This is a genomic window from Betaproteobacteria bacterium (assembly GCA_009377585.1).
Classification (GTDB): domain Bacteria; phylum Pseudomonadota; class Gammaproteobacteria; order Burkholderiales; family WYBJ01; genus WYBJ01.
On the sequence record WHTS01000021.1, the window covers coordinates 1 to 57,210 of the forward strand.

General features: G+C 66.0%; 38 protein-coding genes and 1 tRNA gene. 20 read left to right on the forward strand and 19 right to left on the reverse strand.

What is annotated here, in order from left to right:
• Positions 1-95 precede the first annotated feature (95 nt).
• The 3 genes from GEV05_09460 (at position 96) to GEV05_09470 (ending at position 970) form a co-directional block, all read left to right on the forward strand.
• Positions 96-461, forward strand: coding sequence for an integration host factor subunit alpha (locus tag GEV05_09460; protein MPZ43613.1), 366 nt, complete (start codon positions 96-98; stop codon positions 459-461).
• Positions 436-801, forward strand: a complete 366-nt coding sequence (locus GEV05_09465) for a MerR family transcriptional regulator (protein ID MPZ43614.1) — start codon at positions 436-438, stop codon at positions 799-801. The genes GEV05_09460 and GEV05_09465 overlap by 26 nt, the downstream gene beginning before the upstream one ends.
• Positions 802-893: 92 nt before the next feature.
• Positions 894-970 (forward strand) — tRNA-Pro (locus GEV05_09470).
• A gap of 99 nt (positions 971-1,069) precedes the next feature.
• On the opposite strand, the gene GEV05_09475 is transcribed toward GEV05_09470, so the two are convergent.
• The 4 genes from GEV05_09475 to GEV05_09490 form a co-directional block, all read right to left on the reverse strand.
• Positions 1,070-1,600 carry a transposase gene (locus tag GEV05_09475; protein ID MPZ43615.1) on the reverse strand — a complete coding sequence of 177 codons (531 nt, stop codon included), beginning with the start codon at positions 1,598-1,600 and terminating at the stop codon, positions 1,070-1,072.
• Between the two features lie 355 nt (positions 1,601-1,955).
• On the reverse strand, positions 1,956-2,252 hold the full coding sequence (locus tag GEV05_09480) for a hypothetical protein (protein ID MPZ43616.1): 297 nt from the start codon (positions 2,250-2,252) through the stop codon (positions 1,956-1,958).
• Between the two features lie 501 nt (positions 2,253-2,753).
• The gene (locus GEV05_09485; protein MPZ43617.1) at positions 2,754-3,161 is read right to left on the reverse strand and encodes a PIN domain-containing protein; all 408 of its coding nucleotides are present in this window, start codon (positions 3,159-3,161) and stop codon (positions 2,754-2,756) included.
• Complete coding sequence (locus GEV05_09490; protein MPZ43618.1) at positions 3,158-3,358, reverse strand: type II toxin-antitoxin system VapB family antitoxin; 201 nt, start codon at positions 3,356-3,358, stop codon at positions 3,158-3,160. The genes GEV05_09485 and GEV05_09490 overlap by 4 nt, the downstream gene beginning before the upstream one ends.
• 171 nt (positions 3,359-3,529) lie before the next feature.
• Between GEV05_09490 and GEV05_09495 the strand changes: the two genes are divergently transcribed.
• The 3 genes from GEV05_09495 to GEV05_09505 all read left to right on the forward strand — a co-directional run bounded on the left by GEV05_09495 (position 3,530) and on the right by GEV05_09505 (position 6,047).
• The gene (locus tag GEV05_09495; GenBank protein ID MPZ43619.1) at positions 3,530-4,660 is read left to right on the forward strand and encodes a hypothetical protein; all 1,131 of its coding nucleotides are present in this window, start codon (positions 3,530-3,532) and stop codon (positions 4,658-4,660) included.
• 126 nt (positions 4,661-4,786) lie between these two features.
• On the forward strand, positions 4,787-4,969 hold the full coding sequence (locus tag GEV05_09500) for a hypothetical protein (GenBank protein MPZ43620.1): 183 nt from the start codon (positions 4,787-4,789) through the stop codon (positions 4,967-4,969).
• Positions 4,970-4,994: 25 nt separating this feature from the next.
• Positions 4,995-6,047 (forward strand): hypothetical protein, encoded by a 1,053-nt coding sequence (locus GEV05_09505; protein MPZ43621.1) that lies wholly within the window; start codon positions 4,995-4,997, stop codon positions 6,045-6,047.
• 18 nt (positions 6,048-6,065) lie between these two features.
• Here the strand turns inward: GEV05_09505 and GEV05_09510 are convergent, their stop codons facing one another.
• Together GEV05_09510 and GEV05_09515 are read right to left on the reverse strand one after the other, a co-directional pair.
• Positions 6,066-6,302: a hypothetical protein gene (locus GEV05_09510; GenBank protein MPZ43622.1), complete on the reverse strand. Its 237-nt coding sequence runs from the start codon at positions 6,300-6,302 to the stop codon at positions 6,066-6,068.
• A 243-nt stretch (positions 6,303-6,545) separates the two neighbouring features.
• Entirely contained in the window at positions 6,546-6,815 is a 270-nt protein-coding gene (locus GEV05_09515; protein ID MPZ43623.1) for a hypothetical protein, read from the reverse strand.
• Between the two features lie 74 nt (positions 6,816-6,889).
• Between GEV05_09515 and GEV05_09520 the strand changes: the two genes are divergently transcribed.
• The 14 genes from GEV05_09520 to GEV05_09585 all read left to right on the forward strand — a co-directional run bounded on the left by GEV05_09520 (position 6,890) and on the right by GEV05_09585 (position 42,615).
• Positions 6,890-7,156 (forward strand): hypothetical protein, encoded by a 267-nt coding sequence (locus GEV05_09520; GenBank protein ID MPZ43624.1) that lies wholly within the window; start codon positions 6,890-6,892, stop codon positions 7,154-7,156.
• A gap of 47 nt (positions 7,157-7,203) precedes the next feature.
• Positions 7,204-7,563, forward strand: a complete 360-nt coding sequence (locus GEV05_09525; GenBank protein ID MPZ43625.1) for a hypothetical protein — start codon at positions 7,204-7,206, stop codon at positions 7,561-7,563.
• The gene (gene tnpB / locus GEV05_09530) at positions 7,557-7,904 is read left to right on the forward strand and encodes an IS66 family insertion sequence element accessory protein TnpB (protein ID MPZ43626.1); all 348 of its coding nucleotides are present in this window, start codon (positions 7,557-7,559) and stop codon (positions 7,902-7,904) included. Before GEV05_09525 ends, tnpB begins: the two co-directional genes overlap by 7 nt.
• A 21-nt stretch (positions 7,905-7,925) precedes the next feature.
• Positions 7,926-8,849 (forward strand): hypothetical protein, encoded by a 924-nt coding sequence (locus GEV05_09535; protein ID MPZ43627.1) that lies wholly within the window; start codon positions 7,926-7,928, stop codon positions 8,847-8,849.
• Positions 8,443-9,219 (forward strand): IS66 family transposase, encoded by a 777-nt coding sequence (locus GEV05_09540; GenBank protein ID MPZ43628.1) that lies wholly within the window; start codon positions 8,443-8,445, stop codon positions 9,217-9,219. Before GEV05_09535 ends, GEV05_09540 begins: the two co-directional genes overlap by 407 nt.
• 121 nt (positions 9,220-9,340) lie before the next feature.
• Complete coding sequence (locus GEV05_09545; GenBank protein ID MPZ43629.1) at positions 9,341-10,609, forward strand: hypothetical protein; 1,269 nt, start codon at positions 9,341-9,343, stop codon at positions 10,607-10,609.
• A gap of 20 nt (positions 10,610-10,629) precedes the next feature.
• On the forward strand, positions 10,630-10,806 hold the full coding sequence (locus GEV05_09550) for a hypothetical protein (protein MPZ43630.1): 177 nt from the start codon (positions 10,630-10,632) through the stop codon (positions 10,804-10,806).
• A 207-nt stretch (positions 10,807-11,013) separates the two neighbouring features.
• Positions 11,014-12,300 carry a 3-isopropylmalate dehydratase gene (locus GEV05_09555; GenBank protein ID MPZ43631.1) on the forward strand — a complete coding sequence of 429 codons (1,287 nt, stop codon included), beginning with the start codon at positions 11,014-11,016 and terminating at the stop codon, positions 12,298-12,300.
• Between the two features lie 118 nt (positions 12,301-12,418).
• Positions 12,419-12,952, forward strand: coding sequence for a hypothetical protein (locus tag GEV05_09560; GenBank protein MPZ43632.1), 534 nt, complete (start codon positions 12,419-12,421; stop codon positions 12,950-12,952).
• A 6-nt stretch (positions 12,953-12,958) separates the two neighbouring features.
• A complete protein-coding gene (locus GEV05_09565; GenBank protein MPZ43633.1) occupies positions 12,959-14,014 on the forward strand; it encodes an efflux RND transporter periplasmic adaptor subunit in 1,056 nt (351 codons plus the stop codon).
• A gap of 189 nt (positions 14,015-14,203) precedes the next feature.
• Positions 14,204-14,512 carry a DUF3467 domain-containing protein gene (locus GEV05_09570; protein MPZ43634.1) on the forward strand — a complete coding sequence of 103 codons (309 nt, stop codon included), beginning with the start codon at positions 14,204-14,206 and terminating at the stop codon, positions 14,510-14,512.
• Positions 14,513-14,611: 99 nt separating this feature from the next.
• On the forward strand, positions 14,612-15,292 hold the full coding sequence (locus GEV05_09575) for an HPF/RaiA family ribosome-associated protein (protein ID MPZ43635.1): 681 nt from the start codon (positions 14,612-14,614) through the stop codon (positions 15,290-15,292).
• A gap of 514 nt (positions 15,293-15,806) precedes the next feature.
• Positions 15,807-41,786, forward strand: coding sequence for an LEPR-XLL domain-containing protein (locus GEV05_09580; GenBank protein MPZ43636.1), 25,980 nt, complete (start codon positions 15,807-15,809; stop codon positions 41,784-41,786).
• A 205-nt stretch (positions 41,787-41,991) separates the two neighbouring features.
• Positions 41,992-42,615, forward strand: a complete 624-nt coding sequence (locus GEV05_09585; GenBank protein ID MPZ43637.1) for a hypothetical protein — start codon at positions 41,992-41,994, stop codon at positions 42,613-42,615.
• Here the strand turns inward: GEV05_09585 and GEV05_09590 are convergent.
• From GEV05_09590 to GEV05_09650, 13 genes are all read right to left on the reverse strand, one after another.
• Entirely contained in the window at positions 42,545-43,645 is a 1,101-nt protein-coding gene (locus tag GEV05_09590; protein ID MPZ43638.1) for a hypothetical protein, read from the reverse strand. The genes GEV05_09585 and GEV05_09590 overlap by 71 nt on opposite strands.
• 249 nt (positions 43,646-43,894) lie before the next feature.
• The gene (locus tag GEV05_09595; protein ID MPZ43639.1) at positions 43,895-44,152 is read right to left on the reverse strand and encodes a hypothetical protein; all 258 of its coding nucleotides are present in this window, start codon (positions 44,150-44,152) and stop codon (positions 43,895-43,897) included.
• A gap of 134 nt (positions 44,153-44,286) precedes the next feature.
• Entirely contained in the window at positions 44,287-45,807 is a 1,521-nt protein-coding gene (nuoN, locus tag GEV05_09600; GenBank protein MPZ43640.1) for an NADH-quinone oxidoreductase subunit NuoN, read from the reverse strand.
• Entirely contained in the window at positions 45,804-47,288 is a 1,485-nt protein-coding gene (gene nuoM, locus GEV05_09605; protein ID MPZ43641.1) for an NADH-quinone oxidoreductase subunit M, read from the reverse strand. The genes nuoN and nuoM overlap by 4 nt, the downstream gene beginning before the upstream one ends.
• Positions 47,285-49,177, reverse strand: coding sequence for an NADH-quinone oxidoreductase subunit L (nuoL, locus tag GEV05_09610; protein MPZ43642.1), 1,893 nt, complete (start codon positions 49,175-49,177; stop codon positions 47,285-47,287). The genes nuoM and nuoL overlap by 4 nt, the downstream gene beginning before the upstream one ends.
• A 3-nt stretch (positions 49,178-49,180) precedes the next feature.
• On the reverse strand, positions 49,181-49,489 hold the full coding sequence (nuoK, locus tag GEV05_09615; protein ID MPZ43643.1) for an NADH-quinone oxidoreductase subunit NuoK: 309 nt from the start codon (positions 49,487-49,489) through the stop codon (positions 49,181-49,183).
• Positions 49,490-49,491: 2 nt separating this feature from the next.
• Complete coding sequence (nuoJ, locus tag GEV05_09620; protein MPZ43644.1) at positions 49,492-49,992, reverse strand: NADH-quinone oxidoreductase subunit J; 501 nt, start codon at positions 49,990-49,992, stop codon at positions 49,492-49,494.
• A gap of 77 nt (positions 49,993-50,069) precedes the next feature.
• Complete coding sequence (nuoI, locus tag GEV05_09625) at positions 50,070-50,582, reverse strand: NADH-quinone oxidoreductase subunit NuoI (GenBank protein ID MPZ43645.1); 513 nt, start codon at positions 50,580-50,582, stop codon at positions 50,070-50,072.
• Between the two features lie 214 nt (positions 50,583-50,796).
• Positions 50,797-51,756, reverse strand: coding sequence for an NADH-quinone oxidoreductase subunit NuoH (gene nuoH, locus GEV05_09630; GenBank protein MPZ43646.1), 960 nt, complete (start codon positions 51,754-51,756; stop codon positions 50,797-50,799).
• Positions 51,757-51,847: 91 nt separating this feature from the next.
• Positions 51,848-54,685, reverse strand: a complete 2,838-nt coding sequence (gene nuoG / locus GEV05_09635; GenBank protein ID MPZ43647.1) for an NADH-quinone oxidoreductase subunit NuoG — start codon at positions 54,683-54,685, stop codon at positions 51,848-51,850.
• Positions 54,685-55,962, reverse strand: a complete 1,278-nt coding sequence (nuoF, locus tag GEV05_09640; GenBank protein ID MPZ43648.1) for an NADH-quinone oxidoreductase subunit NuoF — start codon at positions 55,960-55,962, stop codon at positions 54,685-54,687. Before nuoF ends, nuoG begins: the two co-directional genes overlap by 1 nt.
• A gap of 5 nt (positions 55,963-55,967) precedes the next feature.
• A complete protein-coding gene (gene nuoE, locus GEV05_09645; GenBank protein MPZ43649.1) occupies positions 55,968-56,456 on the reverse strand; it encodes an NADH-quinone oxidoreductase subunit NuoE in 489 nt (162 codons plus the stop codon).
• A partial coding sequence (locus GEV05_09650) for an NADH-quinone oxidoreductase subunit NuoC/D (protein ID MPZ43650.1) occupies positions 56,443-57,210 on the reverse strand: 768 nt, incomplete at its 5' end. The genes nuoE and GEV05_09650, both read right to left, overlap by 14 nt.

The following is a 57,210-nucleotide window of genomic DNA, read 5'->3' on the forward strand; positions in this document are numbered from 1 at the left end:
TATTGCTCGTAGCTCTTTGAAGAACGTAGCGCTAGGGAGAGCGGGGAAAAATGCATTCTGGCCTGAACTTCACCGCCATCCACTCCGACACCGGGATGGGTGACAGCCACGAAGCGCCGGAGAACAGCAACGAGGGGAACAAAGGTACCCTGACGAAGGCGGAGCTTGCCGACCTGCTGTTCGAGAAAGTGGGCTTCAACAAACGTGAAGCCAAAGACATGGTGGAGTCGTTTTTCGAGGAGGTGCGCACCGCCCTCGAGCGCGGCGAGGGCGTCAAGCTATCCGGCTTCGGCAATTTTCAGCTGCGGGACAAGCCCCAGCGTCCGGGCCGCAATCCCAAGACCGGCGAGGAGATCCCCATCACCGCCCGGCGCGTAGTCACCTTCCATGCATCGCAGAAATTGAAGGCGCTGGTCGACAAGCACTACCCCGCCGATGGACAGCAGCAATCCCAATCCTAAGCCGACCCTGCCGCTGATCCCGGCCAAGCGCTATTTCACGATCGGCGAAGTGAGCGAGCTGTGCGGCGTCAAGCCGCATGTGCTGCGCTACTGGGAGCAGGAATTCACGCAGCTCAAGCCGGTCAAGCGCCGCGGCAACCGGCGCTATTATCAGCACCATGAGGTGCTCCTCATCCGCCGCATCCGCGAGCTGCTCTACGATCAGGGCTTCACCATCAGCGGCGCCCGCAACCGGCTGGACGAGATTGCCTCCCAGCCCGCCGCCGAAGCGCGGCGTCCCGCAGTAGACCTGCACCACATCCGTGACGAGATCCGCAGCGTCATCGAGCTGCTGCACTGAGTCGGCCGGCGCTTCGATCGGCAGCGCGCGGCAGGTGCTCATGACACGAGCGCAGGTTTCAAGCTGCGCGTGCGCTGTATAATGGCCCGCATCGGGGCGTAGCGCAGCCTGGTAGCGTACCGGCATGGGGTGCCGGTGGTCGAGAGTTCAAATCTCTCCGCCCCGACCATTCCCGCAGATACAAGTAGTGACTCCCTGTACGCGCAGTTCTGCCGTTGCCGACTGGTCGCGCGGTAGCCCAACCTGTGGGTGGCGAATTGGTGGTAAATCAAGCTGCGACCGGAGTCTGGAACAGTCCCTGGCAATGCTGCCGCCATGCGTAGGTATTGAGCTCAGCAGGCGGCGGCGATGCCGCTCCCGCTTGCCGGGCGGGCGTCGTGCCGCCAAGTGATCGGTGGACACGGAATTCGTTGTAGTAGTCGCGGAATGCCGCCAGCTTCCGTGTCAGGTCGACGGAGTTCCAGAAGAACAGCCGATCGAGATACTCGCGGCGCACAGTGCCGATTAGCCGTTCGATGAAGGGATGTGACACCGGGACGCACGGGACGGACTTGATTTCCTCGATATCGAGAACACGCAGGTTGGCGAGCCAACGGTGGAACCGGAACAGTGGGTCGTGATCGGTGCTCAGGTGTCTGGCGCAACGTTCGCCGGCAACGGCATGATTGAACATCCGACACACGGTCGCGCCGTCGATGTACTCGCGGGCGACACCAAAACCGATGATTCGACGAGTGAAGATGTCCATGATCACCAGCACCCAGTAGCTGTGTAGCAGGATTGATTCGCAGCGAAACAGGTCGAGGCTCCAGAGGCTATCCCTTGGACTGAGCGATCAACGCCAACCAGGAGGAGCCATTGGATCCAGCGTCATCCGGCCGGTAGTGTTGTGCCAGGACGCGGCGAACGACGTCCTTGTCAATCTCTGATGATGATCTGCTGCTTGAGCAACAATGATTCAGCGGCGACCGTGCGTAGACCACCCGGGCGCAGGAGTTTCGCTACGGTGACGACCAGGTGGATCGCCAGGAGGAGCAGATCGCGCATGGGTGGAACGGTATCATGCCTGCCGTGGTGTGCAGGACTGCATCGAGCTGATCGATTCCTTCATACTACGAATTCGCCACCCACAGGCGAGCTACGAGGTGAAACCGTTACTCACGGAGCCACTTCTCGTGTTCTTCATCAGTCAGCGTGCGGTTCGGTGCCTCCTGGACGTCGTCCCACGCCTCAGTTTCTGGCACACCTTGGTATGTGGCTGCATACGGAAATATGGTCCACAGCTTGCCTTCGCTCGCGAGGGTAAATAGGGTCACTTCGTCGGTGCACGAAAGGCGAACGATTGCATCGGTTACCTCTTCGAGGGATATCTCACGCGGGCGCTGCCAGGCACGTGCAATATCGCCCGATTTGGATCCTTCAACCGGAATAATTTTTGAATCTTGAGTCATAACGTGTTCCTCACTAGCGCAGCCCTGCATATTTGGCCGCCAGTGTTACGGCTGACGTCTTGTCAGTATAGAAGAAAAGGCCATCGTTTGCCCGCTTCACCGGAAGCGCCACAGCAACCGGGAGCGTCACAGCGATAACCGGCTGGATTCGGGTATCCCAGAACACGGCGTGCGCCGTTTTCATCAAAGAAACACGGATCGGCACGTATGGAGTGCCAGTGATGCCGCGGCCGGGAGCTCTGCGCGGAAAGTCCATTGAACCAGGCCGAAGGAGGATAGCGGCAAGTCTGCCTCATTCCGAGTATGCCTGCCAGTTCCTGTTCCGAATTGCGTTCGTCGTTTCAATCCCGGGCGTATGCGGATGCGGGGGCGCGCTGCCGCTCACGAACCGGTATGGACTTGTGACTGGTCCCCGAATGCCTGAAGGCGGTTCAAATCCTCTCGCCCCGACCAATACAAGAACAAGAAATCAACGACAAACGGATTTCCGCTACCCCGTCTTCATGGGGATCGCCAAACCTGCAAAGGGCAGTGTGCGGCAGCCATTACAAAGTCATTGTCAGTCGTTAGCAGCGTCAGTTCGTGACGCATGCACAGCTGGGCGAGGAGGGCATCGATGGTGCCAATCTGCAAGCCGGCGCGACGGCAGCGGTTCCGCAATCCCGCGGCGTCGATATGATCCTGCCGATCTGGCGTGACGAACGGCAATGCCGTGAACTGCTCGATGATCGCGTTACTTGCGCGCGGGCCTGAGAATCCTTGCAGCAGTTCTTGCAGGATGAGCCCTGTGGTCAGGACCATCTCGTCGCTCTCCAGGGCGTGGCGCAGGAAGCGGGCGTGCGCAGCACTGGAGTCCGCGTCGCGCCGCAGGGCGAGCGACCAGACGCTGGTGTCGACGAGCAAGCTCACCTGCGGGTGCGTTCGGCCTTATAGTCGAACGAGCTGTCCCATTCGAGCTTACCCAGCAGCTCGACCAGCCGCTTCTGCCGGCGGCGGGCGATGAACTCTTCCAGAGCGCGGGTCACCGCCGCCTTTTTGGTTCGTTCGCCGCTGACCTGCAGCGCACGTTCGATCAGTTTTGGATCCAATGAAAGATTGGTTGCCATGTGTAGCTCCTCACACATCAGTCTACACAGTGGCTGTGCCGCAGACAAGCGCCGGCCAGTTGTGAACCCGGGTATAAACCTCGCTCGTTTGCGCGCAGCGATGGCGCGACCGGCGGCATAATGTACTCGCAGTGCAACGCCCATCGGGAGCTAGGTCCGGACTAGCCTCAAATGCTTGATATCGGGACGACAGCCACAGCCAAAGGCGCGCAACTACTCTCCCGCGCACGCGAGCTGGCGCCGGTGTTCCGGGCGCGGGCGGCGGAAGCCGAGAAGGCGAGGCGCATCCCGCAGGAAAGCATCGACGATCTGCGCGAGGCCGGACTGCTCCGCACCCTCCAGCCGGCGGCTCTGGGCGGCTATCAGCTGCCGCTCGACGAGGCCGTCCTGATCACCGCCACGGTCGCGGAGGGCTGCGGCTCGACCGGCTGGATCCAGGGCATCTTCTCGGACCACTGCGCGACGCTCGGGATGTTCGACGGGCGCGCGCAGCAGGACGTGTGGGGTGCGTCGCCCGACAGCCTGGTTTCTTCCGGTTTTCTTCCCGCGGGCAGGGCGTTTCGCGTGGATGGCGGCTTCCGGCTCTCCGGGCGCTGGCCCTTTTCCAGCGGCTGCGATCACGCCGACTGGGCCCTCGTCAGGAGCTTCGTTCCCGGAGACAGTGAGCCGCCCGAGCTGCACATGTTCCTCGTGGCGAAGTCGGACTACGCACTCATCGACGGCTGGCATGTGATGGGGATGAGCGGCACGGGCAGCAAGGACTTCGAGCTGAAGGGCGAGGTGTTCGTGCCGGAGCACCGCACCCTGAGCGACCGGGATCTGAGAAACGGGACCGGACCGGGCAGCGCGTTCAACGGCGGCGCGCTCTACCGACTGCCGCGCCACGCCACCGTTCCGTTCTCGCTCGCCGCTCCGCTCGTCGGCATGGCGGAGCGGGCGCTGCAGTTGATCGTGCAGAACATGCGGGAGCGCTCGGGTGGCGAACGCCGATCAGTACACGAAGGCGCCATCCACATCCGCGTGGCGGAGTCGGCCGCGGAGATCGACGCCGCGCGGGCGCTGATGCTGCGGGATTGCCGCGAAGCGATGGAGATCGCGCGGCAGGGCGGGCAGATGAGCCTCGACCTGCGGGCGCGCAACCGGCGCGATATCGCCTACGTCGCTTCACGATGTACGCGCGCGCTGGATCGTCTCTACGCCGCGGCAGGGGCGAAGAGTATCTTCCTAGACGGGGAAGTGCAGCGCCTGCTGCGCGACATCCACGCAGCGGGCCAGCACATGGCGCTCAATGTGGGCCATTGAGGCTCTTCGACCCCCTGGACCGCGCGTGACGCGGTCGCGCTCGAAGAGCTCGGCATTCCGACGGCTACGGTCGTCAGCACGGCCTTCGCACCGCTGGCCCAAGTCGTCGCCGAGGGCATCGGCCACATGAGCCTGCCGATCATCGTCATTCCCCATCCCGTGGGTCATCGCGATGAATCGCGCATCGTGCAAGCCGGACGGGATATCGCGCAGGAGTGCGCGCGTGTTCTCACGACGGAGGCCGGCGGGCTGGCAAGGGAATTCGAGGGCAAGCAGTACCCTCTGCCTCGCGGCGTGATGCCGCGGTAGCGGAAGATCGGGGGCGCACGCCAGCATGAATCATGTTTCCCCGCCCATCGTCGAATCGGACAGGGCTTTCGACGAGATCAACGACTACTTCTACGAGCGCGGATGGAGCGACGGCCTGCCGGTCGTGCCGCCCACGCGATCGCGCGTGCAGGCGATGCTCGGCGGCATGCCGTGGCGCGACCCATCCGACGTGATCAGCATCGTCCCGCCCCGCATGGGCAGGGCCAGCATGCAGCAGATCGCGGTCAACGCGGTGATGGCCGGCTGCCGTCCGGAATACCTGCCGGTCGTGGTGGCGGCACTGCAAGCCGTGTCGGAGCCCGAGTACGGTCTGGCTCACCGCCAGACGACGACGCACGCCGGCGCGCCGCTCATGATCGTCAACGGGCCGGTGGTCGAGCGTCTGCGCATCAACTGCGGCCGCGGTCTGTTCGGGCCGGGCTGGCGCGCGAATGCGACCATCGGACGGGCCCTGCGGCTGGTGCTCATCAACATCGGGGGCGCAGGCCCGGGTGTGGACGCGTCGCAAACCGGCCATCCCGGCAAGTACACCTACTGCGTCGCCGAGTACGAGGAAGCGAATCCGTGGGAGCCTCTGCACGTAGAGCGCGGTTTCGAGCGTGAGCAGAGCGTAGTGACGGTCGTCAATACCGAGGCACCCCACAGCATGACCGAGAACGTCCAGACCGATGCGGACGAGATCGTGCACACCTTCGCTTCCTGTATGGCGACGCTCGGCGTCAACAACCTGTATTCGCAAGGCACGCCGGTGCTCGCGCTCGGCATCGAGCATGCTCAGCACATCGCCTCCGCCGGGTGGAGCAAGTGCCGGCTGCAAGAGGCACTATTCGAACGCGCGCGTCAGCCGTGGGGGCTCGTCAAGAACCGCGGCAAGTCCAAGGGACCGCGGTTTCCCGAGTTCGTCGATCGCAGCGACGACAGCTCCATGGTCCCCATCATTCGCGAACCGTCTGACCTCGTCGTGATCGTCGCAGGCGGCGCCGGCGGCAAGTCGATGTTTCTGCCGACGGCCGGCGGCCAGAGTCTGGCGGTATCGAAGCTCATCGAGAATGGATGAGCCGGTGCTGAAACTCGGCTACGGCGAAAAGGGTAGTTGACGCGCGAGCCGAAAAGTCAGCGCTCCGCAGATCACGAACGCGACGCATACCTTCATGGCCGTCACGCATATGTCGGCCGCGGTGCCGCGGCGCTGTGGGTTCTCAAAAGCTTGCTCGATCGCTGCGACAAGTTCCAGGGAGCGCGTGACCGTCATCGCCACCAACGCGGCCGATAGCAGGCTGCCAAGGCATAAGAGCAGGGTGAGCCGCAGCATGTTGGTTCTCCTCGGGGGGGCCGCCGAGGCCCAGGTCCTGGGAGATATACGGCTGGATGCGCACAGGCCTTAGTCGCGCGGCAGTGGGAGAGCGGAGTCGGTCAACTCCGTGACGAAAGTCGCACATGGATGCGGCCGTCGCGTGCCATGCGGCGTGCGATGAACGTTTTTGCCGCGAGGATTGCGAGCGAACCGTCCGTTGGCGGCGAACGTCGGGGACCGCCCGTGATTTTGGTTCGGCGCTTAGTGTGGCGCGACGATCGTTCGAAAATAAGCGATGGCGGATCTAAGCCCGCTATCGAGCGGCGTCGTGGGTTCCCAGCCGAGCCTTTCCCTGGCCAGCGAGATGTCGGGCTTGCGTTGCCTGGGATCATCCTGCGGCAGGGGTTCGTGCACGATGCGGCTCTTGCTTTCGGGTATGAGCTCGAGCACTTTCTGCGCGAGCGCGTTGATCGTTATTTCCACCGGGTTGCCGATATTGACCGGTCCCACGAAGCTGTCTTCATTGTTCATCACATCTCGGATTCGGTCAGCATCGTGAAGATCGTGTCATCAATCTGTTCACCGACTCGGTACGGTCGCTGGCGGTGAATCGCGACGGCAGTCGGGTCTTCGCCACCGCCTTCAAGTCCGGCAACCGCACTTCGGCCGTGCCGGTGCCTTTCGACGCTCTGATCGGCGAAAAGTGGAGCTCCGACGGCGTCGGCCATCCCGAACCGATGCTGATCGTGCAGCAGAACGACCAGGGCAAGTGGCTCGATTTGAATGGCAAGGACTGGTCGCAAAAACTGAATTATTCGGTCGCCGACAACGATCTGTTCGTAAGCGTGCGGCGAATCCACATTGAATGCTGAAGGAGGGGTGAACAGACTCGTCTGCTTTTTCGTAGAAGGAGACGAGGATGACGCGAGAGGAACGCAGGGGTTTGCGGGTGCAGCAGCTTGAGGGTTGGAGAGCGAGTGGTTTGACGCAGGAGGCATACTGCAAGCGCGAGTCGATTTCGTACGAGACGTTTCGCCGCTGGCGGCGCAAGCTCGGTGATCATGGGTGGACGGCGCCGTTGATGCCGCATGTTGTTCCGGTGCGTATTGCGGAAGGATCGGGGTCGGTCGCATCGGCGAGAGTGCATGATCGCGCCGATGTGTTGGCGCAGCCTGTGGAGGTTGTCCTTGCAAGTGGCCGGCGTCTGAGGTTTGGCGATGGGCTTGATGAGACGTCGCTTGCGCGCCTGATCCGGCTACTGGAGGTGCTGCCATGCTGAGCACCGGGATACGGATCTGGCTGGCGTTCGAGCCGGTGGACATGCGGCTTTCGTTCGACGGGTTGGCGGCTCGTGTGCAACATGGACTTGGTCGCGATCCGTACAGTGGGGAGTGCTTCGTGTTCCGTGGCAAGGGCGCGGGCAAGCTCAAGATGTTGGTGTGGGACGGTCTTGGGTTCTGGATTCACTACCGTCGATTGGAGAAGGCGGGGTTTGTGTGGCCGCAGATCAACGACCGAGGGATGATCGAGCTGACGCAGGCGCAGTTCGTGGTGCTCACGCAAGGCTTGGATTGGCGTCGGGTGCGCGTACCGGAGAAGCTGTCGGTGTCGATCGCGTAGTCGAAGAGTTTTTTGTTGCCGATGTCAACGCGCCCACTGTGGGCGCGTTGTGCATTTATGCCCACCGCATTGCCGACCTCGAAGAAGAAGCTGCACGCGCTGATCGTCTCGCTGCGTGAAGAGCTCAGGGTGCGCGATGAGCAACTCCAATGCAAGCAACACCTGATCGACGAGCGCGATGCGCAGCTCCGGGAGCACAGTGCGCTCATCGAGAAGTTGAAGTTCGAGCTCGCACGCTTGAAGCGCTGGCGCTTCGGCGCGGACACCGAGGCACTGTCGGCTGAACAGCTCTCGCTGTGGGAATCCGAGCTCGATGGCGACATCGCCGCCCTTCAAGCACGAGTCGATGCGCTGGAAGCCGAGAAGAAGAAGCTCGGATCGGGCCAAGCCGATGACCGAGACAAGCGCCAGCCCAAACGCCGCCCACTGCCGGAGTCGTTGCCGCGCCTGGAGGTGTTGCACGATCTCGAATCGAAGGACTGCCCCAAGTGCGGTCAGGGGCTCGCCAGAATCGGTGAAGAGGTGAGCGAGCAGTTGGATATCGTGCCAGCAAAGTTCTTCGTGCGCCGGCACGTGCGCCCGAAATACTGCTGCCGGCACTGCGAGACACTGCACACCGCGCCGATGCCCGCGCAGCCCAGCCGAGCATCCCAGCCGTTTCCTCACCCCGTTTGCCGCAACGCTGGTCGTAGACGGCTACTCGGGATACAGCAACGTGCTCAAGCGCGCGAACGTGATCGAGGCCGGATGTATGGCGCATGCACGCCGCCCCTTCTACGAAATCGCAAAGGCCACCGACTCCCCCATCGCCCAGAGCGCGTTGATCCAGATCGGCAGGCTCTACGGTATCGAGGCCGAGCTCAAGCACCTGCCTGCGGAACAGCGCACCACCGAGCGCCAGGCCCGCGCCGGACCGATCCTCGCCGAATTCAAGCGCTGGCTTGATGCAACCCACGCAAAGTCACCACCGAAAAGTGCGATCGGAAAAGCGCTCGGCTATACGATCAGACGTTGGCCAGCGCTCATCCGCTACCTCGATGACGGAGTGCTGAACATCGACAACAACCCGGTGGAAAACGCGATCCGCGGCATCTGCCTGGGCTGGCGCAATTGGCTGTTCGCCGGCAGCGAAGCCGGCGGTCGGCGCGCCGCTCAGTTCTACACCCTTATCGAGTCCGCGAAGTTGAACGGCATCAATCCCACCGCCTACCTCACCCACGTGCTCACCGTGCTGCCCTCGGCAAAAGCCAAGGATCTCGACGCGCTGTTGCCTTGGAACTTTCAGCCCCAGCCTGAACCCGAACTCACCATCTGACTCGGCCGCGCCCACCCTTCGTCAAGGTGCCTCTGCCGAACGCTTACATCTGTTCATCATCGATGCGGGCAGCGCGTTACAACTCGGCAAACCCGCGACGCCCAGGTTCAATCGCCATGCGGTGGCGCAAACGATCAAGAATCTGGGGACGATTCTTTTCAACACCGAATATGACGCCAAGCACAATCGACTGATCATCTCCGGGCTGGAGTCCAACAATACGCAGCCCATGGAGGAGAAGCTGAAAGGCCGGTTCGTCACCAACCAACTGACGGTCGTCGACCTGAACGGGACTGCCGGGCCCGGAGTGCATCGGATCAACCTGGACAGCAAGGCGTTCCAGTCGGCTCGCGTCACTCCGGGAATGGCACTGCCCGGCGCCCTGCAGCTTGATCGCAACGGGGAGCGGATCCTCGTGGCGGCAATGGGCGGCAACGAGCTGTCGCAGTTCAAGTTGTCGCTGGACGCGGGCAAGCCGCCGCGGATCAGCGATTTGAAACAGCAGTTCCTGGGAACGGCACGCGACCAGGGCGCTGTGCCCGCGGGCGGACCCGTCGGAGTCGCCACGGACCCCACGGACCGACTGCTGTTCGTCTACACCTTGTTCGACAACAAGATCGTAACCTATCGCATCACCGCGACAGCGCTCGAGAAGATCTCCGAGTACGCAATGTTCAACCCGGAGGAGCAAGCCGTCCGTTACGGCAGGCAATACCTTTACGACGCAACGCTCACTTCGTCCAACGGCGCCGTTGCCTGCGCCTCCTGTCATATCTTCGGGGGCTCGGACAAACTGCAATGGGATCTCAGCCAGAAAGACAAACCCCTGGAACTGGTGGAGCTGGATTACGTCGCCCACCCGGAGTGCAAGATCCCGGACCTCAAAACCGAGATCCGCGCGATTGCCTTGAAGCAGGATCCTGCGGCGGTCAAGACCGGGGACCGGCTGCGGCTCGGAAACGCACAGGTGCCGCTGGTGTTCAAGGGCAGCAAGAAAGGTTTTGCCGATGCGCTGCAGAACAACACCGTCGACCTGAAATCCCCCGGAGTGGTCTACCTGGAAAAAGGCGACACCGACCCGCGCCTTTCGAAGTACCGGGGCATCGGTACAGAGCCGACTTGGCTGCTCGTCGATACACCGTTCTTTCATCCGCTTAAAGGACCGATGCTGACCCTGCCCTTGCATGGGATAGCCGACTCGGGCGCGTTGCATTTCAGAGGCGACATGCAGGGACGCGCTCCCAACGCAAACAATCACTGCCCCAAGGGAAGGTCGGTCGAAGAGCGCGCGCTGAAGGAATTCAATGCGCCGTGCGACGGTTCCGAGGGTGCTTTCGAAGGCCTGCTGGGCGGCCGGCGATTGCCCGTTGCCACAAGCTTGCTTTCCTGAGGAAGGGGCCCTTCAGAACGATGTCGCAGGTGGCCCTGCGCTACTGCCTGGACAATCCCGACATCGCCACCGTGGTGCCAGGCGTGAAGAGCGTCGCGGAGGTGGAGGAGATCGCTGCGTGCCCGCATCTGCCGCCGCTCGATGCTGCGGACACCGCGACGCTCGGGCGGATGTACGAGCGGTTGTTCAGGGATTGAGTTTCCTTCGCCCCGATTCGGTCGTTGGCCGGGTTACCGACCCGCGCTGGTCTTGCCTGTCATGGTGCGGTGGAGGCGGACCATGCGCTGGAAGCAACTTCCTGCTCGACGGATCCCATTCGGCCCTGCGGCAAACACACGTTGCATTGGCCCGAAGGCCACACATACACTCCCAAGGTATATGTATCCGCCAGTCACGCAAGCCAAATGACCATGGGCATGACCGCAGTCGAAAAAGTTCTCGCACGCGCCGCCGGGCGCGCATCCGTCCGGCCGGGCGACGTGGTGCATCCGGTTCCCGATTTCATCATGATCCACGACGGGCTCGTGCGCGGCGCGAAGCGGGAGCTCGACGCGTTGGGTATCGACCGGCTGGCCACGCCGGAGAAGGTCGTGATGGTGACCGATCACGAGGTTCTCTACGGCAGCGCGCGGGCGGCCGAGTTCGGCGTCATCAACCGCAACGCGGCCAAGGCATGGGGAGTCGGCCAGTTCTTCGACGTGGGACGCGGCGGTCACGGCCATATTTTCCCGATGGAATCGGGGATGCTCCTGCCCGGCATGTTCTATTTCGACAACGACCGTCACTCCACCAATGCCGGCGCCATCGGCGCATTCGGCTTTCGCATGGGGGCCGAGATCAGCCGCGTGCTCGCGACCGGCACCAACTGGGTGAGCGTTCCCCGCAGCGTGCGGATCACGCTCCAGGGCGAGCTCGAGCCGCACGTTTACGCGCGGGATGTCGGCTTCTATCTCGCGCGGCTGACCCGGGACGGAACGCTCGATTTCGACTTCGATTATCGGGTGGTCGAATTCGCCGGCGATATCGAGCAGTTCGGCTTGAACGAACGCGCGGCGCTCTGCAATTCGCCGACCGAGTTGGGCGCTTACGGCGTGTTCTTTCCGCCCTCACAGGCTATCCTCGCGTTTGCGAAGAAGCGGGCGCAACGCACGTTCACGCCGGTCTACGCGGATGCCGATGCCGCATACGAGCACGAGGTAACCGTGGACATCGGCCGCCTCGAGCCCCAGGTCGCGCGGCCGGATGGCATCCAGACTTCGGTGGATGTCGGCGAAGCGGCCGGGCAGCCGGTCGATCACGTCTTTCTGGGCGCTTGCGGCTCGGGCATGTACGAGGATTTCGTGGCCGCGGCGGCGTTTCTGAAGGAGCGCCGGATCGCACCGGGCGTTCGCATGTTCGTCGCCCCGGGCACCGAACAGACCACGCGTCGCATGGCAGCGGAAGGCTTGCTCAACGTGTTCGTACAGGCCGGCGCGATCCTGCTTCCGGCGGGCTGCGGTCCGTGCAACGATGCGGTGGTCGGACCGCTGCACGACGGCGAGGTCTCGATCTCGACCGCGTCGAACACGAATGCGGGCCGGTTCGGTTCGAAACAGGCGAAGCTCTATCTCGGTAGCCCGGCGACAGTGGCCGCATCCGCGATCGCGGGCGTTATCGCCGATCCGCGTGCGTTCGCGCAGCCGAGGCGTTGAACGCGGTGTTCGGCAACTTCGAATATCACTACGGCGTTCTGGCGCGGCGCCTGCCGGTGCTGCCATTCGAATCGGACTGTCGCTTCGGCCGCTTGCGACCAGGCGCTCGGCGGCGCTCATGACTGCGTTCTCGTGGCTTCTGCAAGGCCGCTGCTACCGGCTCGGCCACAACGTGCCGCATGCCGGCGGCGTGATTCCCGATCGGCTCATCACGAGTCGAGAATTCGATCCGAAGAAGCTCGTTCCTCATCTTTTCGAGGAAACCGATCCGGGCTTTCACGAGCGTGCGCACGCCGGCGACATCATCGTCGCCGGGCGCAAGTTCGGCATGGGGCCGAAGATGAACGGCTACATCGCGATGCAGGCGCTGGGTCTGGGCCTCGTCTGCGAATCCATGCCCTATCTTGGCTATCGCGCCGCCATCGGTTGCGGCGTGCGTGTGCTGACCGACTGTAGCGGCGTCACCGAGTTGTGTGCCACCGGGGACGAGCTCGAGGTCGATTTCGCCCGAGGCCTTTGGGTCAACCGCACGCGCGGCTTGGAGCAGCGTTTCTTGCCGCTGCCCGAAGTCCTGCAGGAGATCGTTGCCGTCGGCGGCAACCTCGGCTGGCTCGAGAATTGGTGGCGGAGGCAGGCCGTCGATCGTGCGTGATGCATAATGTCATCCGCCGGTCGGGCCGCGGCGAACGCCTGCGGCCCGACACAACAAAGGGAGTATCGCGCGGCCGGGATTGTCCGGCCGTCGATGAACAACGCGATGGGCATTGTGGATGAATCGAGCGCGGCATCCGTCCGGCACCGTTGCGACATGCGCGCTGCAATGAAACGGCTGAGCGTCGTGCTGGTGCTGGCAGGTGCCGGATTGCATGCTACAGCCGCCGAGTTCGACTGCGTCATCGAGCCCAAGCAGGTGATCGAGCTGCGCAGCCCGCTCGAAGGGTTGATCGATCGCATGAACGTCGATCGTGGCGATTTCGTCCGAAAGGGTCAGGAAGTGGCTGTGCTCGATACCTCCGTCGAGCAGATCCAGGCCGCGATCGCCAAGCAACGTTCGCAAATGGAAGGGGCCGTGATCGCCGGCAAGTCGCGCGTCGAATTCAGCTCCAGCAAGGCACGGCGGATCGAGGAACTGCACCGCGACAAGTTCATGTCCGAGCAGGCGCGCGACGAAGCGGCCACCGAGAAGGCGCTGGCGGAAGCGGAGCTTCGCGATGCGTCCGACAATCGCATGCTCGCGAAGCTCGAATACCAGCGCCAGCAAGAGATCATCCGGCTCAAGACGATCCGCAGTCCCATCGCCGGGGTTGTCACCGAGCGCATACTGCATCCGGGCGAGTTCGCCGAAGCGGGTGTCGGCAGGAAGCCTCTCATGAAGCTTGCGGAGATCGACGTACTTTACGCGGAAGTCCTCCTCCCCGTCGAGGCCTACGGGCAAGTGCAGCGCGGGCAGTCGGTGGCGATCCTGCCGGAGGTTCCGGCCGGCACGCGTCTCCGCGCGACCGTGAAGGTCGTCGATATCGTGCTCGACGCCGCCAGCGGCACGTTCGGCGTTCGTCTCGAAATGCAGAACAAGGACCGGAAGATCCCCGCGGGAATTCGCTGCAAGGCAAGCTTCCCGAATATCGGCGCCGATACCAACGGCGGGCGCCGTACGCCGAAACCGACCGTACAGACTTCCCCGCGAGGTGCTGTGCAGCCGCGGCCGGCGCGATAACAAGCAGCCAAACACAAGCAGCCAAACGCAAGCAGCCAAACAAGCAGCCAGACGGGGCCGGCTGCGCAGACGATCCAGGCCCGGGCCTGGGGATTACACTGGCGGCGTAGGCAGCGACGTCAGCACGCATTACGCGTGTTGCGGCCGATGTGCGTGTGAGTTCGTTTTGTTCAATCGAAGGGAGATGGCATGGCAAAGGCACCGGAAGCAACGGAAAAGGAATCGGCACAGCGCGCGGAACCCAGCGCGGCACGCGTCAGCTGGAATACCAGCCACCTGAAGAGCTCGTATTGCAACGTCGCGAATGCGACCAGCACCCGCGAAGAGGTGGTGCTGAACTTCGGGGTCAACCAGAATTGGGACCGCGGCGCGGGCGACTTCGAGGTTCAGCTGGAACACCGAATCATTCTGAGCCCGTTTGCGGCCAAGCGCCTGAGCGATCTGCTCGCGCGTCTGATCAAGGAGTACGAGACGCGCTACGGTGCGCTGAACGGTTAGGACCGATCGGCTGCGCGCGAGGATCGAGCGAACGCGGCTCGATTCACGGCGGGGGCTTGTGCGCGCTGCCTTGGGCGGCCAAGGCCAGGGCGCACGGGAATGGCTCGTGCAAGCAAGGTCGGGGCGGAAGGCCCGATGGCCCAGGCAGAGCATTCTATAGCGGAGGCCCCCATGCGCCGAGGTGAAACGCGTTCCGGCTCCAATGCACCCGGATCCCAGCTTGTCCCCGAGATCATCTTCAACGCCGTGGATCGGTCCGAGTGGATCGAGAACTATATCGCCGAGCGCTCGGGCAAGCTGGAACGATTCGCGCAGGGCATCACGCGCTGTCACGTGGCGCTGAAGCAGGAACAAGGCTCGCACCGCAAAGGCAATGTCTATAGCGTCACGGTGGAGGTTCGTATTCCGCCGCAGCACGATCTGGCCGCAACCAAGCAGAAGGAGATCGTCGACATGGCGACTCAGCTGCCCGCGGTCATCAATGCCGCGTTCGGAGCGATCGAGCGGCAACTGAAACGGACGGCGGCGCTGCGCCGCAACGAGCAGAAGGTCCACGCCGCCGACGGCCAGGCGCGTGGCATCGTCGACAAGCTCTTCGCGGAGGATGGTTACGGTTTTTTGCGGACGGTGGACGACAACCGCCAGATTTACTTCCATCGCAACAGCGTGCTCAACGACGACTTCGAGCGCATCGCGGTGGGAACCGAAGTTCGATTCAGCGAAGAAGAAGGCGACGAAGGACCCCAGGCGAGCAGCCTGCACGTCGTGAGCATCATCTAGGCGCCTGCACCCAATCGGGATTGCAGCAACCAATCCCCGACTCGAGCGACGGCATAGCTGCCGCGCATCGTCGGCGGCAAACCTCGCTGACAGCAAGGCAACGCCAACGTGCGAGCGTGTGCCTCGGAGCGCGCGCCACACGGGCCCGCAGGTTGCAACGCGCACGCGCGTGCGCGCGCGCACTGCGAAAATACCAGGCGCGCGCAAGACTGCTTTCTCTTCGCCGCCTTCAGCGTCGACCCAACGCCTTCTCTGATCTCCCGCCCCCGTTACGATCTCGGCATCGGCTGCGTTTGCATGGCGCTGCGATGCTCGCACGCAGGCAGCCGACGGTGACTACGACTTCAGTACAGTCGGCTGCGTAACCCATTCATTTTCTGAACGACGAAAGTCGAATGCTCACACGGTCAGCAGAAAAACGTCACGTTGTGCCGATCAGTTCACTTGAAGCGAGCCGAGCAGCGTGCTAGCTTGAAAAAAAGAAGTTGTGAAACGCAGGACGGGGGATTGAGTCATGAAGACGTGCGTCGTTCGTTCGCGTCCTGTTTTCAGTCATGTCGCATCAGCGTGTTCTGCGATTGCATCAGCGGTAGAGCGCGCATTCAATCCCATCGAGCGAAGTTCCCGCACCGCTTTCTCGAGAAGCCGATTCGAGTTCGAGCACCTCGAGCAGCGGCTGCTGTTGTCGGCGGACCTGCCGATCGGCGCGGCCGCTTCGCCGCCCGCATCGAATGAAACCGGCATGGCAGTCAGCGCCGAGGGCGCGACGGAGCAGGTGCCGGCGATCGACCTCTCGGCGGGTGCTCAAAGCTTTCTCTCGGGAGCCGCTCGACAAACGGTCTACGTCGACATCGGTGCAACGGGCGGCGCACTCGACACCATGCTGCGCATCGCCGAGGTCGGTGAATCGGAAGTCCTGCAGTGGCTCGACAACGCTTCGGGTTCCGTTCTCGGCGAGCAGGCGCTCGACGGCGACATTCATGTCGCCGTCACCGGTAGCGATCTCGGCGATACGCTGGTCGTCGACATCGGCGCCGAGTACACGCTGCACAAGATCACGGTCGCGTTCGACGGGGGCAAGGGGGACGACAAGCTCACGGGGCCGCAGGGCGATACGGCGTGGAGCATCACCGGGCAGGATGCGGGCGCGGCCGGGCTGGTGAGCTTCGACGATGTTGAATACCTGCAAGGGGCGGCGGACAACGAAGACACGTTCACGATCTTCGACGGCGGCGACGTAAGCGGGCTCATCGATGGCGGCGCGGGCGGGTTCGACAGCCTGGTGCTCGCCGGTGGCTCGTTCGCCTCGGTCGTCTACACCGCGATCAGCGCCAGCGCGGGCACGATCGAGCGCGATGGCGACGTGCTCGCGTACGCGGGGCTCGAGCCGATCTTCGACAACCTGTCCGTAACCGATCGCGTCATCCGCACGAGCAATCTCACCGACAACGCGCGCCTCACCGACCTCGGCACGCAGCTCACGCTGGCGAGCACGGACGCGATTCCCACCTTCGAGAGCGTCACCTTCGCCAAGCCCGCGAACTCGCTCACGATCAACCTCGGCGGCGATCTTGGCATTCCGATCGTTTCGGACACCGACCGGCTCGAGATCCAGGCGCTCGCGTTGAACGCGGATCTCATCGTGAACGGCGAGGCCGGCAAGGACGAAGTAACGATTACGGGCAGCATGGGCTTGAGCGGCAATCCGCTCACGATCAACGCCGAGACGATCAGCGTCGACCCGGGCGTCACGGTGACGGCGGGTGACATCACGTTCAACGCGCTCGCGACGCTGGGCAGCCTGGCTACGCCCGATACGCTGCCGCTCGCCAATGTCGCGGCGGCGATCAACATCGACGGCGCGAGCCTGACCGGCGACGACATCGCATTGACGGCGACCGCGTCGCTGGTGTCGGACGTGACCAATCCGCTGCCGAATATCCCCGCAGCGACTCTGGTCGCCAACGTGTCGGCGGAGATCGCGGTCACCGGTGCGGCCAGCATCACCGCTTCGGGCGCCTTCACGGCGAACGCGGCGTCCAACGTGAACTCGACCGTGCTCGCCAATGCCGCCACGGTGCCGGTCGCGGGCGAGCTCGCCATCGCTTCGCCGGTAATCAACACTACGGCGCGCAGCCGCCTTCTCGACAACGCGACGGTCTCCGCAGGCGGCGACGTGACGCTCGATGCCGCCACCAATACGATCGTCAATGCCACGGCCGATGGCATCATGGCGACGACGACGGTCGGCACGACGACCGCGATCCCGGTGATCATCGCGACGACGCAAGCGTCCATCGAGGATGCCGCGGCGGTGACCGCCTCGGACAATTTGACGGTGCACGCCGAAGCCACCGGCACGATCACGACCACGGCGAACTCGACGCCCGCCGGGGCGGCGGCCAATCCGGCCACGCTCGCGACGCTCGGGATCGCGACGGCCGCAGGCCCACAAACCGACGCCGCGGCAATCGCCGCGACGACGCTCACCAGCACCACGCGCGCGTTCGCCGATACATCGGGTTCGCTGGTGACGGCCGGTGCGCTCAGCCTGCTGGCCGAGTCGGACTTCGACCTGACGACCACCGCCAATGCAACGCCGACGGTGAGCCTCGACAACAACGGCTTCGCTGTCGCCGTCAACTTCACCCAGATCATCGACGAAGCGTTCATCGACGGCACGCCGACGATCACGGCAGCCTCCGCCGGCATCCGTACCAGCGGCGGCAGTAACCTCGTTGCGCTCGCGCGCTCGGGCGCGGCGGGCCTCGACCAGGCCGATGCCGGCATCAACGCCGGCTCCTTCGCGCTCAACACGAACATCCCCGGCGCGGGGCCGATCCAGGGCAATCTGAGCCATGCCTATATCGCATCCGGCGCGGTCGTGACGTTTACCGCGGCCACGGACCTGACGATCGCGGCGCAGAACACGAGCATCACCGACATCAGCGCCGAACCGCAAGGCGCGGCGACGGTCGCCGTCGAGCTCGGCGTCGGCCGTTCGGTGGCCGCCAATATCTCGGCATACACGACCCTCGCATCCATCGACGGCGGCGCGGCGCTGAACGGCGTGCGCGATCTGAGCCTGACCGCCGACGGCGATCAGACCGCGCTGGTGACCGCCTTGGCGGGGTCGCTCGCGGGCATCGATGCGAGCGCGCAGACCGTCGCCGCATCGATCACCGGCAATGGCAGCGAGGTGCTGATCGATGCCGGCGCGACCATGGTGCTCGCCGGTACGCTCACGGCGCGCGCCAATCACAAGGGCACGAGCATCGTGCGCGCGAGCAGCAACGCCGCCGCCGCTGCCGGGGAAGAGCCTTCCGAATCGCTCGCGCTGCCGATCGCCGTCAATCTCGCCAACGATGTTGCGTCCGCGACCGTGGATGGAAGCGTGAGCGCAGCGGGCGCGATCGTTATCGCCGCGGATGCCGACATCGAGAACGAAGCCGAGAGCGTGGCCGGCGTGCACGGTGCGGACCCCGACGAGACGAACGCCGCCGATCTGGTGGCGGCCGAGATCGCGTTCCTGGCCAACCGGGCGAACCTCGCCTTCGGCGGCTCGCCGGTGCCGCCGACCACCGATCCCGACGTCAACACGCGAAGCATCATCGAGCTCGCCGCCAATCACACCCAGGGCAAGGCGGCCGCGCTCGCCGTCAATCTATCGACCGCGGCATCGACGGCCGCGGTGCTGGCGGGCGCCACCGTCGCGTCGACCGGTGGTTCGCTCACTGTCAGCGCCACCAGCGATGTCGATTCGACCGCGCTCGCGAGCGCCAGCGCCGTGCTCAATCTCGTCGGTGTCGCCGCAGGCATCGCGGTCAACGCGCAGCAATCCGATACGGTCGCATCGATCGCCGGCAATGCGACGGCCAACGGCATCGAAGTGATTTCGGATACGTCCGGAGACGAAACGCACACGTTGCGCGCCGAGGCCGTATCGGGCAATGGCGTGCAGGCCGTGGGGGTATCGGGCGCAGTCGCCGTGACGTTCGCGCTGGGACGTGCAGACGCGGTCATTGCCGATGGCGCCACCCTCACGTTCGGTGTCGATAGCGATCTCACCGTGCGCGCCGAGGCGAACCTGGAGAATCTGACCGACGCCGCGCCGCATATCGACGCCGGCACGATATTGGGCGTCGGCGCATCGGTGGAAGTGAACGCCAATCTGTTCGCGACCACGGCGGAAATCCAGGATGTCGCGATGACCAGCGCGGATGACATCTCCGTGACTGCGGCCGGCGACTATCTGACGCAAGCACAGCCCGAGGCGGGAGCCACGGCCGCGGCCGGCGTCGGCGCGGCGGTGGCGGTGCTGATCAGCAACGCAACCACGACGGCGAACATCGCCAACAGTACGACGACATCGACCCTGACGGGTGGTTTGATCGTAAGCGCCGATCACTTTGCGCGCGCGACCCATACGGCCAATGCGAACAGCGATACCGAAGAGCTCGGCGTCGGGGCAGCGGTTGCCGCTGGCTTGATGCAAGGCGGCGCACGCGCATTCATGGGCGCGGCCATGGACGTGGCGGGCAGCGTATCGGTCACCGCGCTCACCGATACATTCATGGATGCCGACGCGATCGCGAGCGCCGAAGGCGTGGCGACCAACGACGTCCTCCTGCCGATCAAGCTCGATCGCGTGCTGGACGAAGCGTTCGCGGCGCTGCGGCCGGGGCTGGAAGTCGATCCGATGGCGGACGTGGACGGCACGGCCGACACGTTGACGGTCACCGGCCATGGACTGGCCACCGGCGATGCGGTGGTCTACGGCATCGGCGAGGACGACGAAACCATCGGCGCGCTGGAGGATGGCGAGACCTATTTCGTGCGCGTGGTGGACGCGAACACCTTGCGGCTTTACGGCACGCGCTCGAATGCGGTCGACGACACCGGCCGCATCGACCTCGCGCCCACTTCGAACGTGGTCGACCCGCACGTCCTGCAGCCGGGTATGCCATCGTCGGTACGCGACCTCGTCGATACGAGTCGCCTGGGCACGGCGGCCGGCGCCGTGGGTGCGGCGGCTGCGGCTGCGATCAACCTCGATTTCAACTCGGCGCTCGCGGGCATCACGACCGGTGCCGACGTCAGCGCAGACGGGACGGTCAGCGTCACTTCAACGCTGACGGCCGATGCCGATGCCTTTGCCGACGCAGCCGCGGTCGATTCCACGACGGCCCTGGGCGTTGCTGCTGCGGCGAACATCACGAGCCAGACCAACCAGGCGTTCATCGGCGGTCAGGTCACCGCGCCCGAGATCGAAGTGCAAGCGCTGCTTGGCGGTGATGGGATCGCGAGCTTCACCGCGACTGCCATTTCAGGCGGCGGTGGCGACGATGGGCTCGGCGTCGCCGGCGCATTCGCGGTCAATCTGAGCGCGCCGCTACTGCCGATCGCGCCGATCAACATTCCCATTCCTGCGCTGCCGGCGCTCCCGGCTTTGCCGACACTGCCGCCGCCGTTGCCGGCGCTGCCGCCGCTGCCCACGATCGCGCTGCCGGCGCTGCCGCCCATTCCGGTGCCCACGGGTGGCGTGCAAGGCGCCGTCATCCAGGCGGGGGCGAACCTCACGCTCCTTGGCGGTGGGGATCTCATTGTGCGTTCGGACTACGAGGGAAGCTACATCGCGACGACGAGCGCGACGCCGACCGCCACCGCCACCGTGGGCGTCGGTCCTTCCGTGTCGGCGAACGCCATCACCCAACAGTCGCTCGCCGAGATCCAGGATGCCGTGATCACCGGCACCGGTGTCGACGGCGACAATCGCAGCGACATCCGTGTCCTCGCGGTGGGCGACCATAGCGCCGAAGCGAGCGCGACCGCGGGTGCGACCAATGCCGTGAACGTGCCCGCGGCGGCGGCGATGAATTACACCGATCTCACCACCATCGCCCGCACGACCAACACCGCCGGCACGTCCGTCATCAGCGGCAATCTGCAAGTCGACGCCGAGCACGATGCCGTCGCCATTCACGTGGCCGACACCGACAGCGGCGTCGGCGGCACGGCCAGCATCGGCGCGGCCTTTGCGCTGGGCTACGTCCTCGGCGGCGCGGAAGCGGCAAGCGGCATGCGGATCGACGTGCCGACCGGCACGGTGAGCATCGTCGCGGACAACCAGAGCGTGATCGATGCCGACGCGCTTTCCGGGCAGAGCGGTACTGAGGCCGATCCCGCCGGAGAGATCGTCACCGAGGAGATCGAGGCGCAAATCGAAGGCCTGCTCGGCTTGGCTGGGCAGGGCGAGATTCCCGAAGACGTGATCCGCATCCTGCAGCGGGCTGAGGCCGAAACGGCCGATGGGCCGATCGGCGCCTCGGCGGCCGTCGCCATGAATCTGGACTTCGGCTATGTGAGCGCGAGCCTCAGCGACGGCGGCGTGCTGAATACGTCCACAGAACCGCTCGTAAGCGCGCGCGGCAACATGGATGCCGATGCGGTTGCCGACGCGACGAGCGTCGATGCGGCGACCGGCGTCGGCGTGGCGGTGGCCATCAATGTCGACGCGCAGCGCATCGAGGGCGCGATCGGCGGCACCGTGACCGCGCCGTCGATCTCGCTTACGACGTTCATGGTGGACGGAGACCTGAATCGCTTCCAGGCCGTGGCGCGTTCGGGCGCCGGCGCCGACGATGTCGGCGTCGCCGGCGCCTTCGCGCTGAATCTGTCGGGCGATCCGCGCGACATCCTCGAAGGCGACGCGAATGACGGCGGCCAGCACATCGCGCGCATTCTCGACGGCGCGAACATCACGTTGACGCAGGCCACGGACATCAACGTGGCGTCGACCTACGTCGGCTCCTACATCGCACAAGCAACGTCCACGCCGGCCGATGCGACTTTAGGCATCGGGCCCTCGATGGCGGTGAACGCGGTTCAGCATACGGCCCTCGCGGAGATCGGCGACGTGCTGATCACCGGCGCCGAGGACGTCAACATCACGGCGAACGGCACGTACACCACCAGCACGCTCGCCGTCGCCGGCGCGGACAGTGACGGCAGCTTCCCGGCGGCGGTCGCTCTGACGGCGACCCAGAACGACACCATCGCACGCGTTCGTCCGGGAGCGGCGCCGAGCACGATCGGCGGCAATCTCAACGTGACCGCGAATCACACCGCGACCACCACCACCCTGGCCGATGCCGAAGCGGGCGGGGCCGATGTCGGCCTCGCGGCGGCCATCGCCGCTGGCGGACCGCTCGGTGGCGCGCGCGCCGATGCCGGTGCGAACATGATCGTGACCGGCGACGTCAACGTGCTGGCCAACACCGACTCGATCGCCAACGCCGACGCGCTGGCGAGCCAGGTCGGGACGTTGATCGGCGGACTCACCACCGACGAGGAAACGCAGCGGCAGCTGAAGCGGCTGGCGACCATCGCCGGGGTCGACGACATCCTGTTCCCCTTCGTCGATCCGCATCCGCCGCTGGAAGCGAATTTCAATGCCGAATCCGACGTCGACGGCACGGCCAACACGATCCGCATCGCCGAGCCGCATGCGTTCGACAGCGGCGACGCGATCGTCTATCGCAACAATCAGGACGACACGGCGATCGGCGGTCTGGTCGACGGCAACCGATACTTCCTGAGCGTGGATGCGCTCGATCCCGGGCTGGTGCGCGTGCACGCGACGCGCGCGGATGCGCTGGCCGGCACCAACGCGCTGGACCTCGAGCCGATCACGGATGCGGAAGACCGCCACACGCTGGCGGCGGAGCGGACCTTCGCTCCGGGCGCCGTGAACGATGCCGACGACTCCATCCTGGTCAGCAACTTCGCCGGGCTGGTCGACGGCGATGCGATCAAGTACTTCAACGAGGGCAACGACAGCATCGGCGGGCTGGCCGACGGGCGGCGCTACTTCGTCAACGTCGACGACACCGATCCGACTGCCATGACCGTGCGGCTGTTCGAAACTCGCCGTGAAGCGCTGGCGAACGACGACGAGGACGTGGTCGATTTCGATGCGACCGGCATGAGCGGTCTGCATCGCATCATCAAGGTGGTCGATGCCTATCACGATCGCGCGCTCGCCATAGACCCGGTGGCCGCCGTCAACGACGCGGAAAATCGGCTGAACCTCGTGCCCGAGCAGTTCGCCAACGGCGATGCATTCGTGTACGCCACCGAAGGCGACGACACGGTAATCGGTGGCCTCACCGACGGCACGACCTACTTCATCCGCTTCGTCGAAGCGGAAGGTGTGAAAGTCGGCATCCAGCTCTTCGTGAGCCTCACCGATGCGCAGGCGAACACCAATGCGATCGACATCGGCCCGGCCGCGAACGCCGACGCGCAGCACACGCTGACCCCGGCCTATACGTTCGATCCGGCGGCAAACGTCGACAGCGCCGCGAACACGATCGATCTGTCCGCTTACGACGTGCGCTCGGGCGAAGCGGTGATCTACCGCAACGGCGGCGGCGCCAGCATCGGCGGTCTGATCGACGATGCGGTGTACTACGTCCTGCGCCTGGACGACGGCAGCGTCGTGCTGCTCAATACGCCGAGCCCCTTCGACATCGCTGATCTCGACGGCTCGGTTGCGACCGGCAGCTCGCATCGCTTCGAGCGCGTCCTCCTCGATGCGCCCGCAGAAGACAACGTGCCCGACATTCGCATGGGTGCGGCTGCGGCCATCGCGGTCGGCGCCGGGCGGCCGGTGGCCGATGCGACCATCGGCGCGGGTGCGACCATCGTCGCCGACAATGTCGTGGTCTTGTCGTCGATGGACTTCAACTCCGATGCCGATGCCGACGCGCTCGCGATCGGCGGTGTCGCAGCCGTCGGCGTGGCGGTAGCCGGCAATTATTCGGAGGGCGAGCACTTCGCGACGATCGGCAACGAGGCGACAGTGACCGCCGACACGATCTCGCTGATTGCTTCCGGCGAAGGCGACGTCCCATTCGACTACGATGCCAGCGCCGCCAGTGCGGCGGCCAATCTCGGCGGCAACCTGGCCGGCTCGATCGCGGTCAACGCCGCACGCAACCACACCGCGGTGCGGATCGGCGACGACGCGGTCGTGACGGTCGACGACCGGATCGATCTGCTCGCCAACCTGCGGCGCGACGGCCTGAGCATCGTCGACGCCGGCCGCGTGCACTCTGAAACGTTCGCAGGCGAGGCCGCGTTCGGTGCGGTCGCCGCGGCGGGCGCTTCGGTGGCAGGCACGGTGACGCTGGAAGGTGATCTCACCGAGGCATCGATCGGCGAGGGCGCCGTGGTGACCGCGCCGAACGGCGTCGACGTGCGCGCCAAGACGATCCACGAATTCGACAATCTCGCGGTCGGCGGCTCGCTGAGCCTCGTCTTCGCCGCATCGATCGGGGCGGCGTTCAACTACACCAACAGCGAAGCCCGGGCGCAGGTCGACGGCTCGGTCAGCATCGCCGACGGCAATCTGAACGTGTTCGCCGACACCGACGTGCCGTATGCGCCCGAGGCCCTGGGTATTGCCGCTGGCGGCTTGATTGCCATCGCCGGCTCGGTCGAGGCGAACGTCATCAGCAACTCGACCATCGCCGGCATCGGCGGCGGCAATATCGACGCCAACGCCGTGAGCGTCCGCGCGCGGGACACCTCTGTGCTCGACACCGACACGGGCGCCCTGGCAGCGAGCGGGCTGGTCGCGGTGGGTGGCGCGGTCGGCGCCAATATCATGAGCAACACCGTCGAGGCATTCATCGGCGCTGCGACCGTTACGACGGATGTCGGTAGTGTCGACGTGAACGCCATGACGGATTACGACGTCGATGCCCTGGCGCTCGGCGCTTCGGCCGCGGGGCTCATCGCCGGCGTGGGCACGCTGACCTACAACGAGCTTGCCAACACGACCAGCGCTTCGATCCGCGACGAAGCGGCGATCGATTCCGCCACGGACGTCTCGATCCGCGCGAGCGACCTGAGCTCGGCGGAAGCCAACTCGGGTGCGCTCGCCGCGAGCCTGGGCGTGGGCATCGGCGGTTCGTTCGCGCTGAACACGCTAAATAACAGTGTCGAGGCATTCAGCGATACGGCCGACGTGCTGGCGCAGGCCGGGCAGCTCGAATTGGATGCGACCTCGTCCAACGACGTCGACGCGCTCGCGCTCGCATTCAGCGCCGGCGGCATCCTTGGCGGCTTTGCGACGGTGACCCTGAACGAGATCAACACCCATACGGATGCGTCGATCCGCAACGGCGGGACGATAGAGGTTCTCTCGGTCACGCTCGATGCGAGCGACGACAGCACGATCGATGCCGATGCCGGCGGGCTCGCGGTGGGTCTCGGCGCGGGCGCGGGCGGATCGCTCTCGCGCAATACCATGGCGACCGAGGTGAGCGCCGGAATCGGCGGCCTGACGACGCTCGTCACCACGACGGAAGGCGACGTCGATATCGACGCGACCTCGAGCTTCGTGGTCGACGCAGCCGGCCTTGGCTTCAGCATCGCCGGACTGATCGGCGGCGTCGGGACGGCCTCGATCAACGAGCTGACAAATTCCACGCGTGCGTTCATCGATACCGGGGCGGAGGTCGACTCGGCGGGCGCGGTCTCGCTGACTGCATTGGAAGACTCGTCGGTCGATGCGGATGCGGGCGGCGCCGCCGTGGGCGCGCTGGTCGGTGCTGGCCTCTCCTTCGCTTCGAGCAAGGTCGTGAACACCGTCGAAGCCGTGATCGACGGCGATCCGGGCGTCGAAGGCGAGCTGCCCACGACGGTGACCGCAGTTGGTGCGGTGTCGTTGAGCGCCACCTATACGCCTGCAGTCAGCGCAGGCGCGGTCGGTTTCAGCGCGAGTGCATTCGCCGCGGCAAGCGGCGGCGTGTCGGTCGCCGAAGTCGGCGGTCAGGCGCGTGCAGCGATCCTCAACGCGGCGGTGGTCGACGCGGATACGGTCTCGATCGTAAGTGTCGCCAACGTCAGCCCGGATGCTTCGTCGAGCGGCTTCGAGCTCTCGGCGTTCGCCGGCGCGGGCGTAATGATCGCCGAAACGGTCGCGGGCCAGAGCGCGCGCGCCGAAGCGACCGGCGTCATCACCACCTCGGGACTCAACGTCTCGGCGACGGCCAACCGTTCCGGCGACGCGGATGTGAGCTTCATCGGCATCTCGCTTTTCACCGGCGAAGTGGGCTTCGAGCTCGAGCAGACCTCGGGTGATACCGAAGCGATCATCGGCGAAGCGGCCGATATCACGATCACGGACGGTGGCGACGTATCGGTCAGCGCGGCGTCGGACGACGACGTCGATCCACATATCGTCGATGCGGCGATCGGCGCATTCACGATCGGCGCGCAGGCGACCGCCGGCATCATCGCATCCAACACGCGCGCAAAGGTGTCGGGGCGGGTGAGCGCGCGCAATACCACCGTAGCGGCGAATTCGACCAAGACGGCCGAGGCCATCACCGACATCATCAACGTCAACATCCTGAGCCTGAACGGGGTGGCGCTCTCTGGCATCGTCGATGCGTTGCCCGCCGATCTGCCCATCCCCGTGCTGCCGCCGTTCGATACCGTGGCGACCGCAAGCATTGCGGGTGACACCGAAGCCTTCCTCGGCGACGGCGCCGACGTGACGGCGACAGGGGCATTGAGCATCACTGCCAATTCGACCAACACGGCCAATGCCAACAATCTCTCCGCCGGCGCGACACTGGTCAATGTCGCCGACACCGCGAGCCATGCGACCGCGGGCGGATCGACGCAGGTGCACATCGACGAAGGCGCGGCCATCGACGTGGACTCGCTCACGACCACCGCGACCTCGGACAACGACGCGACGGCAGGCGCGGACTATGCCGGAGCCTCCGGGGTGAACATCCTGCTCTCCGACGTCGTCGCGAAGACCGATCACCTCACCGCGGCCTTTCTCGGTCCGCGGAAGGGCGAGGAGCCGAGCGCCGATCCGAGCACGATTCTGCGCATCGACACGGGCGGCCTGAATCTGCGTGCGACCTCGACCAATGACGCGACCGTCGGCCAGATCACGCTCGACGCGAGCCTCGTTACGGTGGACAAGGTGAAGCCCGAAGCCAATGCCGGCGGCGCGACGCGAGCGCACGTGGGCGGCGGATTCGACGTCTTTGCCGGCAACGTCGATGCCACGGCGGATTCGACCAACGTGGCGAGCGCCAACGCCGTTGCCTTCGACCTCAACCTGGTCGACGTCGATCTGACGGAGCGGTCCGCGCGCACCACTCACGTCACCGAGGCCTTCGTCGGTCCGAGCGCGACGCTCAATCTTCCCGGCGCAGCGTTGACGCTCAATGCCGATTCGGAGAACGACGCCTCCGTCTCGCATGTCGCGCCGATCGACCTGGGGGTCGTGGATCTCAACTTCATCAGCTCGACTGCGGCGGTCGAGGGCGCGACCAGCGCCTACGTCGCCGAAGGCTCGACGTTGACAGCCGGAAGCGTTACGGGGAACGCTAGCGCCAACAACAACGCGGAGATCGACCGCTTCCAGTTCGGCGCCTCGGTGGTCAACCTGCAGCAAGCGACCCCGACCGCCCGGACCGCACACCAGGTGGCAGCGTATGTCGGTCCGGCCGCGGGTGTTGCGCCCAACGCCGGATTGAGCGGCACGATCACGCTCGGCGGTAGCGTCGACCTCAACGCGACCTCGGTGAACGAGGCCACGGTGGGCGATGTCAGCATCGGCGTGGGCGTGGTGAATATCGATTTGGCGAAGCCCACCATGACTGCGGGCGGCACGACCCGCACGCATGTCGGTGGCAACTACACCATCAACGCGACCGGCGTTAGCGGTGAGGCCAATGCCACCAACACCGCCGGCTCTGGAGCGGTACCGATCTCGATCAACCTGGTGGAGGTAGCCGAGGTCACGGCGGAGGTGCGCACCACCCATGAGACCGAGGCGTTCGTGAGTCGCGACGCCGATTTCACGCTCAACGGCGGCGGCATCGAGCTCGATGCGGTCTCACGCAACGACGCGACGCTCGACCGCGTGGACCTGGGCGTCTCGCTCGTCGGGATCGGCACGCTCAAGCCGGTTGTGGACACCGCCGGCGCCACGCGCGCGTTCGTCGAGGAAGGCGGCAATCTCAGCGCCGGCAGCCTGAGTCTCGAAGCGGCCGCATCCAATGACGCGACGCTCGATTCGGTCATCGTCGCGGTAAGCCTCGTCGACATCAGCGTCATTCGCCCCACCGTGCAGACGACGCATGTGGTCGATGCCTATGTCGGACCGCGTGCCGGCGTAGCGGGCAACGGCGCGGCCGGCAGTATCGATCTCTCGGGCAGCCTGACCGTGAGCGCGGGGCAGATCGATTCGGGCAACACCGCCAGCATCGACGCCTTCTCGGTCTCGGTCGGTCTGGTGAATTTCGATTCCATCCGGCCGGATGTCATGGTCGGTGGCCAGACGCTCGCGCACCTGGGCGGGATCTTCACCATCGACGCATCCGCGGTGAACGTGACGGCGCGCTCGCCGAACAATGAAGCCTCCAGCGACGTATTCGCCCTCAACATCGGACTGGTGAACGTCGGCGTCGGCGGCACGCCCGATCCGATCCGGGTGACGCACGAAACTGCCGCCTATCTGGCCGACAACGGCGACATCACGGTGACGGGCGGGCCGCTTGCGTTCCTGGCCGAGTCGACCGGCGAAGCGCATGCCGACAATTTCAACATCGGCGTCAGCCTTGCGAACGTCGTCTCGCTCGATGCCAATGCCCGTATCGAAGGACCGACGCGCGCCTTTATCGGCGGCAACGCTCGGCTCAATGCCGGCGCCGTGTCGCTGACGGCCAGCTCCCTGAACAACGTGGCAAGTGCCTCGATGACGAGCGTCGATGTCGGGCTCGTCAACGCGGTCGATCTGAATCCGACCGCCACGACCGCCAACACGGTCGAAGCGTTCATCGCGGGTGGCGCCAATGTGGCGGCCGGCGATGTCTCGCTGCAGGCCAACCTCGAGGCCGATGCCGATGCCGAGGCCGACACCGGCGGCTTCGGGCTGGTGGACGTGCGCAGCGTCGATCCGACCGCAAACGCGGAAAATCTGGTCAAGGCATTCGTCGACGGCATCGTTTCCAGTGCGGATCTGATGCTGAGTGCCGAAGCCAACCGCGACGCCGATGCCAATACGGCCGTCGTCGCCATTGGCGTGGTCGGCTCCGCCGGCGCGGATGCCAACGCCAACACCACCGGAAGCACCCAGGTGTACTTCGGCTCGTCGTCACGCATCACCGCGACCGGCAATGTGTCCGGCAGTGCGACGTCGATCAACCGGGCCAACTCGAAATCGACCGGTGGCGGCGGCGGCATCGTCGGCATCGGCATCCTGGACTCGAACGCGACGCTCACGGGCGCTACGACGGCTTATGCGAATGCCAATGCACAGGTGTTGCAGGCGGGCAACTTCGAGTTGAATGCGGTCGCCGCGAATACGGCCAAAGCAGAAACGACTGCCGGCACCGGCGGCGTTGTCAGCGTGCGCGGGGCACAGGCGACGACGACCGTCACGCCGTTCATCGAAGCCGTGATCGACAACAACGTGTCGATGCAGAATGTCGGCGGCAGCGTGACGCTGCATGCCGAGTCGCTGCGCGCCGAGGGCGACTCGACCGCGAGCTCGTACGGCGGCGGCTTTGTCGACGTCGGCGCGGCGAACGCCGATACCGACGTTACGCCCACGGTCAACGCCTACATCGATACCGGTGCCACGCTCGATGTCGGCGGCTCGGTGACGGTCGAGGCGCTCGCACAGGCGCAATCGACGGGCAGTCTCGGTGATACCTTCACGCCCGATCAGGCGACGATCGACAACGACACCATAACGTTCGTCCAGCACGGCTTGAACGATGGCGATCGCGTTACCTACAATCCCAACGGCAATTCTGCGATCGCCACGGCGGACGGCGGTACGCTCACGACCAGCCGCGCGTACAGCGTCATCGTCACCGGCGACGACACGATTCAGCTCGGGGCGGTGTTCAGCGCGACGGGCGCGGACAGCGGCGATCCGCTGAATGCGGGCATCGGGGTGGATGCAGCGCGCGACCGCATCCGCTTCGGCGTGGCGCACGGTTTCGAGACCGGCGACGCGGTGAAATACACCAACGACGGCACGTCGATCAGCACCGGGCTGAACGCAGCCGACACGTACTTCGTGCGCACGCTCGACGATTTCACCATCAAGTTGTATACGAGCGAGGACGAGGCGCGCGGCATCGGCGGGTTCGCCGACGATTTCTTCTCGCCCGGCAGCGTGGACGCGACCGCCGATACGATCACGGTGGTCGGCAGCGGCTACGCCGAAGACCAGGCGATCACCTATCGCGCCGCGCAGGCCGTCCAGTTCACGAGCGAGGCGGCCGACTTCGACAGCGCCACCGGTACGACCACGGACAACAATCAGATCTTCGCGCCGGGGCACGGCTTCGCCAATGGCGACCGGGTGATCTACCGGGTCCAGCCCGGCGGTGCGGCGATCGGCGGCCTCGTGGCAGATACCGCGTACTTCGTCATACGCCTCGACGGCGATCACATCCAGCTCGCGGCCACGCTGGACGCGACCGATCCAGACGACGATGACGACGATGTCGGGGTCACGCCCATCGGACTCGCGCCCGACAAGAACCCGCCGCATGACCAGGAGCGCCATCTGCTGGTGCGCGAAGCCATCGGCGGCCTGATCGACGGCGTCACCTACTACGCCCGCAACGTCTCGGGCGATACGTTCCAGCTCGCCACGACGCCGGGGGGGACAGCGATCACCAACCTCGACGGCGCCGGGCGCATCGGTTCGCACGCGTTCTTCCGCCCCGGCCTGGACTTGACCGCGCAGACAGGCACCCACAGCTTGCGGCTCGACCTCACCACGGCGCCCGGCGGCAATCACCTGCTGCTCGGAGAGGGGGGCGTGTCCTTGCGCACGATCTCGCCGCCGGCAGGTGATGGCCAGAGCTCTGCATCCGCGAAGGGCGGCGGTGGCGGCTTCGTCGCGGTCGGCAATCCCGACAGCGACCTCGTCATCACGCAAAACGTCCAGGCCTATATCGCGCCGGCGCTGCTGCAAGCCGGCGGTGACGTGGACGTGCGCTCGAGCTCGGTGATCAATTCGCAGGCATATGCGAGCAATGGCGGCGGCGGCTTCGTCGCGATCGGCGAATCCGACGCCAACAACGACGTCAATCACAACAATCGCGCCTACATCGGCGTCGACGACGGTGCCGGCAGCATCGTGGCCGACGGTGTGGTCATCGAAGCGGCCGGGCATCTGAGCGTAACCTCCGAATCGTCGCTCGACGTTTCGATCCGGTCGAACGCCGACGCCGGTGGCTTCGTCGCCGACGTCGACGCCGCTTCGCACGGTACGCTCAACGACGAGACCCAGGCGGTGACAGGGTCGAACGCGCGTGTGACCGCCCGCAGCGCCTCGCTGCGCTCGGAGTGGTCGCATCTGGCCTTCATCTACCATTCCGAGTCGGATGCAGGCGGCTTTGCCGGCGACGCCGACGCGACCGCCAACGGGAGCGTGAATCCGCATGTCACCACAGCGATTCGCGGGGGCGCTCAGCTCACCGGTTTCGAAGGGGTCGACGTTCGTGCGAGGTTGAACGATTCGACCATGAGCCAGAGCGATGTCGATGCGGATTTCGACGGCCTCTTCGGCGATGGCGATGAGCACAGGGATGCGACCTACAACCCGACGACGCTGATCGATGCCGATCCCGACGCGCTGGTCACCGCGGGCCCGCGGCTCTTCCCTGGCCCCGGGGTTCCAGCGATCGATGAGACGCCGCTCACGCAGCCGGCCGGGTTCGAGCGCCTTGCCTTGTTCGTGGAAATCGACACTGTCGATGATCACTCGTCGCGCGATATCAACTGGGATTCGAACGTGCTGCTGCTGCCCGGGCCGAATCCGACGCTGATCGTGGGTCCGGATGGACGCATCGTCAAAGCCATCAACGCAAGTGTGGTCGGCGTGGGCAGCACGATCGGCGCGTTCGTCGATCCTGACAACAACGGCAGCTTCACCGTCGACAACATCATCAACGACAACGATCGCGGCCAGGCGTTGTTCCGTTCCAACGACACAGGCAACTCGAACATCGTCACCGTGCTGCCCGACGGGCCGCTGTTCACGTTCCGGGAGACCTACGTCGGGGTCGACATCCTGAACCAGTCCGAGCTCCACATGGTGATTCTCGACATCGAGGTCGTGAACACCTTCCTCACGACCCCCGAGGACGAGGTGATCATCGAGGTCGATCACGTCGACAGCTTCGAGTTCGACGTGAACCACGACTTCAAGCCGACGCTGATCGAGATCGCCAGCACGTTCGTGGTCAACGACGGCGCTCGGCCCGACATCACGTTCGCCGGTGTGGTGAATAACCCGATCGGCATGACCAACGTCTTCAACGCTTCCGGCAACATCTTGTCCAGCCTCTCCACGGGCGGCGAGTTCCCGATTCCCGGCGGGCTGATCCGAACCGACAGCTTCCGCATCGATGCCGCGCTCGGCAGCGTCGGCCTCACCGACGCGCAGCGCCTGCGGCTGGAGATCGTGGAGAGCAACGACGGCCCGACGGGTGCCGATCGCTATCGGACGTCGGATGCCGGATTCCGCAACTACATGGAGCTGCGCGGGCTGTTGCGCCGGCCGCTCGTCGGCAACGAAGGCGTGACCGGATTTAACGTCGACGTCGAGCGCATCCGGTCGGGCATTGCGCGTTCGGCCGACGTGAATCTGGAGCTGCTCAACGGCTTCAACCAGCCGACCGTCATCCCCGGTCCGTACGAGATCGAGGTGTTCGAATCGGGCGTCGTGAACACCCCGGCCAATCCCCCGGGGCCGCCCGGGGCGCCACCGCGCACGACCATCGTCACCGACCACTTCCGCCAGTCGCCGGGCAACACGCCGACGATTTTCCCGCGCGGGGTATGGGGCGCCGGATTCTCCATGGTCGACGTGAACTACGTCGTCGGCGAACCGCTCGATCCCGAGCGGCGCATCATCAGCGGCGCGAACATCGACATCGCCGGCCTGCCGGTGCCCAGCGGGCCGTTCATCAATCTGCTCGGCTGGACCGACCTCATCGGCAACGGCTTCCTCGGCGTTGAGAACATCGATGTGCGGACCAACGGCCACATCACGCTGACCGAGGAGCTCGGCAACATGCGCGTGGGCCGCATCGAATCGACCGCGCGCGACGTTTTCCTGACGGCGCGCCTCGCCGACATCATCGATGCCCCGGACGACGCGGAAGAAGCCGATGTGCTCGGCGTGAACCTCACGTTCGATGCGCCGTTGGGGCGCGTGGGCACGTTCGAGAATCCGCTCGAGATCGATTCGTCGCGCCCGGTGGATGGCGTGGTGAAGGGCGACGCCCTCTCCGACATCGTGCTGATCGAGATGGCGCTCGACATGAACGTCGACCGCATCCGCTCGGAATCGGGCGATGTCTCGCTGACCACGACGGACGGCAGCATCCTCGACGCGTTCAACGATGCCGCGGCCGATTCGATCGGGGTCAATCTCATCTTCGTCGCAAACGCCGGCCGCATCGGCGACAGCGACAACGACTTCGACATCGATTCCTCGACGGCGCGGCCCGGACGGCTCACCGCCACGGCCTCGAGCAGCGTCTTCCTCACCGAGACCGACAGCTCGCTCAACGTGCAGCAAGTACTCGCGCCCGGCGGCTTCATCCGCCTGACCGTGCCCGACACGGTGGCGACCGACGAGGACCTGATCCTCATGGAGGGCGGCTTAATCTTCACCTTCGAAGCCGACATCAGCCTGCGCATCGGCGACGACATCGACACCCGGCTCGAATCGGCGATGTTCACGCCGAGCGACATCGACATCATCGGCGACTTCGGCGATGCCGACCCGGGTATCGGATCGCGCATCGTGCTGCGCGGCGCCATGCTCGCCGACCGCACCACCATCAACACCCAGCGCGATCCGGACGAAGTCCGCATCGAGAACCGCATCTTGAACACGTTCATCTTCACGTCGGGCGGCGACGATCTGATCTTCGGCTCGGACGCCGGTGAGAATGATCCCAACCTGAACGACACGACCTACTTCGGCGACTTCATCGATGCCGGACCGGATAACGATCGCGTCTTCGGCCTGGGCGGCGCGGATGCCATCTACGGCATGGACGGGGATGACTTCATCGACGGCGGCGCGAACGGCGACTTCATCGACGGCGGCCTGGGCGATGACGATCTGCGCGGCGGCTTCGGCAACGACCTGATCCACGGTCAGGCCGGGTTCGACGACATCGACGGCGGCCGCGACAACGACATCCTGTTCGGCGAAGACGACGACGATCGCATCCATGCGGGCGGCGGCGGCGTCAACATCATCTTCGGCGGCGGCGGCGACGACTTCCTCGAGGGCTCCGACGAAGGGCGCGACGGTATCGACGGCGGGCCCGGACGCGACTACATCTTCGGTTACGGGGCCAACGACGTGCTCACGGGCGGCGCGGACGACGACATCGTCGACGGCGGCGCGGGCGACGACATCATCCAGGGCGGGCCAGGCCGCGACGTGCTCCTCGGCGGCGCGGACCACGATTCGCTCTCCGGCGACGACGCAGCCGCGGGCGACGACAACGCAGTCGACTACGTCTACGGCGACTTCGGTACCAATCTGAACGAGCCCGGCTCGGGCCGCGACCGGATCACCGGCAACGGCGGCAACGATGTGCTGTTCGGCGAAGGCGAGGACGACGAGATCATCGACCTGCTCGGCGCGAGCAACCTGATCGACGCCGGCGCCGGCGACAATCCGAACGTCATCGTTGCTCCGCCTGCGACGCCGAATCCGACGGTCGCGGTGAGCCCGGACGATCCGTTAGCAGTCGATACCTTGCCAAGTGGCCCGACCTATGCCGGCTGGTGGGCGGAGATCGCGGGCTCGGCGACCGGCTTCGGGCTCGCCGGAGGTGTAGGCGCGGCGCTCGATACGACGGTCGCTGTCGATGCAGCCGGCATTCGCTACGCCGCATGGGCCGACAGCCGCAACGGCAACTACGAGATCTACGTTGCACGCGAAACGTCCGGTGGGTGGGAGATGATCGGCGGCTCGGCCGCGGGCGGCGGGGTGAGCGATTCGCAGACCGATTCGCGGCAACCGGCGCTCATGGTCTTCGACGGCCGGCCCACGGTGGTCTGGACCGAAGCCAACGCCAACGGCACCGACATCATGGGCGCGCAGTACGATGCCGGCACCGATACCTGGGTGACGCTCGGCAACTCGCTCCTGCCCGGCGGCATCAGCAATACCGCGCGCGCGGACCGGCCGCAGATCATTCAGGCAGACGGGCGCATCGTGGTGACCTGGGTCGATACGTCTTCGCAAACCGCTCAGGTTTACGCACGCACTTTCGACGGCGCGAGCTGGGTCGAAATCACGCCGGGATCGGCCTCGGGCCTGGGCATCACGCAGGCGCGCCCGCCCGTGCAGGAGTACGACGTTGCGGCCGAAGGCGGCAACATCGCCGTCACGTGGAGCGGTGGGCTCGGCGACGATGTGGAAGTGTTCGCGCGCGTGCGCGAGGGCGCGAGCTGGGTGGGCCTCGCCGGCTCCGAAAGCGGCGGCGGTCTTTCCACCACGCCCACCGAAAGCCGCGAGCCCGATGCGGCCTGGCTCGACGGCCAGCTCTTCATCGCCTATCGCGAGCGCGTCGCCGACTTCGAGCAGATCTTCGTCAAGACCTTCACGGGCGGCGCGTGGGTGAGCGCCGGTCCGGACGGTGCAGTGAAGCAGGGCGTGAGCGATACGCTGCGCCGCTCGCTCGATCCCAAGCTCGAGTCCGGCGGCGGGGAGCTCTTCCTCGTCTGGGTCGAGCACGACAACGCCGACTACGCCGACCCGAATGCGAGCATCTTCGCCAAGCGCTGGAACGGCACGCAGTTCGTCGAGACGCTGCCGGGCGATGCGAGCGGCGGCGGCATCAGCGCGACCGGCGGCAAGCTCTCGGCGCTCGATCTCGCGGTGGATACAGACGGTCGCCCGACCGTCGGCTGGACCGACGACACCTCGGGATTGCCGCAAGCGTACCTGCGCACGGTCACCGAGCTGCCGGACCAGGTCTTCGTCGTCAACGCGACCACCACGGTGCAGGCCGTGCTCGACGCGAACGATTTCGGCGCCGGCGACTTCGTCGTGCTGGCGCCGGGACTGCACGCCGGCTTCACGCTCGAGGCCGGCGATGCGGGCGTCACCATCCTCGGGGCGCAGGGCGGCGGCTCGACCCTCACGGGTCCGGTGACGGTGGAAACCGGCGGCGTGCTGCAGCGGCTGAACCTCTTTGCCGGCGTGACGATCACCGACGGCACGAGCGCAATCGCGCTCGTCGACAACGCCATTGGCAGCGGTGGACTCATCGTCGATGGCGGCTCCGGGCTGCAGATCCTGCACAACCGCTTCTACGGCGATACGGGCATCACGCTCGCCGCGGCGGCGAGCGGGCTCATCGCGCACAACGAGGTGTTCGCAGCCGATACGGGCCTGCGGATCGACGCGGCCTTCGGCGGCGACATCCGCGACAACGACATCCGCAACGCTACGCTCGGCGTGCACTATGGCGCGGCCGCGCCGCTCAACGCCAATCGCATCCACGACAACACGCTCGGCGTTCGCAGCACGGTCGGCGGCACCACCGACGCGCTCGGCTTCCTCGCCGGCAGCCTTCCGAACGAGATCACGGGCAACGACACCGGCGTGGCGCTGGTCGCTGCGCAGATGCAGAACCAGCACCTGATCGGAAACACGATCGGTGTCACAGGCGGCGGCATTCTCGGCGGCAGCGACCTTGCCGCGGCCAACGTGATCGAGGGCGGACAAGTCGGCGTGTCGTCTTTCGAGGGCACGATCCAGTTCAACCGCATCGGTGCGAATCGCTTCGGCATCGTCGCCGAGTCGGGAAGCCGGATCGAGAACAACCACATCTATCGCAATGCCCAGGTGGGTGTCTCGATCGTGGGCGAAAGTGACGTGCACATCGAAGGCAATACGATGTACACGCCTGCGGGCGACCTGGTACGGCTCGAAGGCGGCGCATCCGATGTCGAGGTGTTGCGCAATACGCTGTGGACCGAAAACGGCTACGACATTTTCGTCGCGAACGATTCGCAGGCGGGCTTCTTCAGCGACTTCAACAACCTCTACGCCAGCGGCAGCGGCAAGGTCGGGTTCTGGACGCGCGACTTCACCGACGTGCTCGACTGGCAGGCCGACATCGCGCGCTTCGATCTCAATTCGTTCGGCGCCACGGTCGTCAACCCTGACTGGGCACGCCCGCACTTCGAGAGCCGGCACAACGACGAATACGGCTTGATGCCGATGTTCGGCACGCAGCGCTTCACCTCACCGGGTGCTGCGCCGCTGCCCGGCGTCGAGCACATCGCGCTGCGCACACCGGACCTCTATGTCGATGCGGTGCGCGAACGTGCGCTGCCGATCCGGTGGGAAAGCTTCGAGAACACCGCCGGCTCGGCAGTCCGGATCGATCTGTACCAGGATACGCCCGACGGGCCTGCGTTCCTTACCACCATCGCGGCATCGACCGCGGACGACGGCGCATTCCTCTGGACGCCCGAGTCGAGCGGCATTGCGTTCGGCACCTATGGGCTGCGCATCCAGGTCTCGTGGGTGGACAATGCGCTCGTGCTCGACCGCAGCCAGGAGCCGTTCACCGTTCCGGAGGACGGCACCGACTACTTCGTCGACGACCGCTCGAACAGCGACGACGAATTCACGCCCGCGGGCATCGGCGACAATCGCCATACCGGCAAGATCGCGACCGCGCCGAAGCCCTATCCGACGAACCTCATCCGGGTCTACGACCTGGAGACCGGCGACCGCGTCATGGTCGATACCGGGAGCTATTCGATGATCGACCCGGTTGCGATCTCCGGGAGCAGCGATCTCGGGCTCGGGCTCGACCAGGGTTTCGCCATCACCGGTCCGACCAATGCGGCGCGCGTGGCGGAGCTCTTCCCGGCCATCCCCGGCGACCGCAGCCGTGCGCTCATCGAGCTCGACGATGCGAGCGGCATGACGATCGAACATCTGACGCTGCGTGATGCCAGCCGCGGGCTGTATGCCCACAGCGGCTCCGACGACCTGTCGGCGCGCGCGATCACCGCGTTCGGGCACGCGCTCGACGGCATCCGCCTCGAGACCGACTCGCCGACAGGCGACTTCCTCGAGCTTCTCGGCCGCGACAACGGCGCCTACGGGATTTATATCGACGGCGCGATCGGGAGCCTCGAGAGCTCGGTAGCGCAGCAGAACGCGGCCGGCGGTATTTTCGTCCAGGGTCCGGTCGACAGCATCGTCTCCAACGCAGCGTTCGGCAACACCGGTTACGGCTTCGAGATCGTCGATCCGGGCGCAGCGACCATCCAGCGCAACGCCGCCTTCGGCAACACTCGCGGCATGCGGGTCGACAACGAGGGGGCAGTCGCGCCGGCGCTGGTCGGCTCCACCACCCTGGCGCCGCTCACCGCCAACCGCATCTGGGAAAACGAGCTGTCGGGCCTCGAAGCGCTCGGCAACGTCACCGTCGCCGGCAACACGGTGGTGGACCAGACCGATGCATTGGCCACCGGCATCGCGCTCGAAGGTGGCGCGACGGCCCAATCCAACGTGGTGCGCGGGAACGGCATCGGCATCGATGCGGTGGGCGGCACGGTGCTCGGCAACCGCGTTTACGGCAACCGCGCGATCGGCATCCGCGGCGAGGGCACGGACGTGCTCGAAAACGTCGTGTACACCAATCCGGTCGGCGTGCACGTCTTAGGCAGCGGCGTACTAGTGCGCAACAACCTCATCTACGACAGCGAAGACGTGGGGTTGCGCGTGCAGGATAAAACGGGAACGGAGATCCTCAACAACACGCTGTTCGAGCTCACGGCTGACGACGTGCGCATCGGTGGCGGCGCGCAAGACACGGTGCTGCGCAACAACATCCTCTGGGCCGAGAGCGGCTCGGGCGTCGCGGTCGCACCCGACTCGCAGAGCGGATTCGCCTCCGACTACAACATCTTCTTCCGCTCCCCGTTCGGGACGGGCGACATAGGCGTTTGGGATGGCGCTGCACGCGAGAGCCTCGCCGATTGGCGCGCCGCGACCGGCACGGACACGGACAGCCTGTTCGTCAATCCGATCTTCGTCGATGCCAACGGCGCCGACAACATCCTCGGCTTCGTGGACGGTACGAGCGACGGACGCGACGACGACTTCCACGTGCGCAGCCAGTTCGGCAGCTTCCACGGCGGCGCACTGGCGCCGGTGGAGGGCCCGAGCATCTTCGGACCGGGCGCGCCCGTCGCGCTGGTCGCGGTGGAAACGATCGATGCGCAACAATCGCCCGCGATCGATCGCGGCCATCCGGACGATCCGTTCCTGCGCGAGCCGTTGCCCAACGGCGGCTACATCAATATCGGCGCCTACGGCAACACCGAGCAGGCCTCGAAGAGCCCGGACGAGTTCATCATCGTCATCGCGCCCAATGGCGGCGAGATCATCAAGCAGACCTCGACCTTCGATATCCGCTGGCATCATGCGCTCGGCACCACGGTCGACATCGAGTACTCGTCCACCGGTCCGGCGGGAGCCTTCACGACGCTGGTGGCGAACGAAGCCAACGACGGCCTGTACGAATGGACGGTCGATCCGGCGCTGTTCCCGGTCGGCGACGATTACATCATCCGCGTGCGCTCATCCACCGACTCGGCCATCGCGGACCGCTCGGATGCGACCTTCACCATAGAGCCGGCCCCGTTGCAGGTCATCTCGCTCACGCCGACGAGCTCCGGGTTCGCGGTGCGCTTCAACCGCGCGCTCGATCCGAGCGCGTTGAATCTGTACGACGGCGGTGGCGCGGGCCTGGGCTTGCCCGATGTCGTGCTCGACGGTCCGACGGGCGCGGTGCGCGGCTCCATCGTGCTGGACGGCGACGACACCGGGTTCGTGTTCGTCAAGACCGGTACGCCGCTCGACGACGGCGAATTCACGCTCACGCTGACAAGCGGCGCTGCGGCGTTCCTGGCGCTCGACGGCGACCTGCTCGACGGCAACGCCGATGGCATCGAAGGCGACGATTTCGTCACCACGTTCGATGTTGCGGCTACGGGCGCCTATATCGGCATCGCCGACTTCGCACGCGGTCCCGAGCAGGATGCCGGCGTGGCGAGCGCTACGGGCGTTCCGCTGCACATGACCGGCGTCGGGATGTTCACGACGGCGAGCTTCGAGATCCACTTCGATCCGGCGTTGCTGCAAGTCACCGGCATCAGCGATCCCACGGGCGGTGCGGCGACCATCGATCTCACCACGGCGGGAATCGCGGTGATCGACATCACTTTCGATGCGCCCGTCAGCGGCGACGATCTGGAGCTCGGCCGGCTGCTCGCCACGGTACCCGCCACTGCGGCCTACGGCTCGAAGCAGCTGCTCGACATCGCGAACGTCGTGGTGGACGGCGATGCCGCTGCGGTGCAGGACGACGACGGTATCCACGTGGTGGCTTACATCGGCGATACGACCGGGGAGGCGCGTTACTCCTCGCTCGATGCGCAACGCATCCAGCGCGTCATCGTGCGCCTGGATACCGGTTTCGGCGCTTATCCGCTGGCCGATCCGCTGATCGTCGGCGATGTGAACGCAACGGGGCGACTCGAGTCGATCGATGCGCTGCTCATACAGCGGCACATCGTGCGCATCCCCGTGCCCGAGATTCCGGACCTGCCGGCATCACCGCCCGTGGTTTTCCGCAGCGGCCCCGATCCGGTGGTATCGCTGGGCAGTGTGCCCAGTGCCATGCCGGGTGAAACGGTCACGCTGCCGGTGAATCTCGATACGGCAGCGGGGCTCGAATCGGCGCAGGTGCGTATCCAGTACGACGCAGCCGTGTTCGAGGTTCTCGACGTGCGACGCGGCGAGCTGGCCGCGGATTTCGGCTGGTTCATCAAGCAGGAAGCGCCCGGAACGCTGTCGGTCGACATGAGCCGCATGAGCCCGCTGTCCGGCGGCAGCGGCAGTCTGCTCGACGTGGATTTGCGCGTGAACGCAACCGCGGCCAGCGGCCGGCACGCGATCGACCTGGAATGGGCGAGCCTCAACGAGGATGGCCTGACGCTCAATCCGGCGCCGAAGGCGGGTATGGATCCCACCGATGCGATAGTGCAGGTGTCGCAGCGCGCCGTTTTTGGCTGGGAGAGCTCGCCCTATCCGGGGGCAGCGCTGCCTGCGATGAATGCGACTGCAGATGCGACCCGCGCTGCCCCAGCGACTGCACCCGTGATCGATTGGCGCTCGAAACCGGCGGCTGCCAACCATGGCGCTTCGGACTGGGCGAGCAAGCCCTGGGTGAACGATCTGACGACTCGCCTGGGACAGTCCGACCAGGAAGCGAACCCGAATGCCCGGATACGGATTGCGGCTGCGCCCGATGCGGTGCTTGCGACAGCCGCGAGTATCGGCCGCGGTGCACGGCTCTAGCGGCTAGTGTGGTGAATCGTAAATTTGTTGTAATTCGTCATTCCCGCGCAAGCGGGAATCCAGAACGAGACTCCGCCTGGACCCCCGCGTTCGCGGGGGTGACGAACTTCTGACTCAGGACACTAGCCGGTCGGCGCGGCGAGTTGGATTCGAACCATCGATGCGGCAGGAACCATTATTCCGTTTCCCGAAAGAGGTGAGCGACATGAATTCATCCAGGATCGTGCGGTCGTTCGGACACGTGTTGCTGTGTGCGATCGGCTGGCTCGCGCTCGGCGCAAACGCCGAAATCTTCTATGGCGGGGAGACGAAGGGATTCCCGGGCGACCCGGTGCATCTGACGGTCAATGCACGCGCCGGAACGGTGCTGGAGGGGATCGACATCGTGCCGGAGCTCGCGCCCGTGGCGGACGTACTGGATTTCGTCGCCTTCGCCGAAACGCCCGGCTTGACCGACGGCGGATCGGCGCTGTGCTTCAACAATGCCTGCTCGGTGTTCTATCTGCCCGAGAAGACTTACAGCGCGGATACGTTGCTTGCGACGGTGAGCTTCATGATCGACCCGGCGGCGCCGGTGGGGCCGGTCGATTTCGATCCCGGGGTCGTGGTCGGCGTAAACGCCTTGCCCATTCCGCAAGCCCAGGGTTTCGAGGTGCTCGCGATTCCGGAGCCGTCGAATTGGCTTCTCATGCTGTTCGGACTCGCCGTCGTGGCCTTCGCCGTGCCGCGCTGCCGGCGCGCCCAGGCGAGCTTCGGCGCTAGGCGCGCAGCAGTTCTCCGAGCGGCGCCACGCTGGCGAGTTCCGCCGCGCGGTGTACCGTCTCAATGAGGCTTGCGACCGCGGCTTGCGGCTTCACCCTTCCGGCCAGGCTTTCGAACTTCGCCAGCAGCTCCCGCGGCGTGCATGGATCCGCCGGCATGCCATGCGGATCGAGCACGGCGCCGGTCTTGCGCTCGCCGTTCGCCAGCTCCAGCTCGATGCGAGCGCCGTAGTGGCGCGGATAAGCCGCTTCCATCTCCGGATCGACCACGATCTCGATGCGGCGCGCCAGCGCCCGGCGATCGAGGTCGTCGATGACCTCGGGCGCATACATCGCGGGGTCGGCCGGGTTTCCCATGAGCGCGAGCGCGCAGCAGTACGGGATGCTGAACTGCGCGCCGAAGGTATCGGCCGGCGCGATGGCGCCGTTCTGCGCCTTCGCATAAGCCGAGACACCGACGCGGACCTCGGCAATGTCGGTAAGCCGCAGCGGGCGCGCGCCGCGCATGGCGACGAGCTGCTGCACCGCCGCCTGGATCCAGGCGCAGCAGGGATAGAGTTTCACGTAGACGTGCTCGACGGCCCAGCGCCTGCGCCGGCTGCGAACGCCTTGGTGCCCGAGGCGCAAGCGCACGCAAGGCAGAGCGCGGTGAACACCTGCTCGGCGGGCAGACGCATCACCACCGCAGCCGCAACTGCGGCACCGAGCGGACCGGCCACGGCGGTCTTGTGATACCCGCGCTGCGCGGGCTTCACGCCCATCGCGAGGCCCACCCGGTTGAGCGTCTCGTAACCCGCGACGATGCCGAGCAGCAAGCGCTCGCCGCTCGCGTCGACCGCCTCGGCCGCGGCCAGCGCGGCGGAGACGACGATGGCGCCGGGATGGACGATCGCTTCGTCCAGGTGATCGTCGAGCTCGAAGCCGTGCGCCGCGGTGCCGTTGCACAGTGCCGCGGCGGGTGCGGGCACGGGCTGCGAATGACCGACGATCGTGCTGCGTCCCTTCGCTTGCTCGGCCAGCATTTCGGCGGCCATGATTCGCGACCACGGTTCGGGTGCGCCGAAAAGCGTGCAGCCGAGCGTATCGAGCAACGCCCATTGCGCAGCTTGCACGGTGCTCTGCGGCAGCCTGGACAATGTGAGCGCGTGCAGGAAATCGGTGAGGGCGCGAGCGGGGCTTTGCATTGCTTCCAGACGATCCGTGTTCGGGTAGGTCGCCACGATCCTGGCGAACCGGCTGCCTGGCGAATTCTATACGCTGTGGTCCGCGTCACTTCAAGTTGTTCGTTCGGTGGCGTGTTGTCGCGCACACCAAGTTACGCTCAAAAGCTCCCGCTTTCGGCAGGCCTCAGCGCGAAGCGGTTTTGCCGCGGCCGCGCCGTGAAGGCGCTTTACTCCGGTCGCGTCGCGAAGCCTCTTTGCCTCGGCCGCGCCCGGCGAGGCTTCCCGGCTGCACCGCGGTCGAGGAATCGCTCGCCGGGAACGATTCCTCGATCGCCACGTCGATGAGCCATTCCTGGTGTCCGGTTGCGCCGGGATGCGCGGCCGGCACGTCGACATCCGCGCCGATTCGGCGTCGCTTACGAAGCGTCGTTTGATCGCTCATCGGATCGTCCCTTTGTCTGAAAGTTGCGCTCCGCAAATAGCGTCGGCAGCACAGCGCGGGCGAAAGCTTCACGTGCCGTCCGATCGGATTCAAGTCGCAATCCGCGTGCCACGCGAGCCCCGGTCTCACTGGTCTCAGCGCGGGCGCAGTCGCTCGCTCGGCGCCATCGAGGTGGCGGGCTGAACCCGCGTGAGCTCGGTGCGTTCGGCCAAATCTGCGGCAGTTGCGCGTACGACCGCAACCAGAGGGCTCGGGAAAACGCCGAGGCCCAGCAGTGCGACGGTCAGCAACGCGAGCGCCGCGTAGGCCGGCCATTGCGACCCTGTCGCGGGCGCGGCTGTCCCGGCGGATCTCGCGGACAGCATTGCGACGATGATCCGCAGGTAGTAGTAGAGCCCGATGATGCTGCCGATCACCAACGCCACCACCGGAAGCCAAAGGCTCGCACTGACGCCCGAGGCTACGGCATAGAACTTGGCGATGAATCCCAGGGTGAGCGGGATGCCGGCAAGCGAGAGCAGCATCGCCGCGAACGCCAGCGCAAGCCAGGGTCGCACCCAGAACAAGCCGCGATAGTCCTCCAGCGTGTCGGCGTCACACTCGGCTCCGGGCCTCGACAGGATGGTCACGACGCCGAATGCGCCGAGCGTCGTGACGGCGTACATGGCGAGATAGACGCTCACCGCCTCGACCGCGAGCGCGCCGCCCGCCAGCAAGGCCACCAGCGCGTACCCCAGGTGGGCGATGGAGGAGTACGCGAGAACGCGTTTGACGTTGTCCTGCAGCAACGCGAGCAGGTTGCCGGCGATCATCGACAGCACCGCGATGATGCTCAGGATGGTGGCAGGGCCGGCGGAAGCCCACGCATCGGCGGTCAGGAAGTAGCGCAGCAGGAGCGCGAACACCGCGCACTTCGACACCACGGCGAGGAAGGCGGTGACGGGCGCGGGCGCGCCTTCGTAGACGTCGGGCGCCCACATGTGAAACGGAACCACCGAAAGCTTGAAACCGATGCCGACCAGGATCAGCGCGACGCCGTTCAGCCAATAAAGCCCGCGCGCATCGGCTCCCGCGGCGGGCACTACGGCTTGCGCGGCGAAGCTCAGCGTCCCCGTTTGCGCATAGACGAGCGCGATGCCGAACAGCAGGAACGCCGATGCGACGCCGGACAGGACGAGGTATTTGACGCCGGCCTCCACCGGACGCTCGGCCACGTGCGGATATGCGATCAATCCGAGCAGCGCGATGCTCAGCGTTTCGAGGCCGAGGAAGAAGGCGGCGAAATGATCGGCCGCTACGGTGGTTGCCGCGCCGAGCGTCGCCAGCAGCAGGAGCACGTAATACTCCTCGCACGGAAGCCGGTCGCGCGATTTCAGGTAGCCGTGCGAAATCACGCTTACGGCCAGCGCGGCCACGATCACGAGCCCGATGTAGAAGAGCGCGTAGTCGTCGACGATGAGCAAGGGCGTGACATGGCGTCCCGAATGCGGCGCCGAAACGAAGACGACCGAGGCGAGGGCCGTCACGAGCCCGATCCCGCTCGCCCACGCCGCCATGGCGTGACTGCGCCGTACCGCGATCAGCAGCATGAGCAGCACCGCGGCCACGCTCAGGACGATGAGCGGCGCGAGCGCCTGAAAATCGGCGGCGTTCACGGCGCGGCTCCAAGCGCCGTGCGAGGCGCCTGGGGTTGTTGAACGTTGGCCACGCCGCCGGCTGCCGCATGCAGCACCGGTCGCGGATAGACTCCCAACCAGACGATGACGATCGCGAGCACCGCGAGCACCCCGGTCTCGCGCAGGTTCAGATCGAGCAGCTTGCGATCCGCCCGCGGCTCGCCGTGCAGCGCCCGCTGGACCAGGATGAGCGAGTAGATCGCCGCGGTTATCAGCCCGATCGCCGCCACAATGGCGATCGGCCGGTTCACGGCGAAGGTGCCGAGCAGCACGAGGAATTCGCCCACGAAGTTGCCCAGGCCCGGGAGACCCAGCGAGGCGATGGCGAATACCATGGCAAGCGCGCCGAATCGCGGCATCTGGGCGGCGAGGCCGCCCATGTCGTGCATGTCCCGGGTGTGGATGCGCTCATGCAGAAAGCCCACGATCATGAAAAGCGCCCCGGTGCTCACCGCGTGCGCCACCATCTGAACGACAACACCCTGCAAAGCGAGCGTGTTCCATGCGAACACGCCCAGGAGCACGAAGCCCATGTGGCTGATGCTCGAATAGGCGACCAGGCGCTTCATGTCGTCCTGCGCGAACGCGAGCACCGCGCCGTACAGGATGCTGATGACGCCGAGCGTCATGGCGAGCGGCGCGAATGCGGCCGCGGCATCGGGAAAAAGCGGCAGCACGAAACGCAGCAAACCGTAGCCCCCGGTTTTCAGCAGCACGCCGGCGAGGATGAGGCTGCCGGCGGTAGGCGCTTCGGTGTGCGCGTCCGGCAGCCAGCTGTGAAACGGGACTGCCGGCAGCTTGACGGCAAAGGCGATGAAGAAGCCAGCCATGATCCAGAACGCGGCCGATGGATCGAGCGTGTGGCCGAGCAGTTGGAAGTAGTCGAACGTCAGCACGCCGGTGGCACGCCGGTGCGCAAGCACGAGCGCGAGGATGGCGACCAGCATCAGCAGCCCGCTGCCTTGCGTGAAGATGAAGAACTTGATTGCCGCGTAGATGCGCCGCTCGTGGCCCCAGAGCGCAATCACGAGCGACATCGGTACCAGCATGAGCTCCCAGAAGAAGAAGAAAAGGAACAGATCGAGCGCGAGAAAAACGCCCACCACGCCCGCCAGCGTCAGCAGCAGGTTCAGATGGAACAGGCCCACGCGCTCGGTAATCTCGCGCCACGAGGTCACGACCGCGACGATGCCGAGACCGAGCGTGAGCAGGATCATCACCAGGCTCAGGCCATCCAGATCGAGCCGGAACGCGATGCCCAGTTGCGGAATCCAGGGCAAGCGCAGGCTCGCGAGCCACGGCTCGCCGGCTCCGTGCAGCCCGAGCATGAACGCCAGGGCGAGATCGGCTGCGAGCGCGGCGATGGCGATGTAGCGTGGGGCATCGGCGTGCCAGCGCTGCGCGCCCCAGGCCGCCAGGCCGCCCAGCACGGGCAGGGCGATCAGCCAGGCGAGCATCATGCGAACACCGCGATCGCCAGCGTTGCGACCGAACCGGCCGCGAGCCAGCCCGCATAGCGGCGCACGCGCCCGTTCTGCGTTCGGCTCATGCCGACGTGAGCGCGTTGCGCGCCGTCGGCGATGGCCTCGTAGATCGCGTCGAAGAAATCGCTGCGGTTGGCGCGCGCGATCCAGACGAAGGGCCGCACGATGAGATGCTCGTACAGCCAGTCGAAGCCCCAGCCGGCCAGCCAGAAGCGATGCAGCGTCTGCGCCGCGCCGCTTTGCAGGAAGCGCGCCGGGGCAGGCGAGCCCTTGCAGTAGACCCGATAGGCGCAGTAGACGGCAGCGAGCGCCGCAGCGGCGGTGATCGCCATCGAGAGCGTCTGCGTCGCGCGATCGGCCGACGCGCCTTCAGCCATTGGCAGCACCGGCGCGAGGAAGCGGGCGAATGCCTGCACGTGCCCGAGCGCCGCGGGCGTTTCGACGAAGCCGGCGACGAGCGCGAGAACGGCAAGCACGACGAGCGGTACGCCGATGCGCCAATGGGTGGTGCCGACCGGCAGCGTGTGCTGCTCACCGTGAAAGACGACGAAGAACGCGCGGAAGATATAGAACGCGGTGAGGATCGCCCCGACGAATCCGGCCGTCCACAGGATCCGGCCGCCCGGTTGGAAATTCCACGCCGCCCACAGGATCATGTCCTTGCTGTAGAAGCCGGAGGTGACGAGCGGAAGTGCGGCCAGGGCCGCCGCGCCGGCAAGGAAGGTCCAGTAGACCAGCGGCATGTCGCGCCGCAGCCCGCCCATGCGGAAGATGTCGTGCTCGTCGGCCACGCGCATCATGACCGCGCCGGCGGCGAGGAACAGCAGCGCCTTGAAGAACGCGTGCGTCATGAAGTGGAGCATGGCAGCGCTCCAGGCGCCCACGCCGAGGGCCAGGAACATGTAACCGATCTGGCTCATGGTCGAGTAGGCGAGAATGCGCTTCAAGTCGTGCTGGTTGAGTGCGCTGAAGGCGGCGAGCAGCAGGGTTGTTGCGCCGATGACGGCGACCGCGAGCTGCACGGCGGGCGCGAGCTGAAATAGCACATGAGTACGTGCGATCAGATAGACCCCTGCGGTCACCATGGTTGCGGCATGGATGAGCGCCGACACCGGCGTCGGACCGGCCATCGCGTCGGGAAGCCAGGTTTGCAGGGGCAGTTGCGCGGACTTGCCGACGGCGCCACCGAGCAGCAGCGCCGCGGCGAGCGTCGCCAGCGGCGATCCGACCGGCCACGTCGCCTGGGCTCGATCCATGAGCGGCTGGATGTCCAGGGTACCCAGCTCGACGAAGAGCAGGATGAGGCCGATCGCCATCGCGGTGTCGCCGACGCGGGTGACCACGAATGCCTTGCGCGCGGCGTAGCCGTTGGCCGGATCGCGGTACCAGAACCCGATCAGCAGATAGCTGCACAGGCCGACCCCCTCCCAGCCGAGATAGAGCAGCAGCATGTTGTCGGCGAGCACGAGCAGGAGCATCGCGGCGACGAACAGGTTCATGTAGGCGAAGAAGCGGCTGTAGCCGTCGTCTTGCGCCATGAACCCGGTCGAGTAGAGATGGATGAGGAAGCCCACGAAGGTGACGACGAACATCATCAGCACCGACAGCGCATCGAGCCGAAGCGCGATCTGCGCAGTGAAGTCGCCCACACCGATCCAGGTCCACAACACTTGCCGATACGCCTCACCCTCGGGCGGTGCGGCGAGAAATTCGCCCGCAACGATCATTGCAATCAGGGCGGAGAGGCCGGTCGTCGCCAGCGCGATCGCGGTGACCGCCCCCTTGGGCAAGCGCCCGCCCGTCGCGAACAGCAGCAGGAATCCGGCGAGCGGAAGTGCGGGCACGAGCCAGAGCAGCTGCAACATGCGTCAGCCCTCGAGCGCGTTGGCGGCGTCGGCGTCCAGGTTCGGCAGCCGCCGATGGATCTGCAGCACGAGCGCCAAGCCCACCGAGACTTCCGCAGCGGCGAGCGCGAGCACCAGCATGAACATGATCTGGCCGTCGGCCTGCCCCCAACGCGCGCCCGCGGCGATGAACGCGAGGCCGGCCGCGTTCAGCATCACTTCGATGCTCATCAACATGAAGATGAGATTGCGCCGCATCAGCACGCCGGCCAGCCCGAGCACGAACAATACGACCGCGAGTAGTAAGACGTGATCGAGCGGTATCGCGGCCATCGTCAGCGCTCCCTCGGTCGGCGCCCGACGTGGTAGGCGGCCACGAGCGCCGCGAGCAGCAGCAGCGAGGCGAGCTCCACTGCCAGCAGGTATGGGCCGAAGAGCCGGATTCCCACCTCCTTGGCCTCGATCACTCGCTCCGGAGCAGCGTTCCCATCGCCGGTCGCGAACAGCGCGTAGCCGAGCTCGGCCGCCAGCACCATCGCAAGCAATGCCGGACCGAGCCAGCCTGCCGGATGCGCCCACGACGTGCCCGCCCGCGTTGCGTCATTGCCCAGGCCCAGCATCATCACGACGAACACGAACAGCACGACGATGGCGCCGGCATAGACGATGACCTCGAGCGCGGCCGCGAACGGCGCGCCGAGTGTGTAGAACACGAGCGCGATCGCCAGCAGCGACACCACGAGATAGAGCAGGGCGTGCACGGCGTGGGTGCGGGTGACGACCATGAAGGTCGCCACGACGGCGATCGCGGCCGAGAGATAGAAGATCGTGTCCATGTCAGGGCAGCAGACCTTGGTCTGGCGCAAGCGCTTCGTGGCTGATCGGAGCCGAGAGATCGAAGATCGCGTTCATGTCAGGGCAGCAGGCTCCGGGTGTCGACCGGAGGCTCCTCGGCCTGCGCCTCGCCCTTGTCCTTGCCCGGGATGGCGGGCCCCGAGACACGGTAGAAGCTGTAGCCGGGATACTTGCCGGTGCCGCTGATGAGCAGATCTTCCTTTTCGTAGATCAGGTTCGGTCGCTCGTATTCGCTCATCTCGAAGTCGGGCGTGAGCTGGATGGCATAGGTGGGACAGGCTTCCTCGCAGTAGCCGCAGAAGATGCAGCGCGAGAAGTTGATGCGAAAGTACTCGGGATACCAGCGTCCGTTCTCCTCGGTCTTCTGCAGCGAGATGCAGTCGACCGGGCAAGCCACCGCGCACAGGTAACACGACACGCAGCGTTCTTCCCCGTCGGGATCGCGCGAGAGCACGATGCGGCCACGAAAGCGTGGCGGCAGATACGGCTTCTCTTCCGGATAGCGGATGGTCTCGCGGCGCCGGAAGAGATGCAGGAACGTGAGCCACAGCGTTCTGAGGATGCTCAGCATGACTGTCTCCCGATCCCGACTCTTTCCGAGAGTGCGGAAGATCCCTCCGGAAGCGCAGGGCGGCGAACACTCCCCTCTCCCTCCGGGGTGAGGTCGGGAATTCGCGGACCATGGTCCGCGCCGGCCGAACGGCATCGGCCTGCATGCCGATGCGCGCCCTGCAAGGGAGGGGCAGGGGGTGAGGGAAATATCGAACCCAACATTCCGCCTCTCCTTACGTTGCCCGCGCGACCACGATCGCCCCGGTGGCCAGCAGGTTCACCAGCGTGAGCGGCAGCATGACCTTCCAGCCGTACGCCATCAGCTGGTCGTAGCGCAGCCGCGGCAGCGCCGCGCGCAGCAGCACGAAGAAGGCGACGAAAGCGAGCGTCTTGAGAAGAAACCACGCGAGTGGCGGAAGCCACGGCCCGTACCAGCCGCCGAGGAAGAGCGTGGTGATCATCGCCGAGACCAGCACGATGCCGGCATACTCGCCGACGAAGAACATGCCGAACTTCATGCCCGAGTATTCGGTGTGGAAGCCGGCGCCAAGCTCGTTCTCGCCCTCGGGCAGGTCGAAGGGAAGACGGTGGGTTTCGGCGATGCCCGCGATGAAGAAGACGACGAAGCCCAGAAACTGCGGCACGATGTACCAGAGCCCGCGCTGCGCCTCGACGATCTCGGCCAGGCTGAACGAACCGGCGAGCGCAACCACGCCGATCAGCGACAGCCCCATGAACACCTCGTAGCTCAGCATCTGCGCGGCCGCGCGCATCCCGCCCAGCAGCGAATACTTGCTGTTGGAGGCCCAGCCCGCCAGGATGACGCTGTAGACCGAGAGCGAGCTCATGGCGAGGAAAAAAAGCAGGCCGATGTTGAGGTCGCCCGCGATGCCGATCGAGGGTGTTACAGGAATCACGCCGAATGCGAAGAACACCGCGACCATGACGATGGCCGGCGCGAGCACGAAGATGCGCCGCTGCGCAAACGGCGGCACCCAGTCCTGCTTGAACAGGATCTTGATCATGTCGGCCACGATCTGCAGCGTGCCGAAATAGCCGACCCGGTTCGGTCCGTAGCGGTCCTGCCAGAAGCCGAGCAGCCGCCGCTCGACCCAGGTCAGCACCGCGGCGAGCATCAGCAGCGCCCCCAGGATGCCGAACACGTTTAGCAGTCCCATGCCGAGCGCGCTCATCGCCGCGCTTCCTCGTCTGCGGTCAGCACGACGGTGATCAGCAGCAGCGCCGCCAGGATGCCGCACACGCACTGCCTCATGGCCGGCGCATTCATCGCTGCTTTTCCTCGCTGGGCGCCCGGCGGATCGTCATCCACGTGGGGAGCGGCATCCAGGCAAGTCCGTGGATCCCCACCGTGACGGCGGCCAGGCCGGGCGCAAGCGCAGGTGCGAGCTCCACCTCGACCCGATGGCGCTGGCCTGCGTGCTCGAGCTCGACGAAGCCATGTTCGGAGACGCCGAGGCGGGCCGCATCGTCGGGATGAAGCGAAACGCGAGCCGCGCCGATCCGTGAAGCCATGACTGGGGCGCGCGCGGAAAGCTCTTCGGCGCCGAAGATCGGGTAGCGTGCGATCACTAGCCGCTCGCTTTCACGCCGAGCGAATGCGGGCGGTATCGCCGCTGCTTCTCCGTCACCCCCAGCCCCTCTCCCGGAGGGAGAGGGGAGCGTCTCGTGCGCGGCCGACGGCAACCGCACGCCCGGATCGCCGCCTGTCGCCCCTCTCCCTCCGGGAGAGGGGCAGGGGGTGAGGGAAGAACCGGGGCGCGGCTCGATCAATCGAACCCCCGGGTCCCCGCCCGTCAACGGCCCGCCCACTTCCTGCTGGAACTTGTTGAGCGCCTGCACGGAATTCCACCCGGGCGCCCAGAAGAACGGATAGAGCGCACCCGGCATCTCGCCGTAATAGCCTTCCATCGAGTTGCTGAACGGCGCATCCGGATTGCGCTGCGGGATGGGCTCGCGCACGCTGCGATGCGCGTGCATCGCCGTGCGGCCGCTATAGCGATGCGGGGCGCTGCGCAGCGGAAGGTTCGCGATCCTGAATGTTGCGCCCGGGGCGGCGTCCGCAATCGGCGCAAGCTCAGGCAACGCCTGACCGAGCGCGGCGATGACGTCGTCGAGCGTCCGCCAGCGCGGCTCGCTGCGGTTCACCGCAGCGGCGACGCGGTCGAGCCAGCGCCAGCTTTCGGTAACCTCGTCTGCCGGGAAGAGCACCTGGAAAAAGCGCTGCGCACGCCCTTCGTTGTTGACGAGCGTACCGTCCGCTTCTGCAAAGGTTGCGGCAGGCAGAAAGATTTGCGCATGGCGCACGGTCTCGTTCAGCGTGTGATCCAGGGCGATGACATGCTCCGCGACGCCGAGCGCCGCTGCCACGCTCGGATGGTCCGCGCGCCGGAAGAGATCGTTCTCGAGCACGACCACGGTGCGCGTGCGGCCGAAGCGCAGCGCATCCAGCGCGGCGCCGAGCGGTGCGCCGCCCATCAGCGCCAGCCCCAGGCTGTTGCACTCCGGCACGGTGAGCGAGATGCGCGCTTCGCGTCCGGTCGCACGCAGTGCCCGTGCCACGCTCGCCAGAGCGCGCAGCACCGCTTCGCTGCCCGAAGCGACGCCCGAGACGACCAGCGGCCGCGCGGCACCTGCAAGCTGCTGCGCAATCCGGGCCGCTGCGTCGCGCATTTCACCCGACAGGTTAGGAACCTCCGGCGCGGTCGCATCGATCGCGTGCGCGACCGCGAAGCCGAGCCGTGCGATGTCGTCGGGTGCGGCGCGAACGCGTTGCGTCGCGATGTCGTCCAGGCGCGTCGGCAGCGGCGTTGCGAGAACGAGCGGGCCCGGGTTGTCGCGACCCGCGTCGCGCACCGCCGCATCCTGCCACGACGGCACCCGTTGCGCGGCTGCGACCGCGATCGACTTCTGCCGCACGGCCTGGCGCAGGGCGAGCGCGAGCCGGGGTGCCGTGTCGCAGACGTCCTCGCCCAGCACGAACACCGCATCGCATGCCTCGGCTTCCCGCAGCGACGCGACCGGCGCGGGTGCGGCACGCAGGATGTCAAGAATCACCGAGAGCAGCCGGCACTCGATGTCCGACATGCCGGCATGGAAGCGCTCCGGGCCGACCAGCTCGCGCAGCGCGAAGTTCGATTCGAGCGATGCGCGCGGCGAGCCGATGCCGATCGCATGCCCGGTTCGCAGCAGGTCTGCGAGCCCCTCGAGCGCCGCCTCGCCCGTCACCGCTTCGGCCACCTCGCCTTGCGCGAGGAGCGGCCTGCGGATGCGCGACTCGGCATTGACGAAGCCGTAGCCGAAACGGCCGCGGTCGCAGAGGAAGTAGCCGTTCACCTCGCCGTTGTAGCGGTTGAGAATGCGTCGCAGCTCGCCGTCGCGCGCGTTGGCAATCGTGTTGCAGCCCAGGCCGCAGTGCACGCATACGGACGGCGCGCCCTCCATGTCCCACTTGCGCACGTACACGTTGGAAAGCGTCTTGTCGGTGAAAACGCCCGTGGGGCAGACTTCCACCAGGTTGCCGCTGAACTCGTTCTCCAGGGTTCCGTCCTCGTGCCGTCCGAAATACACGTCGTTGCGCGCGGCGTGGACGTCGAGATCGCGCCCGCCCGCGTAATCCCGGTAGAAGCGCACGCAGCGGTAGCAGGCGATGCAGCGGTTCATTTCGTGCTTCACGAACGGACCGAGATCCTGATTGCGATGCGTGCGCTTGCCGAAGCGATAGCGGCGGTAGGTGTGACCGCTCATGAGCGTCATGTCCTGCAGATGGCACTCGCCGCCTTCCTCGCACACCGGGCAGTCGTGAGGGTGATTGGTCATCAGCCACTCGATCACCGACTTGCGGAATTCCGCCGTTTCCGCATCGGCGATCGAGATGCGCGCGCCGTCGGCGGCCGCTGTCATGCACGCCATCACGATGCGGCCGCTGCGATCGTCGGCGCCGCTGTATTGCTTCACGGCACACTGCCGGCATGCACCCACCGATCCGAGCGCCGGGTGCCAGCAGAAGTAAGGAAGGTCGAGGCCGGCCGACAGGCACGCCTGCAGCAGGTTGTGGGCCGGGTCGGCCGGATAGTCGCGGCCGTCGACATGGATCGTCGCCATCAGCTCCTCCACGGGCAGCCGCGGCCGCGGATGTGGCGCTCGAACTCGTCGCGGAAGCACACCAGGCCGCTTTCCAGCGGCGCCATGGCGCCGGGCGCGTGCGCGCAGAAGGTCTTTCCGGGACCGAGAAAGCGCGTGTGCATTTCGAGCATGCCGAGATCCTCGTCCTTGCCTTCGCCGCGCTCGATGGCAGCGAGGATGCGCTCGGTCCACGGCAGTCCGTCGCGGCACGGCGTACACCAGCCGCAGGATTCCTGCGCGAAGAAGTGTTCGAGGTTTCGGAGCATGCCGATGGGGCAGGTGCGATCGTCCAGCACGATCGCGGTGCCGGTGCCGAGCCGGCTGCCGGCCTTCTCGACCGAGGCGAAGTCCATCGCAACGTCGAGGTGCTCGGGAGTCAGGAACGCCGTCGATGCGCCGCCCGGCAAGAGCGCGCGCAGGCCGTAGCCGTCGCGCATGCCGCCCGCATGGTCCTCGATGATTTCGCGCAGCGGCGTGCCCATCGGCAGCTCCCATGCGCCCGGATGCTGCACGCGCCCGCTCGCGCCGTAGATCTTGGTGCCGCCGTCCGGCCCGCGGCTCAAGCCCCGGAACCAGGCGGCGCCGCGATTGACGATGTGCGGCACGTTGCAGAGCGTCTCGACGTTGTTCACCACGGTCGGCCGGCCCCACAGCCCGCTCGCCTGCGGAAACGGCGGCTTCGCGCGCGGAATCGCCCGCTGTCCTTCGAGCGAGGTGATGAGCGCGGTTTCCTCGCCGCACATGTAACGCCCGGCGCTGCCGTGTACATGCACTTCCAGGCTGAACGGCGCGCCGAGTATGTTGTTGCCCAGGTAGCCGCGTTGAGCCGCCTCGGCGGCGGCTTGCTCGAGCCGCTGCATGGCGAGGTGATACTCGCCGCGGACGAAGATGTAGGCGCTCGATGCCTCGATCGCATACGCGCTCACGACCACGGCCTCGATCATCTGGTGCGGATTGCCCTCGAGCAGCAGGCGGTCCTTGAAGGTGCCAGGCTCCATCTCGTCGGCGTTGACGACCAGGTATTTATGCTTCGGCGCCTTGTCGCCGCGCGGCACGAAGCTCCACTTCTGGCCGGTGGGGAAGCCGGCCCCGCCACGCCCGCGCAGGTTCGAGTCGGTCACTTCCTTCAGCACGGCCTCGGGCGAGAGCTGCTTCAGTGCCTTGTGAACGGACTGATACCCGCCGACCCGCTCGTAGCCTTCGATGTCGAGCGGCGGGCGGCCCGGATGGATGTGCTCGGTGAGCGGGCGTTCCATCGTCGTCACCGATACGCAGCGAGCACGGCGTCGAGCTTTTCCGGCTCGACGTCGCCGTGCAAGTCGTCGTCGATCAGCATCGCCGGCGCATGGTCGCAATGACCGAGGCAGACGATCGGCAGCAGCGTGAAGCGATCGTCCGCGGTGGTTTGACCGCGCTGGACTCCGAGACGCTGCTGGAGCGCTGCGAGCAGCGCATCGTGACCCATCAGCCAGCACGACACGCTGTCGCACACCATGATGACGTGCCGCCCGACGGGCCGGCGGAAGAGCAGGTTGTAGAAGGTCGCAACCCCGTCCAGCTCGTCCGGCGTCATGTCGAGCAGCGCGGCGACCTCGCGCAGTTTCTGGTCGGAAATCCAGCGATGCCGGCGTTGCACCGCCATCAATGCTTCGATGCACGCGGCGCGCTTGTGCTGGTAGCGGCGCGCGAACGCCTGGACGGCGCTCACATCGTCCGCGGTCAGGCCGGCGTCGAGCTCAGCGGTCGACATCGGCCATCACGAAGTCGATGCTGCCGATGATCGCGATCAGGTCGGCGACGAGCGAGCCGCGGCTGATCGCGGGAATCATCTGCAGGTGGGGAAAGGAGGGCGTGCGAATGCGCGTGCGATACGACATCGTGTCTCCGTCGCTCACGAGGTAGTAGCCGTTGATGCCCTTGGTCGCCTCGACCGATATGCAGGCTTCGCCGGGGGGAATCGCCGGGCCCCAGCTCACGTTCAGAAAATGCGCGATCAGGGTCTCGATGTCCTGCATGGTGCGATCCTTGATCGGCGGCGTGGTGAGCGGGTGGCGCGCCTTGTAGTCGCCCGCGGGCATATGGTCCAGACATTGGCGCACGATGCGAAGGCTCTGGCGCATCTCCTCGACCCGCATGGCGACCCGGTCGTAGCAGTCGCCCGCGGCTCCGGCCGGCACGTCGAACTCGAAGTTCTCGAAGCCGCCGTAGGGCCGCTGCTTGCGGTAATCCCAATCGAATCCGCAGGCGCGAAGCCCCGGCCCGGTCACGCCCCACTCCATCGCATCATCGACCGTGTACGCGCCGATGCCCTTGGTGCGCGCCTTGAACACGCGGTTTTTCATCACCAGCTTGTCGTATTCGGCCAGCCGCCTGGGCAGGTAGTCGAGGAACTCGCGCACCAGCTTGTCCCAGCCCTGCGGCAAATCCGCCGCCACGCCGCCGATGCGAAACCATGCCGGGTGCATGCGAAAGCCGCAGATCGCCTCCATGATCTCGAACACGCG

Coding starts and splice junctions, on each gene's coding strand:
- GEV05_09460 (MPZ43613.1), top strand. CDS start 96: ATGGGTGACAGCCACGAAGCGCCGGAGAACAGCAACGAGGGGAACAAA.
- GEV05_09465 (MPZ43614.1), top strand. CDS start 436: ATGGACAGCAGCAATCCCAATCCTAAGCCGACCCTGCCGCTGATCCCG.
- GEV05_09480 (MPZ43616.1), bottom strand. CDS start 2,252: ATGACTCAAGATTCAAAAATTATTCCGGTTGAAGGATCCAAATCGGGC.
- GEV05_09490 (MPZ43618.1), bottom strand. CDS start 3,358: ATGGCAACCAATCTTTCATTGGATCCAAAACTGATCGAACGTGCGCTG.
- GEV05_09495 (MPZ43619.1), top strand. CDS start 3,530: ATGCTTGATATCGGGACGACAGCCACAGCCAAAGGCGCGCAACTACTC.
- GEV05_09500 (MPZ43620.1), top strand. CDS start 4,787: ATGAGCCTGCCGATCATCGTCATTCCCCATCCCGTGGGTCATCGCGAT.
- GEV05_09505 (MPZ43621.1), top strand. CDS start 4,995: ATGAATCATGTTTCCCCGCCCATCGTCGAATCGGACAGGGCTTTCGAC.
- GEV05_09510 (MPZ43622.1), bottom strand. CDS start 6,302: ATGCTGCGGCTCACCCTGCTCTTATGCCTTGGCAGCCTGCTATCGGCC.
- GEV05_09515 (MPZ43623.1), bottom strand. CDS start 6,815: ATGAACAATGAAGACAGCTTCGTGGGACCGGTCAATATCGGCAACCCG.
- GEV05_09525 (MPZ43625.1), top strand. CDS start 7,204: ATGACGCGAGAGGAACGCAGGGGTTTGCGGGTGCAGCAGCTTGAGGGT.
- tnpB (MPZ43626.1), top strand. CDS start 7,557: ATGCTGAGCACCGGGATACGGATCTGGCTGGCGTTCGAGCCGGTGGAC.
- GEV05_09535 (MPZ43627.1), top strand. CDS start 7,926: ATGTCAACGCGCCCACTGTGGGCGCGTTGTGCATTTATGCCCACCGCA.
- GEV05_09550 (MPZ43630.1), top strand. CDS start 10,630: ATGTCGCAGGTGGCCCTGCGCTACTGCCTGGACAATCCCGACATCGCC.
- GEV05_09555 (MPZ43631.1), top strand. CDS start 11,014: ATGACCATGGGCATGACCGCAGTCGAAAAAGTTCTCGCACGCGCCGCC.
- GEV05_09560 (MPZ43632.1), top strand. CDS start 12,419: ATGACTGCGTTCTCGTGGCTTCTGCAAGGCCGCTGCTACCGGCTCGGC.
- GEV05_09565 (MPZ43633.1), top strand. CDS start 12,959: ATGTCATCCGCCGGTCGGGCCGCGGCGAACGCCTGCGGCCCGACACAA.
- GEV05_09570 (MPZ43634.1), top strand. CDS start 14,204: ATGGCAAAGGCACCGGAAGCAACGGAAAAGGAATCGGCACAGCGCGCG.
- GEV05_09575 (MPZ43635.1), top strand. CDS start 14,612: ATGGCTCGTGCAAGCAAGGTCGGGGCGGAAGGCCCGATGGCCCAGGCA.
- GEV05_09580 (MPZ43636.1), top strand. CDS start 15,807: ATGAAGACGTGCGTCGTTCGTTCGCGTCCTGTTTTCAGTCATGTCGCA.
- GEV05_09585 (MPZ43637.1), top strand. CDS start 41,992: ATGAATTCATCCAGGATCGTGCGGTCGTTCGGACACGTGTTGCTGTGT.
- GEV05_09590 (MPZ43638.1), bottom strand. CDS start 43,645: ATGGGCGTTGCTCGATACGCTCGGCTGCACGCTTTTCGGCGCACCCGA.
- GEV05_09595 (MPZ43639.1), bottom strand. CDS start 44,152: ATGAGCGATCAAACGACGCTTCGTAAGCGACGCCGAATCGGCGCGGAT.
- nuoM (MPZ43641.1), bottom strand. CDS start 47,288: ATGATGCTCGCCTGGCTGATCGCCCTGCCCGTGCTGGGCGGCCTGGCG.
- nuoL (MPZ43642.1), bottom strand. CDS start 49,177: ATGTTGCAGCTGCTCTGGCTCGTGCCCGCACTTCCGCTCGCCGGATTC.
- nuoK (MPZ43643.1), bottom strand. CDS start 49,489: ATGGCCGCGATACCGCTCGATCACGTCTTACTACTCGCGGTCGTATTG.
- nuoJ (MPZ43644.1), bottom strand. CDS start 49,992: ATGGACACGATCTTCTATCTCTCGGCCGCGATCGCCGTCGTGGCGACC.
- nuoI (MPZ43645.1), bottom strand. CDS start 50,582: ATGCTGAGCATCCTCAGAACGCTGTGGCTCACGTTCCTGCATCTCTTC.
- nuoH (MPZ43646.1), bottom strand. CDS start 51,756: ATGAGCGCGCTCGGCATGGGACTGCTAAACGTGTTCGGCATCCTGGGG.
- nuoG (MPZ43647.1), bottom strand. CDS start 54,685: ATGGCGACGATCCATGTCGACGGCCGCGACTATCCGGCCGACCCGGCC.
- nuoF (MPZ43648.1), bottom strand. CDS start 55,962: ATGGAACGCCCGCTCACCGAGCACATCCATCCGGGCCGCCCGCCGCTC.
- nuoE (MPZ43649.1), bottom strand. CDS start 56,456: ATGTCGACCGCTGAGCTCGACGCCGGCCTGACCGCGGACGATGTGAGC.